44 protein-coding genes, 2 riboswitches and 1 other annotated feature (2 of these 47 cut by a window edge) are annotated in these 57671 nt (G+C 47.7%); of the genes, 25 read left to right on the forward strand and 19 right to left on the reverse strand.

Features of this window, described 5'->3' with window-relative positions:
- Together ACFPOF_RS18280 and ACFPOF_RS18285 are read left to right on the forward strand one after the other, a co-directional pair.
- On the forward strand, positions 1-6303 hold the 3' portion of the coding sequence (locus ACFPOF_RS18280) for an S-layer homology domain-containing protein (RefSeq protein ID WP_378135210.1). 954 nt of this gene lie to the left of the window's left edge; the window shows 6303 of its 7257 coding nt (coding positions 955-7257); its start codon lies beyond the left edge, outside the window; the stop codon is at positions 6301-6303.
- Between the two features lie 281 nt (positions 6304-6584).
- Entirely contained in the window at positions 6585-7037 is a 453-nt protein-coding gene (locus ACFPOF_RS18285; RefSeq protein ID WP_378135212.1) for a VOC family protein, read from the forward strand.
- 88 nt (positions 7038-7125) lie between these two features.
- Here ACFPOF_RS18285 and ACFPOF_RS18290 read toward each other — a convergent pair whose 3' ends face one another.
- Genes ACFPOF_RS18290 through ACFPOF_RS18315 form a run of 6 tightly spaced genes read right to left on the reverse strand, consistent with a single transcriptional unit; the run spans position 7126 to position 12248 of the window.
- Positions 7126-7560 carry a DUF6326 family protein gene (locus ACFPOF_RS18290; RefSeq protein ID WP_378135214.1) on the reverse strand — a complete coding sequence of 145 codons (435 nt, stop codon included), beginning with the start codon at positions 7558-7560 and terminating at the stop codon, positions 7126-7128.
- Positions 7561-7598: 38 nt separating this feature from the next.
- Positions 7599-8315 (reverse strand): response regulator transcription factor, encoded by a 717-nt coding sequence (locus ACFPOF_RS18295; protein ID WP_378135216.1) that lies wholly within the window; start codon positions 8313-8315, stop codon positions 7599-7601.
- Between the two features lie 17 nt (positions 8316-8332).
- Positions 8333-9799, reverse strand: coding sequence for a sensor histidine kinase (locus ACFPOF_RS18300; protein ID WP_378135218.1), 1467 nt, complete (start codon positions 9797-9799; stop codon positions 8333-8335).
- Positions 9800-9802: 3 nt separating this feature from the next.
- Positions 9803-10528 (reverse strand): ABC transporter permease, encoded by a 726-nt coding sequence (locus ACFPOF_RS18305; protein WP_378135220.1) that lies wholly within the window; start codon positions 10526-10528, stop codon positions 9803-9805.
- Positions 10525-11247 carry an ABC transporter ATP-binding protein gene (locus tag ACFPOF_RS18310; RefSeq protein WP_378135222.1) on the reverse strand — a complete coding sequence of 241 codons (723 nt, stop codon included), beginning with the start codon at positions 11245-11247 and terminating at the stop codon, positions 10525-10527. Before ACFPOF_RS18310 ends, ACFPOF_RS18305 begins: the two co-directional genes overlap by 4 nt.
- A 29-nt stretch (positions 11248-11276) precedes the next feature.
- Entirely contained in the window at positions 11277-12248 is a 972-nt protein-coding gene (locus ACFPOF_RS18315; protein WP_378135224.1) for a hypothetical protein, read from the reverse strand.
- Positions 12249-12747: 499 nt separating this feature from the next.
- Here ACFPOF_RS18315 and ACFPOF_RS18320 point away from each other — a divergent pair, with 499 nt between their 5' ends.
- From ACFPOF_RS18320 to ACFPOF_RS18330, 3 genes are all read left to right on the forward strand, one after another.
- Entirely contained in the window at positions 12748-13197 is a 450-nt protein-coding gene (locus ACFPOF_RS18320) for a HEAT repeat domain-containing protein (protein ID WP_378135226.1), read from the forward strand.
- 27 nt (positions 13198-13224) lie between these two features.
- Positions 13225-13536: a hypothetical protein gene (locus tag ACFPOF_RS18325; protein ID WP_378135228.1), complete on the forward strand. Its 312-nt coding sequence runs from the start codon at positions 13225-13227 to the stop codon at positions 13534-13536.
- Positions 13537-13714: 178 nt separating this feature from the next.
- Positions 13715-14293: an NADPH-dependent FMN reductase gene (locus ACFPOF_RS18330; protein WP_378135230.1), complete on the forward strand. Its 579-nt coding sequence runs from the start codon at positions 13715-13717 to the stop codon at positions 14291-14293.
- Here the strand turns inward: ACFPOF_RS18330 and ACFPOF_RS18335 are convergent.
- Together ACFPOF_RS18335 and ACFPOF_RS18340 are read right to left on the reverse strand one after the other, a co-directional pair.
- Positions 14229-14387 (reverse strand): helix-turn-helix domain-containing protein, encoded by a 159-nt coding sequence (locus ACFPOF_RS18335; RefSeq protein ID WP_378135232.1) that lies wholly within the window; start codon positions 14385-14387, stop codon positions 14229-14231. The two genes, ACFPOF_RS18330 and ACFPOF_RS18335, sit on opposite strands and share 65 nt — an antisense overlap.
- Before the next feature lie 111 nt (positions 14388-14498).
- The gene (locus ACFPOF_RS18340) at positions 14499-15626 is read right to left on the reverse strand and encodes an ROK family transcriptional regulator (RefSeq protein WP_378135234.1); all 1128 of its coding nucleotides are present in this window, start codon (positions 15624-15626) and stop codon (positions 14499-14501) included.
- A 213-nt stretch (positions 15627-15839) separates the two neighbouring features.
- On the opposite strand from ACFPOF_RS18340, the gene ACFPOF_RS18345 reads away from it, so the two are divergent.
- From ACFPOF_RS18345 to ACFPOF_RS18395, 11 genes are all read left to right on the forward strand, one after another.
- The gene (locus ACFPOF_RS18345; RefSeq protein ID WP_378135236.1) at positions 15840-17036 is read left to right on the forward strand and encodes a hypothetical protein; all 1197 of its coding nucleotides are present in this window, start codon (positions 15840-15842) and stop codon (positions 17034-17036) included.
- An 11-nt stretch (positions 17037-17047) separates the two neighbouring features.
- Complete coding sequence (locus ACFPOF_RS18350) at positions 17048-17917, forward strand: sugar phosphate isomerase/epimerase family protein (RefSeq protein ID WP_378135238.1); 870 nt, start codon at positions 17048-17050, stop codon at positions 17915-17917.
- A 30-nt stretch (positions 17918-17947) separates the two neighbouring features.
- Entirely contained in the window at positions 17948-19204 is a 1257-nt protein-coding gene (locus ACFPOF_RS18355) for a DegT/DnrJ/EryC1/StrS family aminotransferase (protein WP_378135240.1), read from the forward strand.
- A gap of 3 nt (positions 19205-19207) precedes the next feature.
- On the forward strand, positions 19208-20239 hold the full coding sequence (locus ACFPOF_RS18360) for a TIM barrel protein (RefSeq protein ID WP_378135242.1): 1032 nt from the start codon (positions 19208-19210) through the stop codon (positions 20237-20239).
- Positions 20240-20391: 152 nt separating this feature from the next.
- Positions 20392-25959 carry a DUF4838 domain-containing protein gene (locus ACFPOF_RS18365; RefSeq protein WP_378135244.1) on the forward strand — a complete coding sequence of 1856 codons (5568 nt, stop codon included), beginning with the start codon at positions 20392-20394 and terminating at the stop codon, positions 25957-25959.
- 325 nt (positions 25960-26284) lie between these two features.
- Entirely contained in the window at positions 26285-27865 is a 1581-nt protein-coding gene (locus tag ACFPOF_RS18370; RefSeq protein WP_378135246.1) for a sensor histidine kinase, read from the forward strand.
- 2 nt (positions 27866-27867) lie between these two features.
- The gene (locus tag ACFPOF_RS18375; RefSeq protein ID WP_378135248.1) at positions 27868-29163 is read left to right on the forward strand and encodes a response regulator transcription factor; all 1296 of its coding nucleotides are present in this window, start codon (positions 27868-27870) and stop codon (positions 29161-29163) included.
- Between the two features lie 116 nt (positions 29164-29279).
- On the forward strand, positions 29280-31004 hold the full coding sequence (locus tag ACFPOF_RS18380; protein WP_378135250.1) for an extracellular solute-binding protein: 1725 nt from the start codon (positions 29280-29282) through the stop codon (positions 31002-31004).
- An 83-nt stretch (positions 31005-31087) separates the two neighbouring features.
- The gene (locus ACFPOF_RS18385) at positions 31088-31999 is read left to right on the forward strand and encodes an ABC transporter permease (RefSeq protein WP_378136040.1); all 912 of its coding nucleotides are present in this window, start codon (positions 31088-31090) and stop codon (positions 31997-31999) included.
- A 19-nt stretch (positions 32000-32018) separates the two neighbouring features.
- On the forward strand, positions 32019-32903 hold the full coding sequence (locus ACFPOF_RS18390; RefSeq protein ID WP_378135252.1) for a carbohydrate ABC transporter permease: 885 nt from the start codon (positions 32019-32021) through the stop codon (positions 32901-32903).
- 277 nt (positions 32904-33180) lie between these two features.
- Positions 33181-35109, forward strand: coding sequence for a hypothetical protein (locus tag ACFPOF_RS18395; RefSeq protein WP_378135254.1), 1929 nt, complete (start codon positions 33181-33183; stop codon positions 35107-35109).
- Between the two features lie 114 nt (positions 35110-35223).
- Here the strand turns inward: ACFPOF_RS18395 and mgtA are convergent, their stop codons facing one another.
- Entirely contained in the window at positions 35224-37878 is a 2655-nt protein-coding gene (mgtA, locus tag ACFPOF_RS18400) for a magnesium-translocating P-type ATPase (protein ID WP_378135256.1), read from the reverse strand.
- A 521-nt stretch (positions 37879-38399) separates the two neighbouring features.
- Positions 38400-38568: riboswitch (M-box (ykoK) riboswitch) on the reverse strand.
- Positions 38569-38683: 115 nt separating this feature from the next.
- A complete protein-coding gene (locus ACFPOF_RS18405; protein ID WP_378135258.1) occupies positions 38684-39565 on the reverse strand; it encodes an alpha/beta fold hydrolase in 882 nt (293 codons plus the stop codon).
- Positions 39566-39733: 168 nt separating this feature from the next.
- Between ACFPOF_RS18405 and ACFPOF_RS18410 the strand changes: the two genes are divergently transcribed.
- From ACFPOF_RS18410 to rsbW, 6 genes are all read left to right on the forward strand, one after another.
- Positions 39734-39898, forward strand: coding sequence for a DUF1328 domain-containing protein (locus ACFPOF_RS18410; protein ID WP_378136042.1), 165 nt, complete (start codon positions 39734-39736; stop codon positions 39896-39898).
- 14 nt (positions 39899-39912) lie between these two features.
- Entirely contained in the window at positions 39913-40302 is a 390-nt protein-coding gene (locus tag ACFPOF_RS18415) for a YflT domain-containing protein (RefSeq protein ID WP_378135260.1), read from the forward strand.
- A 144-nt stretch (positions 40303-40446) separates the two neighbouring features.
- On the forward strand, positions 40447-41580 hold the full coding sequence (locus ACFPOF_RS18420; RefSeq protein ID WP_378135261.1) for a PP2C family protein-serine/threonine phosphatase: 1134 nt from the start codon (positions 40447-40449) through the stop codon (positions 41578-41580).
- 89 nt (positions 41581-41669) lie between these two features.
- The gene (locus tag ACFPOF_RS18425) at positions 41670-42212 is read left to right on the forward strand and encodes a hypothetical protein (RefSeq protein WP_378135263.1); all 543 of its coding nucleotides are present in this window, start codon (positions 41670-41672) and stop codon (positions 42210-42212) included.
- 5 nt (positions 42213-42217) lie between these two features.
- On the forward strand, positions 42218-42550 hold the full coding sequence (locus tag ACFPOF_RS18430; RefSeq protein WP_378135265.1) for an STAS domain-containing protein: 333 nt from the start codon (positions 42218-42220) through the stop codon (positions 42548-42550).
- Positions 42547-42984, forward strand: a complete 438-nt coding sequence (rsbW, locus tag ACFPOF_RS18435) for an anti-sigma B factor RsbW (RefSeq protein WP_378135267.1) — start codon at positions 42547-42549, stop codon at positions 42982-42984. Before ACFPOF_RS18430 ends, rsbW begins: the two co-directional genes overlap by 4 nt.
- A 100-nt stretch (positions 42985-43084) precedes the next feature.
- On the opposite strand, the gene ACFPOF_RS18440 is transcribed toward rsbW, so the two are convergent.
- A complete protein-coding gene (locus ACFPOF_RS18440) occupies positions 43085-44131 on the reverse strand; it encodes a hypothetical protein (RefSeq protein WP_378135269.1) in 1047 nt (348 codons plus the stop codon).
- A 235-nt stretch (positions 44132-44366) separates the two neighbouring features.
- Between ACFPOF_RS18440 and ACFPOF_RS18445 the strand changes: the two genes are divergently transcribed.
- The gene (locus ACFPOF_RS18445) at positions 44367-46013 is read left to right on the forward strand and encodes an RNA polymerase sigma factor (RefSeq protein ID WP_378135271.1); all 1647 of its coding nucleotides are present in this window, start codon (positions 44367-44369) and stop codon (positions 46011-46013) included.
- 702 nt (positions 46014-46715) lie between these two features.
- On the opposite strand, the gene ACFPOF_RS18450 is transcribed toward ACFPOF_RS18445, so the two are convergent.
- The 3 genes from ACFPOF_RS18450 to ACFPOF_RS18460 all read right to left on the reverse strand — a co-directional run bounded on the left by ACFPOF_RS18450 (position 46716) and on the right by ACFPOF_RS18460 (position 49721).
- Positions 46716-48578 (reverse strand): hypothetical protein, encoded by a 1863-nt coding sequence (locus tag ACFPOF_RS18450; protein WP_378135273.1) that lies wholly within the window; start codon positions 48576-48578, stop codon positions 46716-46718.
- A 307-nt stretch (positions 48579-48885) separates the two neighbouring features.
- Complete coding sequence (locus ACFPOF_RS18455) at positions 48886-49302, reverse strand: VOC family protein (RefSeq protein WP_378135275.1); 417 nt, start codon at positions 49300-49302, stop codon at positions 48886-48888.
- A 77-nt stretch (positions 49303-49379) separates the two neighbouring features.
- Positions 49380-49721 carry a winged helix-turn-helix transcriptional regulator gene (locus ACFPOF_RS18460; protein WP_378136044.1) on the reverse strand — a complete coding sequence of 114 codons (342 nt, stop codon included), beginning with the start codon at positions 49719-49721 and terminating at the stop codon, positions 49380-49382.
- Between the two features lie 65 nt (positions 49722-49786).
- Here ACFPOF_RS18460 and ACFPOF_RS18465 point away from each other — a divergent pair, with 65 nt between their 5' ends.
- Positions 49787-50806 carry a zinc-binding alcohol dehydrogenase family protein gene (locus ACFPOF_RS18465; protein ID WP_378135277.1) on the forward strand — a complete coding sequence of 340 codons (1020 nt, stop codon included), beginning with the start codon at positions 49787-49789 and terminating at the stop codon, positions 50804-50806.
- 95 nt (positions 50807-50901) lie between these two features.
- On the opposite strand, the gene ACFPOF_RS18470 is transcribed toward ACFPOF_RS18465, so the two are convergent.
- Positions 50902-51138, reverse strand: a complete 237-nt coding sequence (locus ACFPOF_RS18470) for a DUF6199 family natural product biosynthesis protein (RefSeq protein ID WP_378135279.1) — start codon at positions 51136-51138, stop codon at positions 50902-50904.
- A gap of 843 nt (positions 51139-51981) precedes the next feature.
- Positions 51982-52056, forward strand: a riboswitch (cyclic di-GMP riboswitch).
- Positions 52057-52198: 142 nt separating this feature from the next.
- Here ACFPOF_RS18470 and ACFPOF_RS18475 point away from each other — a divergent pair.
- Positions 52199-54598: an S-layer homology domain-containing protein gene (locus ACFPOF_RS18475; protein ID WP_378135281.1), complete on the forward strand. Its 2400-nt coding sequence runs from the start codon at positions 52199-52201 to the stop codon at positions 54596-54598.
- 329 nt (positions 54599-54927) lie between these two features.
- On the opposite strand, the gene ACFPOF_RS18480 is transcribed toward ACFPOF_RS18475, so the two are convergent.
- From ACFPOF_RS18480 to ACFPOF_RS18495, 4 genes are all read right to left on the reverse strand, one after another.
- Positions 54928-55695 (reverse strand): nucleotidyltransferase domain-containing protein, encoded by a 768-nt coding sequence (locus ACFPOF_RS18480; protein ID WP_378135283.1) that lies wholly within the window; start codon positions 55693-55695, stop codon positions 54928-54930.
- Positions 55696-55736: 41 nt separating this feature from the next.
- Positions 55737-55941: a binding site (T-box leader), on the reverse strand.
- Between the two features lie 184 nt (positions 55942-56125).
- A complete protein-coding gene (locus ACFPOF_RS18485; RefSeq protein ID WP_378135285.1) occupies positions 56126-56320 on the reverse strand; it encodes a hypothetical protein in 195 nt (64 codons plus the stop codon).
- Between the two features lie 9 nt (positions 56321-56329).
- Positions 56330-57178, reverse strand: coding sequence for an aminoglycoside 6-adenylyltransferase (locus ACFPOF_RS18490; RefSeq protein ID WP_378135287.1), 849 nt, complete (start codon positions 57176-57178; stop codon positions 56330-56332).
- Positions 57179-57297: 119 nt separating this feature from the next.
- Positions 57298-57671, reverse strand: the end of a protein-coding gene (locus ACFPOF_RS18495; protein WP_378135289.1) for an acetamidase/formamidase family protein. 553 nt of this gene lie beyond the right edge of the window; 374 of the gene's 927 nt are visible here — the last part of the coding sequence; its start codon lies beyond the right edge, outside the window; the stop codon is at positions 57298-57300.

Here is a 57671-nt window from a genome sequence, read left to right on the forward strand (position 1 = left end):
TCGTCGGCGAAAGTAGAAGAAAACGGGGCAACAGGCTCTGCATTCGCCGACGTGCAATTATCAGCGGAGCTTCCCCAAGGCTCTGTTGTCACGCTATTAGGAAACTTCAATTCGGTCGATATGATGGCGCAATCGGTTAAAGTCGATATTCCGCAAGGCACGATCGAAAAGCTGCACGTGGGTAAAGGCAGCGCGGATACGATCATTGACGTTAAAGCGGATGCGAAGATCGTGTGGCTCGTTCTCGATGCGGTAACGAACATGCTAGGACTCGGCAAGATCGAGAGGGCGACGATTAATGATCATGCAGGCGGCTCATCGTTCGAGAAGAAGCCGGATGCAGTGGACGGAAATCAGAAAGATAACGTGAAGATAACGGCTCAGCCTTCCGTAAGCGGCGGCGGAGGCGGAGGCGGAGGTGGCGGTGGCGGCCCTGCGGGTCCATTCATACCAAACGCGCCGAACGTAAGCTTGGCAGCGGGCACTTTGGCGGATCGGACGAAACTTACCGGATTGACCACGGGAGTCGATTATGAATACGTGTTGGATTCCAATGCAGTCCTGACAGGGAATGCGGCGGCATGGTCAACGGCAGTCGCTTTTACGGCGAGCGGAACGGAGAAGGATAACATCGATCAGGGGATGAACGCTTATATCCATGTGCGGACCAAAGCAACGGCTGCGATTCCCGCTTCGGCAGTTAAGGACGTGGCAATCAACGCGGCTAACGTGTCGGCAGCGAGCGCGCCGACGAGCGGTGTTACTTACAACGTTGCGGCCGGTACCGTAACCGGATTGGGATCGATCTATGAATATAGCCTTAACGGGGGCGCGTATAGCACGACGGCAACGGGAGTTACGTTTGTGGAAGGAACGGTACAGGTTCGAGTCAGAGCCACGGCAACCAAACCGGCATCGCTGCCTCAAACGATAGGGACGATCGCAACGCCTGCCGCGCCGAACGTCGCATTGGCCGCGGGAACGGCGGCTGACCGGACGAAGCTGACCGGGTTGGTCGATGGGACTGTCTATGAGTACGTGCTGGATTCCAATGCTACGCTGGCAGGGGATGCGGCGGCATGGTCCACGGCAGTCGCTTTTACGGCGAGCGGAACGGAACAGGATAACATCGATCCGGGCGCGAGCGAGTACATCCATGTCAGAACGGCGGTCACCTCATCTGCATTCGCCTCGGAGGTCACGGACGTGGCGATCGTCGCGGCCAATGTGTCGGCAGCGAGCGCGCCGACGAGCGGTGTGACTTATGACGTTGCGGCCGGAACCGTAAACGGATTAGGATCAATCTATGAATACAGCCTTAACGGCGGCGCGTATAGCACGATGGCAACGGGAGTTACGTTTGTGGAAGGCACGGTTGAAGTTCGCGTAAAAGCAACGGCAACCAAGCCGGCATCGTTGCCTCAAACGATAGGGACTATCGCAACGCCTGCCGCGCCGAACGTGGCGTTGGCCGCGGGAACGGCGGCTGACAGGACGAAGCTGACCGGTTTGACCGCAGGAGTCATGTATGAATATGTGCTGGACTCCAATGCGACTCTGGCAGGGGATGGGGCCGCATGGTCCACGGCAGTCACTTTCATGGCAAGCGGAACGGAACAGGATAACATCGATCCGGGGACGAACACTCATATTCACGTGAGAACGGCAATTTCATCTTTGGCATTCGCCTCGGAGGTCACGGACGTGGCGATCGTCGCGGCCAACGTGTCGGCAGCGAGCGCGCCGACAAGCACCGTGACTTACGATGTGGCGGCAGGTACCGTAACCGGACTGGGATCGATCTACGAATACAGCCTTAACGGCGGCGCGTACAGTACGACGGACACAGGGATTGCTTTTGTTGAAGGAACGGTTGAAGTTCGCGTAAAAGCTACGATAACGAAACCGGCATCGTTGCCTCAAACGATAGGGACGATCGCAACGCCTGCCGCGCCGAACGTGACGTTAGCAGCGGGAACGGCGGCTGACCGGACGAAGCTGACCGGTTTGACCGCAGGAGTCATGTATGAATATGTGCTGGGCTCCAATGCTACGCTGGCAGGGGATGGGGCCGCATGGTCAACGGCAGTCACTTTTACGGCGAGCGGAACGGAACAGGATAACATCGATCCGGGGACGAACACTCATATCCATGTACGAGTGAAAACAACGTCTGAAAATCTTCCATCTGCAGTGAGGGACATCGCGATCGTCGCGGCCAACGTATCGGCAGCGAGCGCGCCGACGAGCACCGTGACTTATGACGTTGCGGCAGGAACCGTAACCGGACTGGGATCGATCTATGAATATAGCCTTAACGGAGGCGCGTATAGCACGACGGTAACAGGGATTGCTTTTGTTGAAGGAACGGTTGAAGTTCGCATAAAAGCTACGGCAACCAAACCGGCATCGCTGCCTCAAATGATAGGGACGATCGCAACTCCCGCCGCGCCGAACGTGGCGTTAGCCGCGGGAACGGCGGCTGACCGGACGAAGCTGACCGGTTTGACCAATGGGGTCGTTTATGAATACGTGCTGGATTCCAATGCTACGCTGGCAGGGGATGCGGCCGCATGGTCAACGGCAGTCGCTTTCACGGCAAGCGGAACGGTAAAGGATAACATCGATCCGAGCATGAATGGTTATATCCATGTGCGGACAAAAGCAACGGTTGCAGATCTTCCATCTACGGTAAAGGACGTATCAATTGTTGCGTCTAACGTGTCGGCAGCGAGCGCGCCGACAAGCGGTGTGACTTATAACGTTGCGGCAGGAACCGTAACCGGATTGGGATCAATCTATGAATACAGCCTTAACGGCGGCGCGTATAGCACGACGGCAACGGGAGTTACGTTTGTGGAAGGAACGATTGAAGTTCGCATAAAAGCTACGGCAACCAAGCCGGCATCGTTGCCTCAAACGATAGGGACGATCGCAACGCCTGCCGCGCCGAACGTGGCGTTAGCCGCGGGAACGGCGGCCGACCGGACGAAGCTGACCGGTTTGACCAATGGGGTCGTTTATGAATACGTGCTGGATTCCAATGCTACACTGGCAGGGAATGCGGCCGCATGGTCCACGGCAGTCACCTTTACGGCGAGCGGAACGGAACAGGATAACATCGATCCGGGTGCGAGCGAGTACATCCATGTCAGAATGGCGGTCACCTCGTCGGCATTCGCCTCGGAGGTCACGGACGTGGCGATCGTCGCGGCCAACGTGTCGGCAGCTAGCGCGCCAACGAGCGGCGTGACTTACGATGTGGCGGCAGGAACCGTAACCGGATTGGGATCAATCTATGAATACAGCCTTAACGGAGGCGCGTATAGCACGACGGTAACAGGGATTGCTTTTGTTGAAGGAACGGTTGAAGTTCGCGTAAAAGCCACGGCAACGAAGCCGGCATCGCTGCCTCAAACGATAGGAACGATCGCAACCCCCGCCGCGCCGAACGTGGCGTTGGCCGCAGGGACATCAGCGGACCGGACAAAGCTGACCGGATTGACCGCAGGAGTCATGTATGAATATGTGCTGGACTCCAATGCGACTCTGGCAGAGAATGCGGCCGCATGGTCAACGGCAGTCACTTTCATGGCAAGCGGAACGGTACAGGATAACATCGATCCGAGCGTGAATGGTTATATCCATGTGCGGACAAAAGCAACGGCTGCAGATCTTCCATCTGCAGTGAAGGACATCGCGATCGTCGCGGCCAACGTATCGGCAGCGAGCGCGCCGACGAGCGGTGTTACTTACAACGTTGCGGCCGGTACCGTAACCGGACTGGGATCGATCTATGAATACAGTCTGGGCGGCGGTGCTTATAGCACGACGGTAACAGGGATTGCTTTTGTTGAAGGAACGGTTGAAGTTCGCGTAAAAGCCACGGCAACCAAACCGGCATCGCTGCCTCAAACGATAGGGACGATCGCAATCCCTGCCGCGCCGAACGTGGCGTTGGCCGCAGGAACGGCGGCCGACCGGACGAAGCTGACCGGGTTGACCAATGGGGTCGTTTATGAATACGTGCTGGATTCCAATACTACGCTGGCAGGGAATGCGGCCGCATGGTCAACGGCAGTCGCTACCACGGCAAGCGGAACGGTACAGGATAACATCGATCCGAGCATGAATGGTTATATCCATGTGCGGACCAAAGCAACGGCTGCAGATCTTCCATCTGCGGTAAAGGACGTATCAATTGTTGCGTCTAACGTGTCGGCAGCTAGCGCGCCGACGAGCGGCGTGACTTATAACGTTGCGGCAGGAACCGTAACCGGACTGGGATCGATCTATGAATACAGCCTTAATGGCGGCGCGTATAGCACGACGGCAACGGGAGTTACTTTTGTGGAAGGAACGATTGAAGTTCGCGTAAAAGCTACGGCAACCAAGCCGGCATCGCTGCCTCAAACGATAGGAACGATCGCAACCCCCGCCGCGCCGAACGTGGCGTTAGCCGCGGGAACGGCGGCCGACCGGACGAAGCTGACCGGTTTGACCAATGGGGTCGTTTATGAATACGTGCTGGATTCCAATGCTACGCTGGCAGAGAATGCGGCCGCATGGTCCACGGCAGTCACCTTTACGGCGAGCGGAACGGAGAAGGATAACATCGATCCTGGTGCGAGCGAGTACATCCATGTCAGAATGGCGGTCACCTCGTCGGCATTCGCCTCGGAGGTCACGGACGTGGCGATCGTCGCGGCCAACGTGTCGGCAGCTAGCGCGCCGACGAGCGGCGTGACTTATGACGTTGCGGCAGGAACCGTAACCGGACTGGGATCGATCTATGAATACAGCCTTAACGGCGGCGCGTACAGCACAGCAGCAACAGGGGTTGCTTTTGTTGAAGGAACGGTTGAAGTTCGCGTAAAAGCTACGGCAACGAAGCCGGCATCGCTGCCTCAAACGTTAGGTACGATTGCAACGCCTGCCGCGCCGACGAGCGGGGTGACCTATGACATTGTTCAAGGTACGGTGACAGGACTCGGCTCGATCTACGAATACAGCCTTAACGGAGGCGCATACGACACCCGAACAAGCAATATCACTTTTATCGCCGGAAGCGTCGAGGTGCGCTTGAAGGCAACTGCCGCATCGTTGCCATCGCTGCCTGAGAATATCGGTACCATTGCGGCGGCTGGCCAACCGGTCGTCGACTTGGCCGAAGGAACGAATCCTGATCGAACGAAGCTGACCGGGCTGAACAATGGAATCACCTATGAATACGTGATGGATAACCAGCCTGCTTTGCCTGGAAACGATGCGGCTTGGATGACCGCGCAAACTTTCACGGCCAACGGTACGACGTACGATAATATCGATCCGGGGACGTATACGTATATTCATGTCAGAGTGAAGATCAGTGGATTGGCCTTTGCCTCCGATCCCGCGGACGTGGCAATCGTTCCGGCTAAAGTATCGCCTGCCGCCGCGCCGAACAGCGGAGTCACCTATGACATTGCCAATGGAACGGTGACCGGTCTCGGAGATTTATATGAATATCGTATTAACGGAGGTACCTATCAAACTTTGGACAGCAATGTCCAATTCGAAGCCGGAATCGTGGAGGTTCGGGTGGCGGCATCAGACACGAAGCCAGCCTCGCTGCCACAGACGATCGGTACGATAACGACCGCGTCATCGGCTCCGACGAGCGGAGTCACGTATAACATCGCCTTGGGAACCGTGACGGGACTCGGAAGCCAGTATGAATATCGCCTTGGCGGCGGCGCATATCAAACCTTGACCAGCGGCGTTACATTTGTAGCAGGAGCAGTGGAAGTCCGCATTCGGGCAACGGCTTCGGTGCTACCGTCGGAGCCCGAAATTATCGGCACGATCGCTCCGGCAGCCCCTGCGCCGATAAGCGGGGTTACCTATAATGTGGCCAATAGATCGGTAAGCGGTCTTAACGGCATCTATGAATACAGCCTTGGCGGAGGCAGTTATGGCACGTTGGCAACAGGCGTAAATTTCGTCCCGGGAGTTGTTCAAGTTCGTATACCGGCGACGGCGACGGTACTGGCATCCGAGCCTGAAGTGATCGGCAACATTATGCCGGTCGCCGCTGCCCCGCATTTCACCACCTATGGGGGGCCTAATTCAACCATCATTTTGTCCGGTTCGACAACCGCAATGGAGTATTCTACCGATCAAGGGGCAACTTACGTGGACGTTCCGACAAATAACTGGGCGTTTCCCCAAACCTGGCAGGACCTCAGGATCAGAGTCAAAGCAACGGCGACTGAGTTCGCATCCATGCCTAACATTCTATTTGAAGGTGTCTATGAAGGATAAATGAATTGATTGAGGTTAACCGCCCTCCATCACTAACGGTGGAGGGCGGTTTCATGTAATTCTGCCTTTAACCATCCCGAGTAGACAAACCCAAGCGCTGCAAGTCCTTGAACGATCCATAATGCGATATTCATCGATGATGCCAACCTCCTGATTCCTTATTTACGATTTCTAGGGATATAATAGGTTAGGAATCGGGGGAGTTCGATGGGGGAGTAAAGCGAATCGTACGGAATGAAACGGTGGTAACCTTACTTTGTACACACGAGGAGATAAAATCGATGGCAGAAAACAAATTACTAAGAATGGACAATGTCGGCATCGTTGTAGAATCGCTTGATAACGCAATTTCTTTCTTCGAGGAGATTGGCTTGAAGCTCGAAGGGCGAGGCACTGTGGAAGGGGAATGGGCTGGTCGCGTAACCGGACTGGGCTCACAGTGTGTAGAGATTGCTATGATGGTTACCCCGGATGGCCACAGCCGACTTGAACTTTCACGATTTCTCACCCCGCCTATGATATCAGATCACCGGACTGCCCCTGTAAACGCCCTCGGTTATCTACGCGTCATGTTCACCGTAGAAGACATTGACGAGATGGTATCCAGACTTACGAATCATGGTGCTCAGCTCGTTGGCGAAATCGTTCAGTACGAGAATTCGTATCGGCTCTGCTACATTCGTGGAACGGAAGGACTTCTAGTCGGATTGGCGGAACAACTGGGGAACAATTAAAAAAGACTGCCGAAACAATCTCGACAGCCTGCATATTTTCGTACTTTTGAACTTTTTCAGTGGCCCCTTAGTCCCGCTATTATTATTTCTATTTGGCCAACGAAGAAGGCCATTTCCATGCATACCAGATAATTAGACAAAGAAGAGAGACTTCTACAACAGCGCCAAACACCATGTGCACCCAAGCCTCTCCTGCCAAATTAAACAAAGTATAGGGAATATACACCGCGGCAATAATGATATTTGCCCAGCGACTTACTTTTGCCGGCAGGGCAACAGAAAGGAATATCATAAGAGCTGGAATTGTTACCGAAATCAGTGCTATCAATAGAAAGACATATGAAATGTCAAATGTAAATATTTTTCCTGCCATAATACCTTCTATTTTGCCCGGCATATATAAGGCGAAATAATCAACATAAATATAGAGAAACATAAAACTCGCCCACAGCGTAGCAATCTTCAGTTTCGAACTGACTTTGATGTCTTCCAGTGCATTTTGTGCTTTATTTTGTGCATTCATATTAATCTCCATTCATAAATTAAAAGTTGGAAAACCGTTCACACCTTAAACCGATACCCCGCGCCCCATACCGTCTCGATAAACTGGTGCTTCGCCGGGTCCTTCTGAATTTTGTCGCGGATCTTCCCGACGTGGACCGTGACCGTGGCGGAATCCCCGAAGTTATCGATTCCCCACACTTTATCCAGAAGTTCCTCCTTGGAATGGACCCGATCCGGATTTTCCGCGAGGAAGAGCATCAGGTCGAATTCTTTGGCGGTCATCGTGATCTCTTGCCCGTTCAGCGTGACCCGTCTGGCATCGACCTGAATCGCAAGTTCGCGAATGTTCAGCTGGCGCATCTTCCGGATAGATGAAGAACCGGCGCCTGCCGCGGCCCCGGTCAATCGGTCATACCGTTCAAGATGCGCCTTCACCCTCGCCACGAGTTCTGACGGGCTGAACGGCTTCGTTACGTAATCGTCCGCGCCTAAGCCGAGTCCCCGGATCTTATCGATATCTTCCTTGCGGGCGGACACCATCAGCACCGGAATGAACTTCGTCTCGCGAACCCGCCGCAGAATGTCGAAGCCATCCATACCCGGCAGCATGACGTCTAGAATAATAAGATCGTACGCTTGCTCCAACGCTTCTTCCAGCGCTTGTCGGCCGTCCGCCCGAAGGGTCACCTCATAGCCATGAGCCTCAAGGAAATCCCGTTCCAGCTCGGCGATCGCTTGATCGTCCTCGACGATTAACACTTTCCGCTTCGTCATCCTCTTACTCTCTCCCGTCACGATCGAGACTCATTCATCGGTATCGTAAACATCACCGTCATCGATTGCCCAAGCTCGCTTCTTGCGGTAATCGTCCCGCCATGAACCTCGACGATTTGCTTCACGATGGCTAAACCTAACCCAGAGCCGGCCACGTTCTGATTCCGATTGGCATCCGCCCGATAGAAACGGTCGAAAATCTGTTCTAACTCGCTCTGCTCCATGCCGGGACCGTTATCCCTCACCACGATAACCCACGACCCCGATTGCCGACCGAAATACACATGGATATGCGGTTCCTTCTTATCCATAAACTTCACCGAGTTGCCGACTATGTTCAAGATGGCCCGCTTGATCTTCTGGGCATCCATCGTCGCGGCAGCATCCGATCCGGCCTCGTATTCGCTCGTCAACCGTATGCCTGCCCTCTCATATTCGATGGACAGCTCGCTCATCGTCTGCCGATAGAAATCCTCTAGCGACACCGTATCGAAGTGGAACTTTTCTTGCTCGAGATCCAGCTTTGACAGCAGGAACAGGTCGTCAATCATCCGGTCCATGTCGAGCGTCTTCATATAAATAACGTCGATATACTTCCTCAGTTTCTCCGGATCGTTCGCGATACCCACCCGAATCCCCTCGACATATCCCTTAATCGAGGTAAGCGGCGTCTTCAGATCATGCGAAATGTTCGAGATCAGCTCTTTGCGGTTCTCCTCCAGCGCCAGTTGCGCGCCGATCGATTGCCGGAGCTCGCTGCGCATTCTCTCGTACGAGCGAATCACGCTGCCTACTTCGTTGCTCACCTTCGATTGCAGGCTAAAGTTCAGGTCCCCCTCCGCGATACGACGGGAACCTTGTTCAAGCTGTCGCAGAGGTCTGACGATGTCCTTCGTCGTAATCCAGATCAGCGGGACAATAATGATCCCAAATAAGATCCCTATGCCAAGCAGCACAAAAAACGGGAAACGGCCGCCCTTCGTCCACATCTCCGTCACGTCGATGACGAGGTAATAAGTTAAGGGATCGTCGATTGCCGGAAAATCGTACCGCAGCGCGAGCAATTCGCGTCCTTCCCACGAACTCACCGTGAACGCGCCTTCCGCATGTTTTCGCGGCTTCGAAAAGTCCTTCCGCAACTGCACAAGGAACGCATCCTCTTCCTTGAGCGCGCCATAACTTTCCCATCGCTCGCCTTCTTGGACGACAAGGAACCCCCCGAACGGCTGCAGTTGGTTCCCTAGCAAGCTCGCGAATGCGGGGGAGACCAGCTCCTCAGGTTTATACCGCTCCGCATAGCGCAAGTCCACGATCACATCGATGCCCCGCTCCAACGCCTCGCGCGGGGTTTGATCCTTCGCGATGCCGCTCCCGAAATACCAAACGATCCCCGTGACGAGTCCGACCCCCGTCACCGCGACGATCGCTGCGGTCAGCAAAATGCCTATAATAAACGTTAAAATGAGCTTCAGTCGAATAGACATCTATTAGATCTCTTTTCTTTGGAAGGCTAACAAGCCCAATATAGTGCCAATGATATAGTAGGCTATTATAAATAGCAATGCCGAGATCGACGCGCCGAGATCGCCTGAATACAGAAGCGGCTGCACCCAGTCCGTGTAGTCGGTGACGAGGAAACGGCTCAACTGCGGTTCGAGCAAGCCCACAACGCCCATCGCCATCCACAGCACAACGCTTACCAACAGCCCGACTCCGCCGCTCCCCGTCCATAAGGCCACGCAGTTAACCAGCACCACCAGTAATCCGCAGAAAAGAATCGCAGCGCCGAGCTCAGCAAAATTCGCGCCCAACTCGGAGAGTGCAGGCACTCCCTGGAGTACCAGGCTTCCGATCAACGTCGGCGTGAACACGCTTAGTACGATCAACGCCCCGGCGGTCCATCCTGCGAGCATTTTCCCTATGAAGAGGGACTCTCGGCTGACCGGCAGCTTCAGCGCATGCTTGATCGTACGGTCCTTAAATTCGCCGACCATAAGGTCGCTCCCTAACGATACCATGAATAAAGGGAACACGATCGCAAGCAACAGTTCCAGCGCGGTTGACGGGAGGTTATGGTCCAGCCCGATACGGTCGCCGATGAAGACGAAGAAGACGCCGATCAAGAAGGCGAGCAGCAGCAGCACCTTCAGCTTCCCTCCGCGGAGCAGCTTACGCAGCTCTTCGCCCGTGAGATAGTTCAATTGCGCGATCATGCTACCCCGCTCCTTTCCTGCCCGATACCGTGCAAATAGTATTCTTCTACGCTAGGAAACGATTCCCGAATCTGTGCGACGCTCGCGGTACCGACATGCCGCCCTTCGAAGACGATGCATGCATGCGTGATCCAATCCTCGATGTCGCGCACCTGATGCGACGAGACGATGATGCTCATCCCCGTCTCGGCTACGAGATTGCGCAATATCGCGGCCATCTCCCGCCGACCCTCGATGTCCATGCCCGAGAACGGTTCGTCGAGCAGAAGCAGCTTCGGCCGGTGGAGCAGCGCGCTAGCGAGTTCGATCCGCTGTTTCATGCCGGTGGAGTACTTCTTGATCTTAAGCCCGTGGTACTTCGACATTCCCACAAGGTCTATCGTCTGCCGAATACGCGCTTCGTCGATGCCCGGGTACAGCTTATGATAGAGTCTCAAATACTCGTAACCCGTGAGATAGGAGTACGGCGTCGGCTCGCCGATCATCAAGCCCATGTGCTGCCTTGTCAGCTCGGGATGGTCGGCGACGCTGGCTCCATTCAATCGCGCATTCCCGCCGTCGCTCTCGAGCCACCCGGCCATCGCTTGCAGTGCTGTCGTCTTCCCGGCGCCGTTCGGCCCCAATAAGGCGACAACCTCACCGGGAAGTACGGTGAGATTGAGCCCTTGGATACCGCGGCCGCCGGGGTAGACCTTCGATAGATCGTTCACTTCGAACATAAGACAGGTCCCCCCCCGCTATCGTGATGTTAGTCGCGATCTTCGAACGTTGCCGCGTCGATGATTTCGGTTTTCTTGCCGGCAGGGCCGTATACGTCCGGCGTCGTAGCGTTAAGGCCGCTGACGTCTCCCGCGCCCTCAATCTCCACCGTGTGGGCGACGCCCGCTTCATCCTTGCCGCTTACTTCAAGCTCGCCTTGCACGTTCTGAAGCTCGTTGTTCGCATCCACCGTGAACTGGAGCTTTACGTGCTTAATCGCGAAGTCCTTCGTCAGCTTCGGCATTTGCTCTTCGAAGTTGATATCCTTAAGTCCTTGGAAGAAAGGCAGTTGCTTGATCCGCTCCCATTCGGCAGGTACTTCCCCCGTATGCTTGCGCTCAGCTCTGTCTTTAGACTCTGCCACGTCCATTAGCAGGCGAATCGGAAGCGGAATATCTTTCTCGTCAATGTCCGCCGTAATCGTCTTCGAGCCGTCCGCATGGTTCGCCACGCTGAAGTTATTCTTGAGGTCGCCGACGATGAAGTCGAGGAGCACTTCTTCCGCTTTGCTCATCGAGCGGTCATGGGAGTCGTCCTGGTGGGACCGCATGCGGTGCTTGCCGGCGTTCTCCTCGTCAATGTTAATCACCTGGTAGTTCAGATCGTGCGTGCGGTCGACCATATAGATGCTTTCATCGCCGTTGCTGTACAAGCTGCCGCTGCGCGCTACACCCATGAGGGTGAAGTCGAAGTCGCTGCTCACGATGTGTCCGTTTTCTGCGTCCTCCACCTTCGCCTTACCTTCCGCGGCCAACACCGACTTGCCGTCTACCGTCACGGTGAAGTTCCCGTTCATCGTCGCGCTCTCGATCGCATTGCCCGACAATTGGTTCGCCTTCAGCACCTCTTTGAACGCGTTGTACCCCTCCGTATTCGGGGTGTACGCGAACGCCGTCGCCGTAAACAACGTAACCGCAGCAACAGCCCCGCCGATCATCAACCATTGGTTTCTCTTTTTCATTTCAATCTCGCTCCTTTAATGTTGTATCGTTTCTCTCTTGCTTACAACCTTAGTCTAAAGGAGGAGTCTAAACTCCCTCGAAACCAATTCGAAAATATTTCTAAAATGTGGTTTTCGAAGTGCGAAAAATTCGCAAGCCGAACAAAAAGTTTGATCGAGAAGTTGAAAGTGGTTTGGGATTTGAAATAAGAAAGGTAAAGCGATTGAAGCGAAAGAATTTATTGCCCCGCTGCCCACTCTTGGACGGCGGGGTTTTCTTTTCAATCGTGTTGACATGTCCATCATTGCGCTAGATGGAATGACGGCTTCACGCTAAATATTAAGGGTCGGCTCTACTTGCTTTTAAGAAGAGTTAAGAATAGTTCTCCACTAGCTGCCGAGTTGTTCGTTGACCAGGCATGCTATAATGAAGTGAAACAAGGCTCATGAAGATAATTCATTCATATTAGAGTGATCAAGAATGCGCTAACGAATATAAGAAAAGGATATGATAGTAAGTATGAGCAATGTTGAAATAGGAAATGAGCTGCCTTCCAATTATGAGAAGCTCAAAGCAGCCGCCAATCGGACGTCGAATTGGAAAGAACGTTTAGCAGCTGTGGAAGAGTTAGGTCAATGGAAACATGTTAAAGTGATTGACGTTCTTAAGCATCGTTTGAACAACGACCTCGTGTATACTGTACAAGAGGCAGCTTTCTTCAAACTCCAACAACTTGGAGAGGACGTACAACTGCCGCCGAGGAGGCAAGGGGAACCGATTCATGGAGTTACAAAAATTCTAGTAAGAATTAAAAAGAGCTTGCCGGCAGGCCATACCTTTGAGGAGTTCAAAGAGAAACTCAAGAAGATGAGGCTCGATCTATACGATACCTACGAAGGTGTTAAAGGTGCTGATTTTGATCAGTGGCTTGAAAGTAAGTGGGCTGAATTATCGATCAGGCAGGTTTAAATCAAAAATTAGTCTAGGAGTGGTTGTTTGAGAAAGAATAAACCGTTATCGTTCGATGAACTGTTGAAGGAATTGCAGGGGCAGAAAACAATTCAAGAAGATCCCAACTTTATTCCGCTTGTGCAACTTTTTAATGAGACGTTTATGAAGAAGCATTCGAAAATGAATAGCTTCGCGGAGTTTTTGACGAAGGGGAATTTTCAAGTGGAAACACGAGAAGATATTCTGAACATTCCTGACGAACTGTTTGATCGGCATGTTGCCAGAGAGACGGATTTCGCAAGTTGGGATGCTATGCTAGAGACGGCGACTAAAGAGTTTGAAGAGAAAGTCAAATAACGATGATAAGTGGTGCGCTCCACACAAGTGGAGTGTATTTAATTATGCAGACAACTTGATTTGCTTCTGAAAGGCACGGTATTGTTCTTCCGTGTCTTTTTACGTTTCAGTTGACTATAACACTAATGTCATGCTTTATCATGTCCGTATAACCGTTATTGGAATTGGAGGTTGTTGGATGAAAAAGGAAATCAAAGTTTTGGCTATTTCGGGAAGTCTTCGTCAAAAGTCGTCCAATTCAGCGTTAGTGAATGCCATTATCGCATTAGCTCCGGAAAACATGAAATTTACCATTTATGGCGAGCTGGGTGAGCTTCCGCATTTTAACCCTGATCTCGATGTTGAGGAAGGACCTGCTCCGGTTGAAGGACTAAGGACACAGCTTAAGGATGCAGACGGTGTGCTTATTTGTACACCGGAATACGGGAACGGCGTGCCTGGCGTTCTGAAAAACGCCTTGGACTGGGTCGTATCCTCAGGTGAGTTTATGAACAAACCTACAGCGGTAATCAGTGCGTCGCCATCACCTATGGGCGGTGATAAAGCACATGCTTCGTTGTTGCTTACGCTTAATATGATCCACGCGGAGATTGTAGATGGAGGAACGCTTATGATCCCGCACATCACTTTGAAACTGAATAAAGAAGGCGTTATCACGAATCCTGAAACGAAGCAAGAATTACAATCCGTGCTCAAGGGGCTTGAACAGGCTTGCTATAAAAATAGGACTCATTCTCATAACCCACCTGGAATATAATGTCGCTCACGTTCATATTGGAGTTTTCAAGTAACATGGCAGCCTTTTTCATCCTGAGTTCGTTGATATAATCTGCGATAAGATCTGCGACCATTTCCTCCGCTTTTTTTGTTTCCCACCATCTTTTCGGTTGATTTCATTGGTTTAGTAAATATGGAAATTTAATGCTTCAATGCATAGCTGAACAGTCCCCGGCGAATCGATACTACAGGGTTTGGATCAGGCGGCTTTTCGCTAACGCCAGCGCGCCGATGATGCCTTGCCGGGGACCGAATGACGTTCGATCCAGTTGCAGCGTCAAGGTCGAGAAGCGGTTGGCCCGAAGCGTTATGGTCCGCTTCGTCTCGTCCAGCAGCAGCGGCATGACGTCGAACATCGGTCCGCCGATATAAATCGTTTCCGGATTGAACAGATTGACGACATTACTCAGGGCGATGCCCAATGCCTGGCCGGCGTTGAGGCACACATCGATGGCGATCTTGTCGTTGAGCCGGTAGGCGTCGGCAAGGCGACCGGAGCCGCCTCTTCCGTGAAAGTCCTTTTCCAGCATGGGGAACGTCAGAATGTTTTCCAGACAACCGTAGTTGCCGCACCTGCAGCGCGAGCCGTTGGGGTCGGCTGTAATGTGGCCAAGCAGCCCGGCCGTATTGTTGACGCCCCGAAGCAGCCTGCGGTCGATCATGATGCCTGCGGCGATGCCGTAGCCGACCTGGACAACGATGAAATCGCCAATGTCGCGGGCTTGGCCCGCCATCTGCTCGGCGAGCGCCATTGTGCGGCCGCTTTCATCGAGAAATACGGGACAATGGTACCGTTCGTTCAGCAGGGAAACGAGGTTGAGGTTGTCCCAATGTTCGGCGTTCGGCATATTCAGCACAGTCATCTGCGCGGCGTCAACGATCCCCGTAATACCGATGCCAATGGCGTCGATGGCGGTTCCATCCGCATCGCATAAAGCCAGAAACTCATCTATTTTGCGCAGCAGCGCTTCCCCTCGTTGCTCCTCGGGCGTCAGTTCCTCCATGAGGCATTCATGCGTATGCAGCAGCTCCAAGCCGTTATCGGCCAGGGAAAAACGGACGGCATGCCCACCGATATCGATGCCCATATACGTAAATTTGTGCGGGTGGGCATATAAAAGCACTTCTTTTCTCCCCATTCCGCTGCTAACCCGTTCTCCTTCCATAATCAAGCCTTGTTCCAAGAAATTTTTGGTCACGTTAGTAATCGTACCTTGCGTCAAACTCAAAGATTCGGCGATTTTCTTGCGCGACCACCCTTGCCCGAAGCTGATCAGCTCCAAAATTTGTTTCTCCGATGAATTCAGTGTCATAGGTTGAAATCCTTTCCGAAAATACAGCGATACTATTGATTATACACGTTTTGTGCATGCATTAATTTATTTTCACAACTATTGTCAGGGGATTTGCATTGCTTACACAACTTTCCTAGCCTAATAATTTTAAAAATAAATTTTCAAACAAAAATATCTATGATATAATTCAAATTATAAATTAATTATGCAACGAGTCAGAGGAGTGGCGCTGTGGGTGATATGCTGAAGGCTTCATTCGGTAAGGTTAAGATTACCCCGGAAGAGATGGTTCCGTTGCAGGGATACGACCCGGAGCTTTATGTCGCCGACCCGGAGACCGATATTTTGGACGATCTGTACGCCAGGATTGCGGTGTTGGATGACGGACGGCGCCGGAGCGTAATCGTCAGCATTGACGCCTGTTTGACGAACGAGCAGTTCGTCGCGGTACGCGACGGATCCGGCCGGAGGTTGATTTACAAAGGGTTTTCCAACACGTTTCCTGCCGGTACGAGACGGTCGTGGGCGGAAGCGGCGAAGACGGCGGAATCTTACGTCACGGTGCATGCCACGCATACGCACAGCGCACCGGTTCACTTCGGCGAGAAATATACTTCGCGCATCTACGACAAAATCCAGGAACTGTCGCAAGCCCTTGTTCCGGTGAAGATGACCGTCGGCACCGGCACGTGCAGCCTGGCTGTCTGTCGACGGCCCAACTTGACGGCAAACGACAAAATTCCGATCGATAAAACGCTGCATGTCGTAGTTTTCGAATCGATGCAAGGGGAGCCGCTCGCCAGCATCGTCAATTGCGCGGTGCACCCCACCGTGCTTTGGAACAAGGCGAACCGGGTCAGCTCGGAATTTGTCGGACTGGCGATGGGTGAACTAGAGGCGGCCCATGGGGGCGGATTCGTTTCTTTGTTTCTGCAAGGCTTCACGGGAGATGTCGGGCCGTTGGAATGCGGACCTTCGATGGGAACGACAGAAGATACCTACCCGCTCGTGAAACAATATGCGCAACAGCTTTATCTTGATGCGACCGCTGCTATGCATAATAGGGCCGAGATGAGCTCCGTCCCGCTGAATACGTTGCAGAAGAATGTTCCACTGCCTGCCGCGGACGAATACCATCGTACCGATGTGGACGTTACGCTGCTGGGCGTTCGCATCGGAGACTTGGCGCTGCTAGCGGTAACCGGCGAAATTTTTAACGGTTACGTCGGACCGATCAGGCAAAGCTCTCCATTTCAGACGACATTGTTTTCCTGCGTTGCTAACGGATATACCGGTTATTTGCCGACGTATGAGGCGTTTCATGATGGCCTGAGCGGTTACGAAATGTTCACTACGCCTTTTAGCGATCAGGCTTGCGGTCTATTTGCGTCGGCTTGCAACGATCTGCTGAAAGCGTTGAAGGAATAGAGGAGGAAGAGATGTTGAGCAAGCATGCATTTCAAGGGAAAATAGCGGTTCATGCGATCACGTGGGGCGATCGCCATCTGCAGGCGATGGAAGAAGCGGCGCAGCTTGGCTACCGGGCGATCGAACCATGGCCATCGTTCGGGCTGCAGTATGAAGAGCGTACCGACGAATTGCGGGAAATTTTGCAGCGTTACGGACTTGTCATGAGCGCCTTGTACGGCGGAGCTTCCGGGGAGAACGGCCGCAGGTTCGCCGATCCGGCCCAGCGGCAAAGCATTGTCGATTACAACGTTCGTTTGGCCCGGGTGATCGCCGGGTGCGGGGCAGGGCATCTCGTATTCGGTCCCGGAGGACCGAGACTGGGCAAAGCAACGCCGGAAGAGCTTAAAGTTGCGGCCGAAACGATTAACGAAGCGGCCAAACGCACGCTGGAGCTGGGCGTCAAATCTTGCCTCCATCCGCATCTGTGGACGGAACTGCAGGATGGGGACGAACTTGATGCGCTTATGGAGCTGTGCGATCCGGAAGCGGTGTTCCTGGCCCCCGACACAGCGCACTTGACGGGAGCTGGCATCGACCCGGCCTCGGTCATCCGGCGCTACAAGGAGCGGGTCGCTTATGTCCATCTTAAGGATTTGACGCCGGAGGGGGCGACACGGGAGGATTTCCCGATGATGATGGGCAACGAGGCGCTCCCGGTATTTTGCGAGTTGGGGCTTGGTCAGATCAACTTCCATCCGGTGATCGATGCGTTGAACGAAATTGGCTACACAGGTTGGTTAACAGTGGAAATCGACCAATCGACGAGTACGCCATACAACAGTCTAGAAATCTGCCGTGATTTTGTGGAGCGCAAGCTCGGCATCCCGATCCGGCATTGACGAATGAAATGAACGAGGAGGATTATCGCAATGACAATAAATCATCAATCTGCTCCCGTGCGAACGAAACCGTGGGTGCCCGCATTTGTAAGCTCGGAGGAGTTTGACGACCGGGAAAGGGAATATGTGCTGCGGGTAATCGACAAGAAGCGGAGCTTCAGGTTTCATGGCAGCCAAGAGGAGTCGGATGCGGCCAAGCTGGAGAAGCTGTACCGCGATCGGCTGAACGTCCGTCATTGTTTGGCGGTGAATGCGGGCACTTCCGCATTGATTGCCGCCATGATCGGCGCCGGAATCGGCCCGGGCGATGAAGTGATCGTGCCCGCATATACGTACATTGCGACGGCGTCTGCGGTTCTGATCGCCCGGGCCGTACCGGTCATCGTCGAGGTGGACGACACTTTGACGATGGACCCGCAAGCGCTGGAAGCGGCGATTACGCCTCATACGAAGGCGATCATACCGGTGCACATGAAGGGCATCCCCTGCCAAATGGATGAAATTATGGAGATTGCGCGCAGGCATCGCTTGCTCGTCATCGAGGACGTCGCTCAGGCGAACGGAGGAACGTATAAGGGCAGGGCGCTTGGCTCGATCGGCGATGCGGGGTGCTTCAGCTTCCAGCAGTATAAGCTGATTACGGCCGGCGAAGGCGGCATGATCGCAACGAATCACGAAACCCTCTATGCGAGAGCCAGCATTTATCACGACTCTGCTTACGGGTTCTGGGGACTGAATCAATTCCCCGAAGTGACGCTGTTCCCCGGAGAGAATTATCGTATGAGTGAAATCAATGCGGCGCTTGGCCTGGCCCAATCGGAGCGGATCGATTCACTTGTCTCCAGGTTGCAGCACGTGAAGAAGCGGATCACTGCAGGCATTGCCGATATTCCGGAGCTTCAATTGCAGCGCATTCCAGATCCGGATGGAGACGTATCGTATAGCCTGAATTTCTTTTTACCGGATGCGGTGATGGCGGAGCGGTTCTCGCAACGGCTTGCCGAGGAAGGCATTCCGAACGGGACAATCCACAATAACGGTTTTGCCGATCGCCATATTTACAAAAACTGGACTTATATTATGGAGAAGCGAGGGGCATCGGAACGCGATACGCCATGGACTTGCGCCAGCTATACAGGCAATGTCGAGTATTCGCCGGATATGTGTCCGAATACGCTCGATTGGCTGAGCCGGGCTGTTGCGATCAGCTTGCACCAAAGCTTGACAGATGAAGATTGCGACGACGCCATCAAGGCAATCCACAAAGCAATGGGAAGGAATGGATGATATATGGAAAAAACATTTCGATATTCGGTAGGCCCTTGGAATATTCATACTGGCGCAGATACGTTCGGTCCGCCCGTCCGCGATGAAGTTGCGTTTGCCCGCAAGCTGGAGTTGGTGAAAGAAATCGGTTTTGATGCGATCCAACTGCATGACGACGATGCGGTGCCCGATTTGAACGATTGCGACAGTCACAGCCTGCGGGCGAAAGCGAAGCAGCTCAAGCGTGAATTGGATGACGCCGGGCTGGTGCCGGAATTTGTCGCGCCGAGGCTATGGGAAGATGCGCGGACAAGGGATGGCGCGTATACGGCCAACTTGAAGCAACTGCGCGATTATGCGGATGAGAGAAGTAAAAAAGCGATCGAAATCGCGAACGAACTCGGGACGAATAACATCGTATTGTGGCTTGCGAGAGAAGGCAACTTTGTCCCCGAAAGCAAATCGACAGCCAGATCGCTTCACTATTTGACCGAAGCGATCAACCGGATGCTCGAGGCGGACAAACAAATCCGCATTATGATCGAGCCGAAGCCGAACGAACCGGTCGACAAGTCGTTCGTGCCGACCGTTGGCCATGCGCTTGCGCTCGGGTACACGACAATCGATCCGAGCCGTGTCGGCGTGCTGATCGAGTCGGCACACTCTTTGCTCGCCGGACTCGATCCGGCCGACGACATGGCGTTTGCCCTTGCGCACAAGAAGCTGTGGGGCGTTCATCTGAACGATCAGAACGGCTTGAAGTTCGACCAGGACCGGCCTTTCGGTTCGGTGAACCTGCGACAGGCGTTTAACCAAGTGCGCGTATTGATGGAAAGCGGATACGGCAGCGGCGGCGAATACGTCGGTCTTGACGTCAAGGCTTTGCGGACGCAATCCGACGAGAAGGCATGCAAGCATTTGGCGAATTCCCTGTTTGTCGCCGAACGGCTGGCGGACAAAGTGCGTTCGCTGAACGAGGCGGAAGTTGCGGCTAGGCGGGAGGACACCGATTATGAGGAACTGGACCGCTATATCATCGATCATTTGCTGGGATAGAGAGCATATTCAAAAGTATTTTGACAAGGGGGTGATGATAGGCACCGGATTCATTAGCGGAGATTAGGAAAAAAGATTTTGTTTGAAACCGGTTACGGAGTGCGAGACTGTTCCGTAGCCGGTTAGAGTCATCATTACGGGGAGGTAATTAAATGTCAAGAAGGATGAAACGAATATTCGCATTTATCACTGCTTTGTGTATGTTGGGCGCTTTTACACTGCCTGCTTATGCGAATGATTCTAATTCGGATGTGGTCCCTGAAACCCCGTTATTAACGGTTGATGGCAATCCAAACACGCAAATCCTCATTTCTGAAAGCGCTTCATCAATGGAACAGTACGCAGCTAACGAGCTTCAAAAGCATTTTAAACTGGTTAGTGGCGCTAATGTTCCGGTATTAAGAGGCGATCCTGTCAATCCGACGTTAAGTGCAGGATTAAGTACAACGACCATTGCTGCTACGGGGATCGGTTATTATCCGTTTACTGTAACCGTTTCCAACCCTACAAATTCAGCAATTGATGTGACATTAACGCCTCCGACAGGGGAGGGAGATTTGCCTGTATTGGAACTAGGAGCGGCACAGATCAGTATTGCAGCTCATTCATATGTTGACATCAGCGGCTTAGTCACCATAAACGCTTTAACAATGTCGGGAAATTACAACCTAAAAATTCATGTAAGCAGCGGTAACAGCTGGAGCAAAGAGCTAATCTTAAAAGTGGACTACAAGGGATTGAATATTCTCCGCAACGCAGACATCGAAGCGGTCTCATTTAGCCCGTGGTGGCCAACCGAGGGTTTCTACCCTGATGCAACGGTGTCTCACAGCGGAAATAAGTCGATTAAATTTACAGGTCCGGATAACGCGACGTCGGGTTATGAGTCGGCTCTCACATTTAAATCTGGCTATGCCTATGAATTAAGCTTCTGGGCTAAACGGGATGCTTCTTCAGAAGTTGGCGTCAAAATGCTCTTAAGGGAACTGGATAGTCATTATTCAGATTTGCAAAGATCTGTTGATAAGGCCTTTCAAGTATCTGAAGACTGGACCTTGCATCGACTGGTGTTCTACAATAATCCACGTAATAATCCGGAATATGCACTGAGCTGGTTCAACCTCAGTTTAGTCGGCGCTGGGACAATCTGGCTGGATGATCTTGCGATTAAGGAGATCGGGCGCGTGGAAGTTTCCGATGCTCCGGATTATGGTCCGAACATCTTTAAGAACGGCAGCTTCGAATCTGATTCTGATTGGGTATATGAATCAGGAAGCTCTCGAATAGAATACGCTGATGCAGTTGATGGCAGTCATGTGCTGTTCGTTGATATGGCGAATAAAAATTGGAATGGAAACCACCCTTATCAAGGTTATTTGTTTGTAAAAAGAAATCATGTTTATCAATTGGGATTCGATGCGAAGCGCGCCGGCGAAGACCCGGATGGGCAAATTAATCTTAACCTAACAGCTCTACCAGGGGATTTGGGGATTGCGAATGCTTCAATGCAGGTTACCCCTTCGACAGAATGGATGCGTTACGAGACGAAATTCATTTCGCCAACTGACGAAGGCTTCTCGGATGCATACTGGCCGGATCTATTTGTGCCAGGCACTAAAGGTGAATTGTATATCGACAATGTGACGCTGTTTGATCTGGGTGAGGCAACGGAGCCTGTGGATTCTACCATTACCTCTTCCCCCTCAAAAAAGATGTATCAAATTATTTATCCGGAGATGGGAATTAAGCCGGAACTTGGTACTTCACTGCATGAACTTACGGCTAATGCATGGAAGATCTTAATCGCTACGCCTGACAGCTATCCGGTGTTAGCGGATAAATTTGCTGATGACCTGACATTCATCGGCAGCAGCGATGGCTTTGCCGTAAATCAAGAAGAGCAAGTGATTTATATATTCGGCGCGAATGCCGAAGGTGCGCTTAACGGTGTGCATGATTTTATCGAAGCGAATTTAGGTGTGTTGTGGACTCGCGCCATTGACCTGGGAACATTGTATGATCCTATGCCGACAATACCATTGGCCAAGGTGAATTATCATGAAAAATCGCCATTTGCGATTCGTGGATGGCACATCACTGGACGGGGAGCGAATGGGGGGGAGCACACGGATCCTGCGACTGAAATTATGTTCTCCCGCAACAAGCTGAACGCCAAATTTGCGGAATTTGCAGCAGGTGATTGGAATTGGCAAAAATCGATCGGACTCGAGCCGGTTAATATGGGACACAATCTTCATTCCTGGCTGCTTAGCAGTCCAACCTATCAAAGCTTAAGCAAGGAGAAGCAAGCTGAGTTTTGGAATACGGATAATGATGGTAATCCCGTCATGGATAAGATCGGAGCAAGCCAACTGAATTTCTGGCATCCGGAGCTGCCCGCACTTATTGCTGAAAGTGTTAATGCATTCCTCGAACAGCATGATGTGCGCTATATCGGCGTGGGCATAGAAGATACTTGGTACTCGACACAAAAGCCCGAAGATACGAAGCCATTCGAATACGCTGAGGGTAAGTTCGTTCAGCCTGGTGATCCGAAGTATTTGTCTACTGTTTTTTTTACTTTCCTGAATAAGGTAGCCAATCTTGTTAAGGAAGAGCATGCAGATGCGACCGTTACGACATTTGCCTATATCTTCACAGAAACTCCGCCGCTTGGCGAGATTGAAGATAATATAGCCATTATGATTGCGCCGATTAATGAAGATATGAAGCTGCCAATCACGTCGACTGAATCGATCGAGAACAGTGCGATTAAAGCAAATATGCTGGAGTGGAAGGAAAAAACAAATAATATCCTGGTATATAATTATTACGGGTGTTTCCCTTATGCGAACAACGGCTTCGAGAGACCGATTGGACCGCGTATGCAAGCGGATTTTCGCTTCTATGCGGAAAACGGCTTCACCGGGATGTTGCCGGAAGGTGTCGTGGATAATCCGGCCGATAACGGCATGTGGGGCATAAGCACATTGTCGATGTGGCTTTACGACAAGTTGACCTGGAACCCGAATGCGAATATTCAAGAGCTAATCGAGTTATTCAGTCGCAAGGCATATGGCAATGCTGCGGAGCCGATGATCGAGTACTATCGTTTGTTGCAGCAAACCTGGGACGATAACTATACGACTATTAAATGGAGTACTTCACTTGGCGCTTATGTTAAAGCGTTCTATAGTGATGCCCATCATAATGCACTGATGAAGGCAGCGCTGGATCAAGCCTGGTCAGTGGCTAACGATATTCAAAAACAGCGGATTGCACCAATCAAAACAGCATTTGAAAAAAATATTGCAGATGTTGGAGTAATTGAAGAGACCGCCTTGGCGGTAAAGAGCAATGCAGGACGTTCGGCTATAATGGCTGATCTGAATATGAACGGACCAATATGGGGCAAGGCACCAGTTCTTAACAATTTTCTGGATCCGGCAGATATGAAGCCTGTTCCAGGTACGCGTACGAAGGTTCGTTTGCTTTGGGATGAATCGAACCTCTATGTTGCTTATGAAAATTTTGATGAACGTATCCACGATTTGCAAAAGTCGCCTATATCGGGAAGCTGGTGGCAAGGTTCATCAGATGATGTCGAAACCTATCTATCCGGAGTCAACCCGCAAGGCGATCCGTCTGCGCGCTTTCGTGTATATTTTGGCAATCCATTAGGTGACCAGCTAGTGTATCGTGAAGGAGCTAATTTTGTCTCGGAACCGGGTGCTTGGTACACATCAGCGCAAATCGTGGATGAAGATGGAACCGACAATGATCGTTGGGTAATTGTACAGGCTATCCCATTCGAGCAATTGGGTATAAGCGGTTTAGTAGACACGACGCTGTACGGTTATTTCTATCGGGGATTTTGGAAAAGTGCCCATGAATTTATTAATATTGGATGGCAAGGCGCTTCAGTCTGGCAACCGCTGTTCTTCAGGCCGATTACCTTAGTGGATAATCAAGTCGAACCGCCGGTTGTTACAATTAATTATGCGACGGAGCAGTTGACGGACTTGACGCCAAATGCTGTATACAAAATTAATGGTGCAACAGCAACGGCTGATGGTTCGGGCAACATTGCTATTGACAGCAGTTGGATGGGTGAAAGCATAGCTGTGGTGAAAGCGGGTAACGGAACCACCTTGCCGGATTCGGCGGCGCAGACGGTGGCGATACCAGCTCGCCCGGCAGCGCCGACAACCGTAGGCAAGACGGATGAGACGTATCCGGCAGCAGGCAACGGAACGCTAACAGGTGTAACGACAGATATGGAGTACAAAGCAAGCACAGCCAGCACATGGATAAGCATTAGCGGCGAATCCGTAACAGGACTTGTGCCAGCAACCTACGAGGTGCGAGTAAAAGCAACGGCAAGCACGTTTGCTTCGTTAGCAGTAACGGTTAGAGTAGGCACGACATCGACCCCGTCCGATCCTGGTAAGGAAACGACGACTACAGATACTTCAGTTAAAGTGTTAGTGAATGGAAAGGCGGAAAGTGTGGGAACCGCGCATACAAGCGAAGTGAACGGTACGAAGAAGACAACAATTGTAGTTGATTCAGCTAAGTTGCAACAGAAGCTGGAAGCGGAAGGAAAGCATGTGGTTGTTACGATATCGGTAGCTTCAAGCTCGAATACGATTGTTGGCGAGCTAACAGGTCAGATGATTAAAAATATGCAAAATCTTGAAGGAACACTTGTGTTGCAAACCGACAAAGGAAGCTACACGCTGCCAAGCAGTCAAATCGACATCGACAGCATTGCGAGTCAATTTGCCGGTCGCCCCGCATTGTCGGATATCGTAGTAAGTGTAACGATAGCAGAAACAACTGCCGCGATTCAGCAGCTTGCAGATCATGCGGCCAACAGAAATCATTTTTCAATTGTTGCAGCGCCGATTGACTTTGTGGTGACAGCTACTTATGGTGGTAAGACAGTAGAGATTAGTCAATTTGGCGTATATGTAGAACGGACAATCGCGCTGCCGGCAGGGATTGATCCGAATAAAATAACAACAGGTGTCGTGATTGAGGCGGATGGTACAGTTCGCCATGTGCCAACGCAGGTAAAAGGAACGGATGGAGCTTACTATGCTGTCATCAACAGCCTGACGAACAGTACGTACTTCGTCGTCTGGCATCCTGTTGAATTTGAGGATGTGGCCAATCATTGGTCGAAGGGCGCGGTCAACGACATGGGGTCGCGGATGGTCATTGAAGGCACGGGAGGCGGGCATTTTAGTCCTGACCGGGATATTACACGCGCCGAGTTTGCGGCGATTGTCGTTCGCGGACTAGGGTTGAAGCTGGAAAGCGGTGCAACGACCTTCTCGGACGTGAAAGCGACCGATTGGTATAGCGGCGCAATTAACAAGGCTCACGCGTATGGCCTGATCGATGGGTATAGTGACGGTACGTTCCGTCCGAACGACAAAATCACGCGCGAACAGGCGATGACGATTATTGCCAAAGCGATGAAGCTGACCGGGCTGCGGGACAAATTGAATGCGCAATCGACGGAAGCAACACTCCAATCGTTCGAAGATGCGGCAGCGATATCAGCCTGGGCGAAGAACGGCGTTGCGGACACTGTGCAAGCTGGCCTCATATCCGGTAGAAGTCAGGATACACTTGCACCGAAAGGCTTCATGACCCGTGCCGAAGTTGCGGCGACAATTCAGCGATTGTTGAAACAGTCGGGATTGATCTAGGTGAGAATGGGATTGGCCACGGCAACTGCTGCCGTGGCCAATTTTGTCGAACGCTTCCTTTATTTCTCGCTGTTGCCCGTTCGGGTGCTTTTTTTCTCTACATGCGTTGAACTTGCTGATCGCCCTTATAATAGAATCATAGTCCGACTACACATAACTTCTTATAATGGGGGGGACGGCGCCAATGTTGTCCAAATTGCAGCAGAAGCATGTATACCAAAAAATTATTTTTGTTTTTATCCTTCTTCTTATACCCGTATATCTTATCAATTTAGGGATGAACTGGATCGGGGCTTCCCACATAAAAAAAGAGATCTCCACATCAATGAAATCCAAAGTGAGCTTCTACGCCAAACAATTGGACAATCAGATCGAATTTATCCGTAATTTACAGCTCCAATTCATGAACGATTCCGATCTCCAAAAGCTTAGCTTTCTCGGTCAGCAACTGGAGGGTTATGAAGAAATGCAACTGGTCAATCGAGTGAAGGATCGATTGGCTACAATGCGAAATTCAAGCAACTATATAACCAATGTCGGAGTGTATATTAAATCCTTCGGCCGGACGATTTCTACGTTAAGCGGAATAACGAAAGCGCCTAATCCCGAATTCGAAATCATTAACAAATTAAATTTCGGCAATTCAAAATTTCCTTCCTACTTCGAAGGTGGTAGGGTGTTCTTCATAGAGTCTGCCAATAATCAAAATATTCTGACATACGTTGAGATTTCTACCAACAAGCTGAAAGAAACTTTGAACGCATTAGTACAAAATTATTCGGATTCCGGCGCTTTCCTCGCCGATTCGCAGCTTCGCAACAAGATCTCGCTTCCAAGCCAAAATGGAGATCAGAAAGCGGTTCTCGCCTCTTTGTTCGCGCATTTGCCCAATACGCCGGATGAATTGAAAGTGGACAATCAAACCTACAATATTGCATTTAGTCCGATTAGCATGTTAGGTCTGACGCTTTATACCTATATCAATCAAGATGAAATCACGGAACCGTTGAAACAAATTAATCGTTGGTCCGTCATTCTCTCTCTCGTATCCGTAGCGATCATTATTGTGTTCTCGTTATCTGTAAACTGGATGATTCATAAACCGCTGAAAGAATTGATTCATGCCTTCAGAACAGTAGAGAGCGACAATTTAAACATTTCATTCCGCCCGAAAAAAGGCAATGAGTTCGGCTATTTGTTCCGGAGCTTCGAACGGCTGATCGAGAAGTTAAAGATATCGATCCAGGAAAACTACGAACAAAAGCTCGCGCTTCAACATTCGGAGCTAAAACAGCTGCAGTCGCAAATTAATCCGCATTTTTTGTATAACAGTTTTTTCAACATCTATATGATTTGCCAGAGCGGGGACATCGAAAGCGCGTCATTGCTGGCGCAAAAACTGGGGAGCTATTATGAGTTCGTAACGCGAAGCGGCAGAGATGAGGTTCCGTTGAATAACGAATATCGACACGCTCTTAATTATTGCGACATTCAAAGCATCCGGTTTTCCAACCGAATTCATATAGAAATGGGTGAAGTGCCGGATTCCTGCCGTTCGTTAATGGTTCCCCGATTCGTGATCCAGCCAGTGGTGGAAAATACATTCGAGCATGCCTTCAAGAACAGAATGCAGCAAGGGAAGGTAACCGTCACCATAACCTATGAAGATCAAGTGCTTCATGTCGCCGTGGAGGATAATGGTTCAGCGCTTGCCGAAGAGGATCTGCATTCGCTAAACAAGAAGCTAGCCAATGACTCGCAACAAGAGGAAAAAACGGGACTTATCAATGTGAGCCGTCGCATCCGCCTGAAGTACGGGATGAGTAGCGGAGTTTTTGTTTCCAGAAGCCCGCTCGGTGGATTGAAGGCGGATATTGTCATTGACTATAGAGGAACGGGGGCTTAACCATGTACAGATTGCTGATCGTCGATGACGAGCCGAGCATCGTGGACGGATTAACGCAGCATTTTCAAGAGATGAAGGAGCTTGAACTTGATATTTGCAAAGCGTATTCGGCTGAAGAAGCCTTGGATATCGTCAAAAGAACGAAAATCGATATTACGATCAGCGATATCCAAATGCCCGGTAGAAACGGGCTGGATCTCGCAGAGGATATTCAATCGTATTGGCCCGCCTGCCGAATGATTATTTTGACTGGGTACAGCGAGTTCGATTATGCCTATTCGGCAATTCAGAGAAATGTAAGCAGCTATATATTGAAAACCGAAGGAATAGAACCGATAGTCGAAGCGGTAAAAGCATCGATTACTAGAATCGATGAAGAAAATAGAAATCGGGATATACTGGAGAACGCCCGGCAGCAAGCAACTGTAGCTAAGCCTCTGCTAACAAAGGAGTTTTTCGAAGCGCTGCTGCTGGGAGAGTCCGCATCCTCTATTTTGCGCGGTGATCATTTTGCGAGGCTCGAGCTTCACTTGGATCGGGAACTGCCTATTCTGATGATTGTCGGCAAAGTGGATGAATGGGAAGAAGGCGTCTCCTATTCGAATAAGCACGATATTTTCGATGACATTCAACAAATTTTCGCGAGGCATTTGCTTGCCGCATTCCAGGTAGAATCTACTGTTTCCGACCATTCCGTACTGGTGTGGTTTATACAGCCGGCAACGGACGCGAACTATTTGAAGGCAATGTTAGAACCTGTACAAAATGATTGCAAAGATTTACTCGGCATCACAATTTCGTTTGTCGTAAGCGGGGACAGGTTAAATTGGAACGAAGTCGGACAACAATTCGGACTGCTCAAATCCGCGCTCCAAAAAAGCATGGAGTTCGGACAAAAGATGGCGGTCATCGATCTCGGAATGCACGAGGGATTCTCTATGTGGGAGTCAGGGAAATCGGCAGACCGGGAGCACATTCTTATCGAGCGGATTCACAAGTTTATCGGAGAGAACCTGGGCGGCGATCTTTCGTTAGCCCGCATAGCGGAATCCGTCTATTTCAATCCTTCCTATCTTTCTCGCTTTTATAAGCAAAACACGGGACGCAACATATCTGAATACATGAATGCGACTAAAGCCCAAGCCGCAATAACTATGTTGGGGAATATGCAGTTGAAGGTGAACGAGATCGCTCTCAAGCTCGGTTTTGAATCACCTTCTTATTTCACGGCCTTTTTTCGAAAAATGACGGGTAGAACCCCTCTTGAGTACCGGGAAACCCTTCAAAACAAGTGGTAAACAGAACAGAAGCAAGTAAAGATTCTTGTATTGTTGCGTCGAATTGCCGCCCTTATCATAAAAGTGTAAGCGATATGCACAATCAACTGAAATCGAAAAGGGGAGGCAAGACAGAAATGAAAAGAATCACATCCCATGCTGCACTGATCACGACGTTGCTGGCATCTACGCTTTTAGCCGCATGCAGCAAAAACAACGAGGCACAATCGATCGACCCGTCTCCGACAAACACTCCATCTGCCAGTAGTTCGGCATCAGCTGAACCTATCAGCTACGAACCGTTAGGCAAATATCCAGAGACGGTTACCGTGACGCAAGTTCTTGGTTTTAACCCGCCTGAAGATGCAAACGCAATGCCAGGTTTGACCCCGGAAACGAACGGTTACTTGAAAGATTTGAAAGAAATGTTGAATATTGAACTCAAATACAAATGGACCGTCCCTGCCGATCAGTATGATCAAAAATTCAATCTGGCGATCGCATCGGGTGACTTGCCGGATATGATGGTGGTCGATTATAGCACGTTTATGAAGTTTAAAGAGCAAGGCATTCTTGAGGATCTGACGGAAGCTTATAAGAACTATGCGTCTCCTTTGCTGAAAAAAATCATTGAATCCGATGGCGGGTTTGGGTTGGAAGCGGGCACTCAAGACGGCAAGCTCCTGGGCTTGACAAAAAGCAGTTTTGGTGGCGCGCAAGTGCTATGGATTCGCAAAGACTGGTTGGATAATTTGCATCTGCCGGTTCCGACTTCCATGGAAGAGCTGGAAAAAGTAGCCGAAGCTTTCGTCAATAACGACCCGGATCAGAACGGCAAAAAAGATACTTACGGCATTGCCTTGATTAAAAACTTTTTGACCGGATGGGGATTCGATGCTAAAGGATTTTTCCAAAGCAATGGTTCGTACCCGTTGGCATGGTTGAAGGGCGCCGACGGTAAATTAATCCCAGGGGAAATTCAACCGGAGACGAAAGCGGCGCTAGAGAGGCTGAATTCGTGGTACAAAAAAGGCATTATTGAGAAAGAGTTCGTTCTGAAAGATGAGAGTAAAGAAAGCGAAGATCTCATATCCGGCAAAGTCGGCATTTCATTCGGCGAATGGTGGTATCCGAACTGGCCGCTCAATCTGAACAAAGACAAGGATCCGAAAGCAGAATGGATCCAGTTGGAACTGCCGTCACTGAACGGGAATCCGGGAAAAACGCTCCTTTCCCGAGTTTTGAGTCCGATTATGGTCGTCAAGAAAGGCTTCAAGAATCCGGAAGCCGCCATCAAGATTGCTAATCTGTTCCAAGAGCTGCAAGGCACAAAATATGTAACGAAAGATTCTCCCGACTACAAAGGTCCAAGCACAGGATACGTTCAGGAGTGGTTTCTACCAAGGTACTATGGCGGATATAAAGACATCTACTTGGCCGTTAACGAAGCATTAGATGCCAATAAGGAGAAGCTCGAGCTGCCGGAGGACTTCGTCGGTTTGGGCGAAGCGCAAACCTGGTTCGATGCCGCGAAGAAATATAGGGCTAACCCGAAAGACAATACCGCATGGGGTATGTATTACAGTAGGGTAGCTAAAGACGGCGGTGTTGCCCTGGCGCTGAGAACCGAAGAAGATCCGAGCAAATATGTCCTGAACGAGTACTATGGTCCGCCGACGCCGACGCAAGTCGAAAAAGGCGCATCGCTGAACAAGCTGACTAACGAAACCTTCACCAAAATGATCATGGGCGCGACGCCGATTTCCGAGTTCGATAAGTATGTTGGAAGCTGGAGGAAACTTGGCGGAGACGATATTACCGCAGAAGTTAACGAATGGTATGAAAAAAATGCGGTGAAGTAATCTATAGGAATCAGACGGATAGGGGAGGTAGCCATTGAATCTCCCCTTCCCTCTTTTTTGTCTAGCACTGGAGGCACCACATGATGAAGAATATAAAGGCACGTAGGAGACCGTTTAGATTGGAACTGCCCTTGCATTTCTTGCTCATCCCCGGAGTGCTGGTTACGCTGCTTTATGCCTACGGTCCGATGTTCGGAATTGTTATGGCTTTTGAAAAGTATCAGCCGGTGCGGGGCTTTTTTCAATCGGAGTGGGTCGGATGGAAAAACTTCGAATACGTGTTTAACCTTCCGGATTTCAAGCAAGTCGTATGGAATACGTTCCTGATTTCTTTTCTGAAAATCGTTTTTGGACTAGTCATGCCTCTGACTATGGCTCTACTGCTTAATGAAGTAATGAAAGATTGGTTTAGGCGAATCGTTCAGACGAGCATTTTTTTACCTTTCTTTCTCTCATGGGCCGTACTTGGCGGCGTCATGTTCGAAATTTTTTCGTTGGATGGGCCGGTTAACGCCATCCTGTCGAAGTTCGGTATAGAGCCGATTATGTTTTTGGCCAGCAATCATTGGTTTGTCGGCATTCTGGTCGGTTCAGACGTGTGGAAAGGCATGGGCTATAACATGATTATCTTCTTGGCGGCGATTGTCGGCATTAATGCCAGTCTGTATGAAGCCGCAGAAGTCGACGGAGCGGGCAAATGGAAGCAGATGTTTCATATCACCTTGCCGGGCATGGCGCCTATCATCATTCTGATAAGTACGTTGAGCCTTGGTAACGTATTGAACGCCGGGTTCGATCAAATCTTGATTTTGTACAATCCGGTTGTTTATGAGAGCGCAGACGTCATTGACACGTTTGTGTATCGGCTCGGTCTTTTTGACCAGCAGTATAGCGCAGCCGCTGCAATCGGGTTGTTTAAATCCGTCATATCGGTCGGCTTGGTGTCCACATCCTACTACATTGCCTACAGATTCAGCAACTATCGAATATTCTAAGGGCAGGTGGATGATCATCATGTTTTACAAACAGTCGTTAAGCAGGAAAGCATTTCTCATCGTCAATTCCATCGCGCTTTCCCTGATTACTTTGCTCGGAATCGTACCTTTCCTTCATCTGCTTTCCGTATCGTTAAGCTCGAATGCCGCGGCTTCCGCCGGCGAAGTGAGGCTGTGGCCGGTCGAGTTCACGCTGGATGCCTATCGGTTTCTCGGGCAGAAAGTGGAATTTCTCCGATCGATCGTCATATCGGTCGAGAGAGTGGTGCTCGGCACTGCCATTAACATGCTTCTCGTATTCGTTACCGCGTATCCGTTGTCCAAAACAAACGAACAGTTTCGTTTTCGCACGGTGTACGTCTGGTTTTTTGCGATTACTATGTTTTTTGGCGGCGGACTTATTCCCACCTATATTGTGATCAAGGAAACAGGGCTGATCGACTCGATTTGGGCGCTCATCTTGCCTGGAGCACTGAACGTGTGGTATACCGTCATGATGCTCAACTTTTTCAGAGGAATTCCTAAAGAATTGGAGGAAGCGGCTACGATTGACGGCGCCAATTACCTGTCTATTCTGTGGAGAATTTTCCTTCCCATTTCACTTCCGTCTATTGCAACGATCGGGCTTTTTACCATTGTCGGGCACTGGAACTCCTGGTTTGACGGGATATTGTACTTGAATTCGCCGGATAAGTATCCGCTGCAAACGTATCTTTCCACGCTCGTAACGGCTATAAACGTGAAGTCTATCACGCTCGACAATACAGGGATTTTGCAAAATCTGGGCGAGAGAACACTGAGAACGACACAAATCTTTTTGGGTGCGCTCCCAATTATGCTGGTGTATCCGTTCCTGCAAAAATATTTCATTAAAGGGATTACCGTCGGCAGCGTTAAAGAATAGACATCAGAGTGACGATCATCCCGATAAGTTGGAATCCGTTCACGCGCCGGTCCGCGCGGGCTGTTGGTCGATATTTCCGATATGCGCCCCGTCGCCGTGCAGGATTCTTTGCTTTCTCCATCCCTGCAAAGTGTAGTAGGCTACGCCTAACTGCTCGGCGGCTTTCCTGGGGCCAATCTCATCGCTCAATCTGACTGCTTCTTCATTGAATGTTTTGTCGTACCTGGGTTGATAAATTCATTAACCGCAAAGTCGGCTTGGATGAGGATGATAAATAATGACAGGTTCAATTTTAATGCTCAAAACTATGAGTGAGCTTATTGGCACGAACTTAAACGACGGCGATGTTGTAAGGACAATTGGCTATTACAATATTTTTGACGAAGGTGGCGCGGTTTATCTGATTTCAAACGCTTCAACAGATTACGCTATTCCATTAAATAACGGCAAATTCGCACTTCTTCGAGATACATTTGATATACGTAAGTTTGGTATTCGTAGTGGGGCCACATTAGACCAAACTGTCGAAATGGATAGAATGATTGCTTACGCAGACACCAGAGAATATGAGATTGATTTCCATAACTTCGACTTGATGACTCCAACAACTACCCGTTGGACTAATAGTGCAGGCTCAGTTATTAAGGGATTAATGTTCAGGAAACCGCACCGCCTTAAAAATATAAGGATTTCTAACGATAAGACCAATCAATTAAAGCAAGGAACAAATTGCATCCTGTTCGCCCCAGACGATTTAAATGGAGAAGGCTTATTTGAACTAGATAATGTGGTTTTTGATCCATATGTTGCTGACTATCTTATTACATCGCAAAATATGGATGGATTTATGTGTGGATTCGTTTGTGAGTTCCACCCTGATTCTGGTGCTGTTTACCCTATAACGGATGCAACAAAATCAAAGTATCAGTTAAGTTTAAAAAATATTTCATTCAAGAGTCCTGCGGTTTCTTATAATATAAGCTGTAGCAATGTATTCTTGGATAAAATATTTGTAGATAATATGTTTGGCGAATATCTTGGCGCGTACTTGGTGGCGCACACATTTGATCTTGAGTCGAATAATTTTTCAGGGGTATTCCGCGATGATTATTATGCGGCATCTGGTCGATCATTAGTAACAAATTTAATTCAACATGAGCCTGAGGTTGGCGGTCTATCAATTGAATTGGGTAATTATGTGATTGACGGATCATCATGCATGAAGTACACAAATGGCGAGCAACACTGTGTATTTAAAGCTGAAAGAAAAAGCGATTTTCAGATTTTTAATTCAATTCAAGTCACTGATACTTTAGGAAGTATTGAGGCTTATGCGGGCAGCATCTCAGATGAGTCTATAAAACGTAAGTTTCAAATAAATACTATGAGCATCGCTAATCCGCGCGGCATACTATCTGTTCGATTGCCCGTTTACATTAAAGAATTGACGCTTAATTCAGGTGTGTTCAAAACAGATTTCAACATCACGGCTGGTCTTATTGACAATATTGTCGCTGACACTGTAAATGTGGTAGGGAAAATGCACTTCCCTAGATATTTGGCATTTGCTGATACTAAAATTATTTACTTGTATCTATCGGATATTGTTGTAAATGATCTTGATTATGGGCTGGTGAACAATCCAACCGTTATTATAGACAATATTGTTATCGATAGTGCTTTAGTTAACTCTAGTAAACTTATAGGATGTAAATTTAAGAGTATTAAGGTTAGTGGCTTAAGCATCAATACAACAGTTCATAATAATTTTATATACAGCATGCATACATCTGGCGCATTTACCCCAAGTGTTACTATTGTCAACTATCACCAAGAGCAATATTTGCTGGGCTCTCTTGTTAAGTTTGAAAGCACTTTGGCCGGTACGCTTAAGTTCTCTGCTTCAGGATTGGCTCAAACAGATAATACTGAAAACTGCACTGTAAGTTATACTGATAGTCGAGTAAAATCGTCCAAAACATACGACCCGCCATCGATTGCCGCAAATGGCTCAGTGTCCACAACCGTGACATTAAACGGGTGCGCCTTGGGTGATATTGTTCAAGCTTCTTTCAGCCAGTACAATGCGGGAATTGAAATTAGTGCAGTAGTTAGTGCAACAAACACCGTAACAGTGAAGCTTAGGAATACCAGTGGATCTGCTGTTAATTTAGCAATCGGCACATTGACTGTAAAACTAGTTTAATAAAAAGCCCTTCAGTATCGGGGGATGAGGACATTATTGATGAAAACGATGGATGGGGAAACAGCGCAATTTTTAATGAATAATTGCGCTGTTTCCCCATCTTGGTTTTATCAATTACAACCATTCTTTAAATTTGCGGATGTACCATGTCTTGATGATTTGTGTCAAGACGCAGTAGCTCAGCAGTGTAGCGACTAACCAAGGGAAATAACTCATCGGCAGCGGCTGGAGACCGACACTTGAGCCAAAGCTGGTGAAAGGAAAGGTAATCCCGAATGCCATGATTGCACCTGTAAGAAGCATGACCGGGAGACTTGCCCTGCTTTGGATAAATGGAATTTTCCGTGTGCGTATCATGTGTACGATGAGCGTTTGCGATAGCAAGCCTTCGATAAACCAGCCGGACTGGAACAACGATTCATGTTCGACCGAATTGGCCGAAAACACATACCACATCAAGCAATAGGTGGTGATATCGAAAATCGAACTGATCGGTCCGATAAAGACCATAAAACGGCTCACCGATTTCGCATTCCATTTCTTCGGCGTTTTCAAATATTCTTTGTCCATTTGGTCCCATGGAATCGAAAGCTGCGAAATATCATACATTAGGTTCTGGATGAGCAGATGGATCGGCAGCATAGGCATGAATGGAATGAAGGCACTTGCTACCAGAACGCTAAACATATTGCCGAAGTTCGAACTGGCTGTCATCTTGATGTATTTGATAATGTTGCCAAACGTTTTGCGCCCCTCTATGATGCCTTTTTCCAGAACCATCAAACTTTTTTCAAGCAATATGATATCTGCAGACTCCTTGGAAATATCGACGGCAGTATCTACGGAAATACCGACATCCGCTTCCTTTAGAGAGATGGCGTCATTGATCCCGTCCCCCATAAATCCAACCGTGTGACCTTTCCCTTTGAGTACCCGAACAATTCTTGCTTTTTGAAGAGGGTTCACTTTAGCAAATACATTCGTTTTTTCGGCAATGTCGGCCAATTGCTCGTCGGTCATCCGTTCAATGTCACTTCCGAGCACAATGCTCGTGAATGGCAATCCGACGTCTTTACATACTTTTTGGGTTACCGCCGCATTATCCCCTGTAATGACTTTGACATCGACACCATTTTCCTTGAGCGCCCGAATCGCTTCGACGGCCGATTCCTTCGGTGGATCAAGGAAGGCAAGATAGCCGATTAGCGTAAGCCCTTTTTCGTCCTTTAAGCCATAAGTTTCTTCCCGCACGGGAAATTGTTTAGCTGCGACGGCCAGCACACGAAGCCCATCGGCGTTGAGTTCATTCACGAGCATTATCGCTTTCTCGCTAATTTCCTTTGTAATAGGTTCAATCTGCCCGTTATCATCGACATGCGAGCAAATACTGAGCACTTCTTCCATTGCACCTTTGCATACTAGAAGATGCCCAATATCGCTATTTTCCAGAACAACAGACATACGACGGCGGTTGAAGTCAAAAGGGATTTCATCAACCTTCTTATCATTTCTTTCTGCACCAAGTACTTCGGTCAATTCGGCATGCTCAAGAATGGCCACATCCAGCAGGTTTTTTAAACCGGTTTGATGAAGGCTGTTCAAATACGCATATTCCAAAACCTTTTTGTCCTCATGGCCATGAATATCGAGGTGTTTTTCCATAATGATTTTGTCTTGCGTTAAGGTTCCGGTTTTGTCCGTACACAAAATATTCATCGCACCGAAGTTTTGAATGGCATTGAGTCTTTTGACGACGACTTTATTTCGAGCCATGACAGCCGCGCCTTTGGCCAGATTAGCGGAGACGATAACCGGGAGCATCTCAGGTGTTAACCCAACTGCAACGGATACTCCGAACAGCAATGCTTCCCACCAATCGCCCTTGGTAAAGCCGTTAACCAATAGAATAATCGGAACCATGATGAACATGAAGCGAATCAGCACAAAGGTAATGCTTTTGATTCCTTTGTCAAAGCTGGTCAGCGTCGGTGTGCCGATCAGCGTGCTCGCCATAGATCCGAAATAGGTTTTAGTGCCAGTGGAAACGACCACGCCTTTAGCTGAACCGCTAATCACATTCGTCCCCATATAGCAAACATTGCCCAGTTCAAGAGCATTCGTAGGTTTTGGCTGATGTTTGTGCGCCAGCTTGAATACACCGCGTGGCAATGTATCCATTTTCTCAACAGGCATAGCTTCTCCTGTAAGGGCGGACTCTCCGACATGAAGATCCTTGGAAGCAATCAGTCTGATATCCGCCGGAACCATGTCGCCTGCGGCAAGATGAATGACGTCCCCGGGAACGATGACTTCGAGATCGACTTCCTTTTTCTCGTAGTTGCTGTCGTCGTTTATACGAGTGACTGTCGCCGTTGTTTTGACCAGCGCTTTTAACTTCTCAGCTGTTTTCGCCGAACGAAATTCCTGCGAAAAGGTAATGATTACACTGATGGTGACCATCGTTGAAATGGTGATGAGGGCTTCCGGATCGTCAGTAAAATAAGCGAACATCCCAAGTGCAATCAAGATCAAAATGAACGGATTTTTAAAGCAACCGAGCAATTGCAAATACCAGGCCGGCGTTTTCTCGTGTGCGATTACATTTTTACCGTACTGGTCGAGCCGTTTTCTTGCCTCTGCCTCCGTAAGACCATCGGGACTTGTGTTCAAGTCCTCCATTAAATCTTCTTCCATCATGGTGGAAGACTGGATTAACCGTTCTGCAATTTCTTTATTCAGCATTTCATTGTCTTTGATTGTTCTTTTCATTTTCCATTTCCTCCTCGTGCGGCTTGAAAGCCGCCCTGTCTCATCTTCTTGCAATGTGGACACAAAAAAACCCTCTCTTGTATCAGAGAGGGCCGGGGAGGCGAAATGGCCGATTTGATGCTCGCATGTCAAATTCGCATACTTAAATTCACTCGCCCAACAATGGGGAATGGAAAATAAAGTATGGGGAACATGCTGAGGCACCTAATACCCGGTGTGCTCTCTGTACAGGATATAGATTCCATTTTGCATAATCGGCAACTTGGTCCACTATCCATTGACATGTTCCCCCCTTTGTTTGATAAAATGAAAAACCCTCCAGTAAGGGCGCGTCTGAAACCTCGCTCAGGGGCATCTATCACCGCCTTTTCGCCCCCTGCTTCGTCACTTTTGCTCGACGTACCCCCGGTACGCCTTCTCAAAAGTTCCTTGCATGGAACGAAAATTCGGCAACATCTGCTCCCCTCGGAGTATTCAGACACGCCCTAGCCTAGAGGGTTAAAAAAGCGCACAAAAACACTTTTCGCTCCCCCTAGTTGAGTTTTGGCACTATACAACGTAAAGGGTTCCCCCTTAGCCACCTTAAGAAAAGCCTTAATCCGACAGTTCCTGTTCTACCCATTGGCATCTTTCGATATTTCCGGGCAGTGGCCTATGTTTGTATAGGAGCCTCACCTAACGAGGTCGTGATAAATTCCTTCGTCATCGTATTCCTAATAAATTGTTTTGTCAAGAAGTGGGCGGAAAAAAATTAGCGTTGCACAAAGACCAAGATTAAAATATGCTACGATTGCAACATGTGTTACTAAAGAAAAGCACTGTCCGACTCCGCTTCATTTCTTGTCGCCTCGTTCTCCATAAGCGTCTGGAGATACAAAACCATAGTTCTAGAAAGCTGAGCCGACACCTCGATTAGACTCATATGTCCGACATCCTCAAACATCGTTTCTTGAACATGGGGATGTTGATAGGTTGACTCGGGCGAACCCTGATTGTTAACGGAAAATGTGACTTCGGGTAAAACCACTCGATCTTCAGCACCGGCAACAAGAAGGATAGGAAATTTGGCATCGGTGAGTACGTGGCTGAGGTCTGGCCGCTGCATCATTCCCCCTAATAAAGAAATAGCGGCCTCTGGTTTCATTTGCTGCCCTACCTGAATCATCTCATCCACTTCGGCTTGCCATTCATTAAGCTTCTTATCGTTAAAAAGACTGGGTATGAAACGACTAACGTAAGCTGTGATTCCTTTTTCGCGTATCTCTTTCATCTCTTTAATACGTTTTTGTTTGATTTCATCTGAGTCAGGAAGCACCGTGGAATGGATGAGGGCGAAGCCAGCAAGCTTGTCGGGATAATGCTCCGCAAAGGCAGCTGTAACATATCCGCCCAAGGAGTGTCCGAACATAACGACTTTTTCAATCTGGAGCGCTTCCAACAAAGCGGCAATGTCATCAGCCATTACACGCATCGAATAGTTGCCGCTAGGACTGGAAGATTCGCCGTGGCCGCGAAGATCGGGCATAATAACGCGATATTGTTCACATAGCATAGGATAAACTTTTTCCCAGTAAAGGGATGAGCCACAAAAACCGTGTAGCAATACAACTGTGTAATCTTCTGTGCTGCTTCCACACTCTTTATAGACGATATCAATGCCATTGACGTGAATTCGTTTATTTTCCATTGATCTTCACCATCCTTTTTTATTTTCATTTTGCTAAGTATATTTTCTTAACCGATTCTATCGATTCTGAAACAATTTATTTTCACCGTTTCAAATAGGGGGAGGATGGTTAATAGTGTCATAAGCCGCCATTACCACACACCTATTTTAGAAAGTGAGGTGATTCCGATGTTAGCTTGGTCCTTCCTATTTTTCATTTTTGCGATCGTTGCCGGCATTTTTGGATTTCTAGGAATTGCTTCCGCTTTAGCGGGAATCGCAAAAATATTGTTCTTCGTATTTATTGTTCTATTAATCATATCGCTCATCTTCGGTCGAAGACGAACAAATTAAAGGAGGCGTTACGAATGACAAATCTTAAAACGAAAGTACACACGGTGAACAGCATTGCTCAGGTTCGTGAGGAGGTGCGTAAGTTCCAATTGGAAGGTTACGCCAAAGGCAATATCTTCGTATTGACTCATGATAAGGACCGTACGAATCGTATTACCGATCATACCGATGCTGAGAAAATAGGTATCGCTGAAGAAGGACTCATAACAGCAATAGCTAATCATTTCAGATCTCATGGAGATGAATTGCGTGCGAAAATGAAGTCTCTGGGTATTTCCGAGCGAGACGCGGAGCGGCTTGAGCGTGAAATGGACCAAGATAAAGTGTTGGTCATCGCATGGAGCGGGAAAGAATATGACGGTGTTGAGTTTGATCCTACAATTTACTATTATCCATACTACTAAAGGTTCTAAGTCGTTAATCAGTAAGGCCTACCCGTATGGGTAGGCCTTGGCTTACTTCTATAGAAAAATATGGATCATGATTGACTAGTCAAGACGCTTTGCTCAATATAGGAGGGACAGAAACAAGAAAAGGAGTGCCTAAAAATGAGTATTATCATTGTGGATGACAATGCTACAAATCAGCTTATTATTAAGGCAATCCTAAACAAAGCCGGCTATGAGGATTTAAGGATAGTTTCTTCTGCAAATGAGCTATACAGCCTTCTGGATATGGAAACGCCTTTAGTCAAGAAGGTGCATGTAGATCTCATCTTAATGGATATGATGATGCCGGGAATTGATGGGCTAGAAGCATGCAGAACCATTTTGAAGGATGAACGATATAAAGATTTACCCATTATATTTGTAACAGCGTTAGGCGATTCGTTCAAAATGGCGGAGGCGCTTGATGCGGGCGCTTGCGATTATGTGATGAAGCCGATTAATAAGATGGAGTTGCTTGCGCGCATTCGTTCTGCATTAAGACTGAAGAAGGAAATGGATAGGCATAAGGAAAGAGACAAGCGTATGAAATTTAAGCTTGAGCTTGCAAAGAAGGTTCAACGAAATGTTTTAAGCCAACCGCTTAATGATGAAAATATAGCAATCAGCGCGGTTTATCAACCTTCCTCTGAGCTTGCTGGGGATTTTTATGCATGGTACCGCATTGATTATAACCGTTATGGCGTTATATTGCTGGATGTGATGGGGCATGGCATATCTTCATCATTGGTGTGTATGTACATATCCTCTATTTTGAGGGATACGATTATTCGTATGACAGATCCGGAACTGGTTATGCACGAGCTTAATCGCCATATGAAGCAGCTATATAGAAAGGAAGAATTACTCAATTATTATTTTACAGCCATTTATTTAGTTGTAGATACGCAGCACCGAACGATTGAATATGTCAATGCAGGACATCCGCCTGGCAAGTTGATCTTAAAGGATAGAGAGGAATGGCTCACAGAGGGCTGCTGCGCAATTGGCTTATTCGATAGTATAGAGATAAAAAAAGGAAAGATTTCGTACGAGGATCAGATGAAGATCGTGCTTTATACGGATGGACTGCTTGATCTCATGGGGGATAATTCCGAACATAAGCTGGATATGCTTTTTGAGCAGTTAACCTTTGACAACATGATGGAGCCTGCTGAGCTCTTTGCAGATACTGAAATGGGCAGCAGCAATCAGAAGGATGATATATGTATCGTTATGCTTACAGCCAAATCATAGTTAGGTGAGATCTGTTTCAAAAAAGTGAGAAAGGTGTAAATATAATTAAAGTTATTTTAAGTTAGTCTATTTTGTAGGAGGGAGTTCATATGAAGGTCGTTATGATCATCGGTTATCTGGTCGGGAGCATATTCTCTCTAACAGGAGATTTTGGTGAAGGAACCGGAGGAATCGAAGGAACCAACATAATGACAACAGCTTATGTGACCCCTTCGACTGAAACAATTGAAATGAAGCAATCGAGGCAGCAATTTAAGCTTCAAACTGTCAATGGCATTTCTCTCTACGATGATCCAAGCAGTGTCATTGCAAAGATCGGCGAGCCCGATTTCGTAACTGAGGATGAGTATTTCAAAGGAGTTATTATTTTTCATTACCCTGGAATGAATGTTATCTTTAGTGATAATATCCTAGATTACGTTGAAGTTTTGGAAGGGGCAACAACGTTGCTTATTGATGATATTCCTGTTCCGGCAACGGTTGAAAATTTAAAAGCAGCACTTGGGGAACCTGATTATATTACAGAGGATGGTATCGTATTCGAGCGTGATCAAGCTTTATTAAAAATTTTTATCGATGCCGATTCAAATAAGCTCAAATCGATTACTTATTTTCATAGAGGAATGGAGTGAAAGGAATGAAAGTTGAACCATTTCGAATCGTACAAGAAGAAACGAACGAACAATATATTCTTCATCTCATAGGTGAACTTGACTTATCTGTTGTACAACAGCTGCGGGATACGCTTGAACCCGTTATTAGCCGTACGGACAAAGATTTAGTGCTTAATCTTAAACAATTAACTTATATCGATAGTACCGGCATCGGCATTATTGTTTCGATACTTAAGCTGCGTGTTGGATTAAACGCACCGTTTTTCGTTATCGAAACACCGCCAGGCATTAAACGTCTTTTTGATTTGACAGGTATCACCAAATATTTAACAGAAGGGACAGAAGCTGAAGCATGAACGCCATTCGATTACAAATACCGGCCCATGCGGATTATATCGATATCGTCAGAATCAATCTTTATGCAATAGCCTCTAAGTTGGGCTATTCATATGAAGACATTGAAGATATGAAGGTGGCAGCTTCAGAGGCGTGCAATAACGCCGTGCTCTATGGTTATCATGAGCTTAACGATGACGTTATTGATATTTGTTATGAATTCGATGATACTGCTCTTTCAATTTATATCAAAAACAAAGGTCCGGAGTTTGCAAATCCAGAATTGCATGTTCAAGGAGAGCCGCTTCGACAAACAGCTGTGAGTGAGCTGCCAGTAGGCGGACTCGGTATTTATTTAATGGAGGCATTAATGGATGAATTCGATATTCGTACAAAAGCCGGCATAACGGAAGTCGTTATGACTAAGTATGCTAAAGTAAAATTAGAACAATAAGCGGGTATCGGATGGTCACCATTCCAGGAAAAACGGGACAGCTGCATAATTGCTGCTGTCCCGTTTTATTAATCTATAGATTCCCGCTTAATGGCTTGACTCATAAACTTGCATGAATTTCTTTTATCAATTTGAAGCAATCATTCTCCAATTGATACAACTCTTCCACGAGTGCAATACATCGTTCTTTTTGTTTTATTTCGCTTTGACGTGGTTCTTCATATGGATACATCTCTTTCAATATTTTGTATTTTAAAGCCACTTCGCTATATTTATTTATCCCTTCATCAATCGTTTGTTCATTTAAACCAGTAATCCTTCCTTTTAATTCCTTGAGAAACTTTATTGCATGACTTCTTGCTTCATAAAGAATCTCTAAAAAAAGGCTGAAAAAGTATTTATCAACATCATTGTTTTCCAATGCAATTAACCATTTTTCGTAGGCTTTTGAACCGACCAAATATGTTTTTTCTGCCCACGTATAGGTCCCCTGTTCGTTTAGACGAACAACAAATCCAAGTACATCTTTAAGTGCGGGCAAATCATCTACCGGTTGGGTTGGAGTTGCCCAGTGTAAAGATATTAAACCACTGACAGAGTTAGCCATTTGGGGGACTGACTTTCGATAATTGACACAGTTGATACAAGGGCACTGACTTAAGCCAAGTAAGTCCCAAGGAATAACATCTTCACTATGCTCAAATCCAGTATGCCATGTTCGTGTATAATAACCGACTTCATCGTAAGCATAGACAACCGATGTTTGGTTTCCGATATCTATATTTTTGGCGAATACAGGTTGTTTCAAGCTAATCGCTTGTTTAGCCTTCTCCCATGCTTCAGCCTGCAAATTTATAAAGTCTTGACCTTCTGCATAAACGTGCAAACCATCTATCTCTAATCCTATATTTCGTACAAGACGAAAAACCTCTTGCACAGTCGGTCCACCATTGGGTTCTACTAGGTTTTCATCAAGTACGTGTAAGAAAGCAATTCCCATCATGCCATATATCCATGAAGTCGTTAAGGGAATTTGATAATAATCAGTAACTGACTTAATCGCACCAACTAATGAAGCATCCAATCCACTAAAGTTGTAGTTTTCCAACTGTACTTTATTAACATTAACTCCAATATTCTCTGACATTACGCACCTCCTATTTTTATCTGGATAAATTATCTAAATTCCATTAAAAACCCTTTTTTATAACTAGCGTACCTTAGTTGAACGGAAAAAAGTATCTTTATATACTAAAAGTGGGACCCTTAATTGAGTAATCCGGTAGGACGTCCAAATTTTTTTTGAAAATATCCCAACCTTTATTTCGCCTGGCACACTATTTGATTGTCAGGAATTACAGATGCAACTGCGGAGGCGAAAGATGGATTCGATCGGGCATAACGGAAAAGAAGCGGCGGAAGCGATTCGGAGCTATGTCAAACCGATTTTCGGTTTTGCGTTGAACCGGGTTAAGCAGCGGGCGGAGGCGGAGGATCTGGCTCAGGAGATTATGCTGCAGTTGTTGAAATCCTTCTCAGGGAAGCGGGACATTCGGAGCCTGGAGGCTTACGTCTGGACGGTTGCCCGATACACTTGGGTGAATTGGTTGAAAAAGCGTGCGCACGCTCCCCAAGCGATCGAAATCAACGGCATGTCCGAACTGTCAGTCGACTCTTCCCGGGAGCCGCTTGACAGGCTGCTGGTCACCGAAGCTTACCGCGAGCTGCGCCGGGAAGTCGCGTTTCTGTCCGACATCCATCGCCGGATCGTGGTCATGCATTACTATGACGAGCTTAAACACGGCGATATCGCGATTGCTCTGAACATTCCTGTCAACACGGTGAAGTGGCATCTGAGTGAGGCCAAAAAGGAGTTAAGGAAAGGGATGAAACGTATGCGCGCAACAGGAAATTTGAGTGTCAATCCGGTCAGCATGGGGGAAATGGGCCATTCCGGTTCGGCCGGCAGACTGGGCGAAACCAACGATTTTCTTGGACGCGCCTTGGCGCAAAATATCGTTTACGCGGCTTATCACAAGGCGCGTAACGTCCATCAAATCGCGGAGGAGCTCGGAATGCCGCCGTCTTTGCTGGAAGGCGAAGTCCGGCACCTGGCCGATTACAATTTTCTCGTCCAAACCTCTCCCGGCAAATATCAAAGCAACACCATCGTCTGGGACCTCTTCGAGTTGGCCGTAGCCGGTCATCGATTCTGGCAAGAGTGCGCCGCCGAAGTGGCCGATGTTCATTTCGACGCGTTAATGGAAGTTCGCCAGCAAGTCGAGGATAGCGGAGTGTACGTTCCGGACGGCGACTATAACTTCCCGCTCTGGACCTTGCTGCCCAAGAACGTCGAGGAGCAATCTTGGCGAAGCATGCCGGCGGGCGACAACTTCGATGCGGTCGCGCCGATGCGAAAGGACGGAGGGCAGTATATTGCCTATGCGGCGTTGAACCGGAGCCGCAATGACGATCCGGGTTTTGATCTGAGTAGTTACGTCACCTTCGGTCCGAGTCTCCGCTACGTCGAAGACAGTCCCTTATACTTGTGGCAATTCAATACGTACTGGAGCGACCGCCAGGTGAATTGGCGTTTCCTGGAATACCGGAATGTCGAGATTTGCCATGCGTTCCAACAAGGGGAACTGCCCGACAACGAAGAGAACAGCGAGCAATATTCGTTCCTACTGGAGAAGGGGTACATCCGCAAGACGGAGGAGGGGTACAAGTTCAATGCGGTTTGGATCGACTCTCCGCAAACGCTGGATCGGTTGAACAAGGCAATGCCGGATTTGTCCGCCCTGTATGCGCCCGCTGTCGGCAAGCTCTACGATAAAATGCTCAAGTTGTTCCTGCAAAATCAGCCGAAGCATTTGGAGCCGCAGATTGCTTACATGGTGAGAGGCAATACCGGCGGAGGCCGGCTGGTCGCTTATATTTTGAAGCATTTGATCGATAACGGGAAGTTGAAACCGCCGTTGCCGCACCAGAAGAAGACGATTACAACCTGGATGGGGCCGGTCAAGTAAGTCCGGTTCGGAAATGGATACGAAGAATGGCCGTTCCAGGGTCATTTTCACGCAATAATTGCACCACGGCCCCCTCCTGAACGTATGAAAATGATCAAAAGCCACCCATGACGCACGTACGTCATGGGTGGCTTTTGATCACTATCGCATCTGCCGGATATCTCCTCCCCTCACACGAAGGACCACCAGGCAAATCTACCTGACGATCTTATCCTTTCTTGACCGCAGCCCAACCGTGAGAGGTCAGACGCTTCACGTACTCAGCAAGTGGAAGAACTTAGTATATAGTAGGTATATGTATAATTCACTTTCCTTTTTTCCAGATCTATTCAGCAAAACTGCCCGTTAGATGAACAGACCGTTGATTTTATCAGCGGCCTGTTTTGTCTTGCTATCGTATCCGTTAGAACAATGCCAATCCCATTCCGAGTGATCGTGATTAATAGGCCACGTTAGAGCCTCACGAACGTGATGTAATCGACTTGGACGGGTTCTGCCGATTCGATCCGAAGTGCCCGGTTGAACTGTCCCCGGTGATATTGTCCATGAAAGAGGGCCTGACAGGATGTCCCGGTCGGACGTTCGGTACGGAACCTGCTCTCGTTCGCATAGTCAACCATCTGTCCAACGCGGATTCCTCGAGCCCATCGATATAGACGCAATATTGCTCACCGGTATCAAAATTTTTAACTTTTATTCGATCTAGTCCATTACATTTACGGACAGTAGCTTGCCGTCTTCCTTAGATTCCTTATAAATGATTGAAAGCATTCCATCCGGGAACGGTACCTCGAACCGGTAAACACCGATCTTTTCATCGCTTTTGTCCAACAGTTCTTTGCCTTCATACCCCCCTTGAACGCCAGCCTTGGTCAGTAGCTCCAGGGTCTTCTGCAAGCTGGCACCTTTATATCGGCCATGCAAGTTGTCTGTCCACGTCTGGTCATCCCAATCGGGAGCTTTCACGTTTACGCCGGCCTGCCGCATCGTCTCCAGTAGATTGACGACCATGCGCCCATCTCCTTCTTGCAAGGCACAAGCAAGCGCCAAATATGATCGGTTAATCGTCGCAATGTAATTCGTTTTGTTTTTGGCGGCAAGCATTTCCAACAGATTCTCTGTACTCTGTTCTGTGGTGAACCAATAATAATGGAAATCCATTGGATTCATTTGGCTAGTTCTCGGGATCAAATACCGCCCGTCATCCGAGACTCGGAATACCTGTGAGATATCAAAACGCGTTGGGTATTGCATGATAAATATATGGCTGCCGTCCCCACTAACCATGATTTGAATGGACAATGGCTCACGCGGCCGCTCCTCTCCCGGTAGGATCGAAGATGAGCCATTCATGCTTGAGTAGTAGAAGCTGCCATTGTTAGCTGTCTCCCGGACAAGTCGATACATCAACCGGCTCTTGTGCATGATCGGCTTCAAGTCAATTTGGGTCGAATTCCCATGCACAGTACGAACTTCCTCATTCACCTGCCACGTAATGTCGGCTATCCCTCGCAGTTCGTCAGGCTTCCGCTCGCTGGACAAGTCCGGAAGCTTTAAGGCAATGCTGAAATCTCCAGTCTGCCACTCGTAAGCGGTATACTTCTGATCTGATACATAGAATACGTCGGAGAAATTCGTATTGTAGGAGAAACCGTCGAACCGACTTTTACTACCTAATTCAAACGCGCTTAAGTGCTTTCCTGAAGCTGCAAAAATACCCGCCGAGACTAGTACCGGCACAAGCAGCACATTCATAGCGTTTACCATTCTACGAGCGCGGATCTCCACGATTGGCAGATCCGGAACCTGTTCACCGTCCAGCGTTAGTTTCACTGCTAGCCGACTCATAAGCTCGCCGATCAGGAAGGTGCCAACACATGCGTAAGCGAGCAACGGTACCGCGTACCCCCATGGAGGTGCCAGTGACCGGAATAGGCTGATAACTAGCGTGCAAAACATAGCAAACAGCGCAAGCGGCAGCAATGTGCTGAAATAACGTCGAAACATGCGTGGCGCTTTCGCCAATGCATCACTGAAGGTGATATTTTGGAGGACAATCAAATACGGTGTAAGCGAGTAGAACAGTAAAGCAATCATCAAGATGATTCCAAACGGGAAAAAGGATATAGTGAGAAAAAAAATCAACCCGACTACCACGTTTTGAAAGATAGACCACGCTATCATATCGCCAAAATACCTGCGTCCACACGTGATCAGCGGGACTGTCTTACGGTTCAGAACCCATCCTTTCAGACCGCCGAGGTACATGCCCCGGATAAAACTTTGCAATCCCATCACGGCCGCAGATACAAGGAATGCCGTGATTCCCCACACCTGTTCCCCGGCCTGAAGATACGTGTATGGGATTTTCAGGTCCGTAAGTGACGGCATATATAACGGAATGGTTGCATTAAACCCGATTGTCTGCACAGCAGCACCAGTTGTAGTTACTGGAGATTGAGAATATGGAAATATGGAAAATCCAAAATAAATGCCAAGTCCGACTACAGCTGTGATAAACACTTCAAACACCATCACCAAAACAATCAGACGTGTATAGGCCATCTTTACCTCCTTACATGATCAATTCCCATGTTCACCTTAAGTCACTACTCCCAATATTTAACGCAATTGGAGAGTAATCGTTGCGCTAACCTGCCCGTTTCGCTTAATGACGGACGCGAGAACCAATGTATGTTCTAGTCCCGAATCGAAAATCAATGCAAGTTTTTGTCCCGAGGATTTTTTATTCCTGTTGGCCTGCTGCTGCGCCATTCTTCTCTCTACGACAAGAACATAATTGAATTGAAAAACGGGATAGCTGCATGATAGTAGCTGTCCCGTTGTATTAAGCTATCGTAACCCATTAGCCTTAACCTTGAGCTGCATCCATGTTCATGTAGTTGATGGCCCACAGATGGCCGTCCAAGTCCACGAAGCCCCAATGGTACATGAACCCATGATCCTCAGGTTCAGCGTGCAACTTCCCGCCCAAGGAGACCGCGGTATTCACGATTTCATCGACCTTTTCCCGGCTCTCGAAGGACAATGCGATCGTCATCTGCGCATACTTGCTCGTGTCGACGGTTTCCTTCTCCGTGAGCGTATTAAAGAATGCTTGGTTGATCAACATGACCTGCAGGTTGTCACCAATTACGATGGCTACCGAGTTCTCATTATCGGGGAATTGCGGGTTGAGCGCGAATCCAAGTCCGGTGAAGAACGCCTTCGATTGTGCTACGTTTTTGACAGGTAGGTTGAAGCTCGTGAATGTGGACGTTAATGCCATCTTTAAACACCTCATCGTCAAATTGGTTTGTTTTCATTGATGCCTTCGTTTATTTAGACGAAAGCCGATCCGGGAATTCATCGGTCTCCTTGCTGCGGTTTTAATCTAATATCACCCAGCCTGTCTTTGAAAGTTTCTCCCCAATTTCTCATGAACAAAATGATCGATTCCAATGTTCTTCCGAATTCAGTCAGCGAATATTCCACTTTAGGAGGTACCTGTTTATAAACCTCGCGGTGAATAATGCCATCCCGTTCAAGCTCACGAAGCTGCAATGTAAGCATGAATTGCGTAATTCCTGGATAGAGACGGCGGAATTCATTAAATCTTTTCGGACCATCAATCAGATGATAAAGAATGATCCCTTTCCATTTTCCCCCGATGACATCCAATGTTGTTTCAACAGGACACCCTTCCATGCTCGGATTCAAGCCGTACTTGTTCCTTCGATCGCCCAAAGCCCCTATCCCTCCACCGTCAGTTGATGAAGGCCGTAGGATTTTACCGGTCTGATCTCCCTTTAAGCAATCCAGAAAGTATGATGGATTTAGAACTGGAAAAACCTGTTCCGACGGGCAAGGATTTATTGGTCAGGGTGAAAGCAATATCCGTCAATCCTGCTGACGTAAAAACCCGAACCAGCGGTAAGAGTGACCCTAATAACCCTCGAATACTCGGCTGGGATGCCGCAGGTATTGTTGAACAAGTTGGACCGGATTGTATCTTATTTAAACCAGGAGACGAAGTGTACTATGCTGGAGATTTGGAGCGCCCCGGATGCAATAGCGAGTTTCATCTTATCGATGAACGGATTGTCGGAAGGAAGCCGAGAACGCTGAACTATGCCCAAGCCGCAGCAATGCCATTAACATCTCTTACCGCCTGGGAGGCATTATTCGACCGATTAGGAGTAAACCAGGACGAATTAGAAAATAAAAATCGAACGATTCTGATTATAGGCGCCGCAGGGGGTGTCGGGTCGGTTGCGACCCAGTTTTCCAAGCTCGCAGGATTAACGGTCCTCGGCACTGCTTCAAGGGAGGAATCGGTTCGTTGGGCCAAAGACCATGGGGCAGATTACATCATCAATCACAGAGAGGCATTAGGTCCGCAATTAAAGGCGTACGGTTTTGATTTTGTCGATTATATTTTCTGTCTAAACGACACGGTATTGCATTGGGAAAGCATGGCCGAAGTCATACGTCCGCAAGGGAAAATTTGCTCCGTTGTTCCGGCAGGTAAGCCGGTCAATCTGGATTCGTTCTTTGTCAAAAGCGTTTCATTCCACTGGGAGCTTATGTTTACCCGTGCCAAATTTCAAACGGATGATAGGCTTGAACAACACCATTTGCTGAATACTGTGGCTGATCTCATTGATGTTGGGAAAATAAAACCTACGATGACACAGCGCCTCGAACCGATCAACGCTGCAAATTTGCGCCTGGCCCATGAGAAGCTGCTTGCCGGAGACATGATTGGAAAGCTAGTGTTGGAGCGATTCTGAAGTCCTCAATCAACTATTCTGCCCGTAAGTTGAACAAAGGCAGCCGATCTTTCTGGTCGGCTGCCTTCGTGTATGCGTTGAACTATCGTGACCCGTTAGCGTAACAAATGAGGAAGTAACAATATTGATAATCCAATAAGGGCGAATAGACCTGCAACAATCCTTTGAATTATAAAATAAGACCTTGGCGGTTCTCTTGAAGCTTTCCAACTTTGTGTTATCTTCCAGATATAATAAGGATTTATCATTACAAACAATGCAATTCCAATCCATAGGCACAGAAATGCAAAAATGACCCAAGTAAAAATATTCACTTCTGGTGGCACTCCCACTTCGCCCCCCCATAACCGTGTTTATAGATTCTACGCATTGGGTTAATCTGGGATGCACATTTAGCTTAACTGCCCCATTTGCTTAAAAGGCTGCCGTTCGATCAGACGACAGTCTTTGGTGATTGTGCTAAAGTTCTCCGATAGCTTAATGGCATTTCGTGTTCCTCAGCAAACCAACCTCATCTACACAGTCTTTTAATGAGATAACGTTCTTTCATCCAACATCAATTCCCATAACTCAATCTGAGTTCCTTACAAATAAGTAAGCAATAAATCCAATTGGGCCAAGGATTAATACGATAAGTGCCCAAAGGCAACCAATATTACCTCCCCGTTTGTTGGATGCATCACTCCATACCCAAAAAAGACCAATAATAGATAGAATCCATAAAAAAATTATTATTGCCATATTTTCCTCCTCATTAATTGAACAACGTTATTTCAATAATATACGCTGCGATAGCTGTGTTTATTTTTTTGCCATGAATCTCGATTGAACGATCAGATTCTAGCCCCCACATTCGATTTACAGATATACCCATTATTTGAGGCGCGAATGATTTGCGTAAAGTTGCAATCCTGCCCGTTAGCGCAACGACGGCAGCCGATCGTTCTGAGGCCGGCTGCCGTCGTGTCATGATTGAGCTATCGTGCCCGTTAGCTTAATCCCCAATTGTCTAATAACCGAACCGGACCTCATCTGGATTAGGTGTATGCTTATTTTCCTGCTTCAAATTACAAAAACATACAAAGTATACAGCGAATCGCTGTACAACTGATTTTTCTCTGATGTATACTTCGATTAATTTCCAGCATTTTCTTCTCATCTCATTCAAAAGAACCACTCGAAAAAGGCAAACCCGTCGCAAGGCGGGGACGCAAAGTCATGGGTCCCACGTGGATCGCCAGACCGCCGAAAGTGTGTTTGTGTTGCAAAGAGCAGCCGAACGCGTAATAGGCGTTGCGGCTGTTTGTGTTTTTTAAGGAGTAATGGGATTTATGGTTATTACGCTGTTCTTCTACAGTGCTAATATACACAAAACTTAGGAGGGTTCACGGCATGAGTTTGAAACTAGTTTCAAGGAAATTCGTTTCAATTTTCGTACTTTGTATGCTGATGTTTTCCGTGTTTGGAGGGAGTGCGTCGGCAAACGGGACCGGACAGGTAGACGTTGTCGTGACGACTGACAAGGCCGTATACGCCCCCGGAGAGGAAGTTATTGTTTCGGTAGGATTGAAAGATATTGCAAATGTAGCTTCAAATGGTCTGCATAGTATAGAATTTTCAGTTGGATTTAACGAGGACAAGCTAGACCCATCGAATTATGCGACATATGAAGGGATGGGCGTTTATACGTATAAAGCTGATGGATACTCTGTGGGCTCGTCTATTGCGAATTCGAATTACCAAGTGAAGACTCCTACAGCAAGTCAAGATGGGTACGGGAATATTTTCCTGCATTTTAAAGTGTCTGGAATCTCGGCTAACGACCTCATTGGAACAGGAGATGTAACTCTGTTCTCCGTTAAGCTTAAAGTTCGTAAACAAACACAGGGCTCTTTGTTGAAATTAGAGCCGGTTTTGAACTCGGTTATTTTGCAGAAGTCCGATTCAACTAAAGTGACACCAGGGTTCATCAACCCGGTAAATGCAACGGCAACAGTAACAGGACCAAGTATTATCACGGATCTTCGCCTGAATCTGTCTAAATATTTCATATACGTTGGGGAAACTTCTCAAGGTATTGCGACAGCCGAGATGAGCGATAGTTCAGAACAACGTATTACGGATGCCGGCGTGTGGACTTCTAGTAATCCATTGGTAGCGACTGTAGATCGCGTTGGCGTCATCACGGCAACTGGCCCGGGATCTGCTAATATTTCAGTATCTTATGGCGGATTTACCGACTGGTACATCATAGATGTGGGAGCACTGCCTACCGGCCCGGCTAGCGTTTCTGGAGTCGTATGGGATTTAAAAACAGGGTCCAATATGCCGGGGGTAACGGCTGCCGTGTATTCCGGACAATATAACGGAGAGCTTGGCACGCTTATTGGATCAACTGAAACCGATTCGTCGGGCAAATATGTGATAAATGACCTTGCCCCGGGAGACTTTTATTTACAATTCTCAAAAGCCGGTTATATTCCTATCGTTGTGACACCCAATGATCATACGCTAACAGCGGGTGAGAACCAAAAAATCTCTACCAAATATATGTACAATACAATTGTCAATGGAATCGTTAAAGATGAAGAAGGTAAACCGATTACCGATGTAAATGTTACGATTTCCGGAAATGGCTATGAAAACAGTTACTATTCAGATATAAACCCTCCAGGTTATTTTGAGTTTCTTAATGTCCCTGTTGGAGATAATTACGTCTTGTCCTTTTCCAGGATTGGATATGTTGATGCTCAAAGCGAGCCCATCAGTGTCGAATTTGGATATGCTACGACTGGCGAATTTGTAATGGCGAAAGGCGCGCCTTATGACACCGGGAAGTTATGGTTAGATTCTGGCGAAGTAACCATTAATGTAGGCGGAACCCATCAATCGCTTATTAAATCCATTTATAGCGACGGAACAAAGGTGGACAGAAGTAATGCAGCTGTTTGGTCAGTTGATGATCCATTGATGGCTAAGGTAGAAAACGGCTTGATTACTGGACTGACTAGAGGAACTACTGTAGTCCATGCAGTATACAACTCAAGAACCATTAACATTATCCTTCATATCGATACAGCACCGGTCGGTGGTGATGGAATCGGTGGCGGTAATGATGGAACAACTAGTCCAGCTCCAACTCCAACACCAGCTCCAACTTCAGAACCTAAAGTGAAAATGAATGAACAGATTCTAAAGGATGTAGAAAAACGAAAAGAAGAGATTATGAATGATTTGCAAAACAATAAAATTAAAGCATTCAGTGATCTTCCTAAAGACAATTGGAGCCATAACGCCGTAGAGATTGCGACTAAACTCGGGATCGTGACGGGGTACAAAGATGGAACGTTTAACGGAGCTGGCAAAGTAACACGGGCTGAGTTCGCAACCATGCTGTTTAAGGCTCTGGGAATGAAAGCTTTATCTGTTGATTCTTTCGCCGATACCCAAGGCCATTGGGCTGCAGAAGCTGTTACTGCGTTGAAGGATGCAGGAGTTATTAGTGGTTATAAAGACGGAACGTTCCACCCCGAAGGAAATATTACTCGTGGTGAGATGGTAGCTATGCTTGCAAGAATTCTTAAATTGAATGACGCGGCTAGTAACAGTAAATTTAATGATATTAAAGGCAACTGGGCAGAGAACTCGATTAACCAGCTTGCTGAAGCTGGGCTTGTATCTGGTAAAGGGGCCGGTAACTTCGATCCAAAGGGAACTGCCAGTCGTTCCGAAACTGTTGTAATGATTCTTAGAATTCTTAATGAATGCATGGAATTGAATCTCGATCTGTAAAGGGTAAGATGACGTCCGGGTAGCCATTATTCAATCGGCTACCCGGACGTTTTTTAGTATGCAACCTTTTTCCAACCGCGCTGCGGAACGCAATAATAAAATCACGCCAATTTGCTGGGATTGAATAAGAACTAACGTTCGTATAATACTGTTAAAAAGGTGATTAAAATGTTCGAGATGGAACTACATGCAGACGAAAACTGCTCCGTTTGATGTGAAACTGAAGTTGCTGATCAAAGAAGCCGAGACAAAAGCGATGGGGCGTACTTTGAACAATAAGCTGATGCGCTCGAAAAAGAAATTATACAAAGTGCGGATACAATATGGTGTTAGTCGAAGGAAGTTCTGGAAGCAGCCATTGCATTTAACGCGTTCTCAAAATAGCTATATACTTCATCTGCAATTCCCAGAAACTCTTCAACAAGTACATTACTATCCAAGTAACAAGCATACAGATAATCAACTAATGCGGAGTCAATCTCACAATAGTTTAATATGGCATTCTTCATCTTAATAATGTCATCTTGCCATACACCTGTATCTACTAAAACCAAAGAGTATAATGCACGTATTAATCTCTTAGAGTAACCCTTAATATATCTAGTTTTCATTGTGTTATCACTAGCATTGGAAAGTAAACTATGTATACGATCTACTTCCTCCTTGGTCTCTGTATTTAAGTCTAAAATAAACTCTGGAGAAATAATTATCGGTGGTACTTTTTCACCAACGTCATGACCATATATGCAAACACAAATTATCTTAACCCAAAAACCCCACTCATTTGGTTTACTTAATACATCGTCAATCGAGCAAATTATCGTATCAATCTTAGTTACTACTGGATATTCTTCCAAAAGCCTGTCTTTAATATTTGACAATCTTTCGTAATCAATATCTTTGGGATTTGCACATACAATAGTAAAGTCTGCATCTGACTTAAAAGGTTTAGCAGTTCCTTTTGGAATCGAGCCACACATATAAATGCTATGAATCTTACCTTTAAATTCGGTACGTATATTATCTATATACTTATCAACAAAATCCTTATATTCACTTTGTATTACAATTCTATTGATAACTTTTTCTAATATCATATAGACTCCTCCCAAAATAAAAAACGCCCCAAAGCCAAATGCTCTGGGACGATATTAATCGCGGTACCACCCAGGTTGCTGTATTTTCACACAGCCACCTTAATTGACTATAACGGGTCAAACCGATGGGTATTAGCCATACTCTGGAACTGGCATTTTCAATCAGTACTCTAGGGTTTTCTCAGTCATGAAACCCTTTCCTGTGAAGAGTTTAATGATTTACTTTTGTTCCATCATTGATTTACGAATATTGGATAAATATTACTCTTCCCCGTCACCTTTGTCAAGAACTTGCTCAAGAAAACTGCCCGTTACTTCAACAAACCAAAAAGGAGCCGCAACTGCAGCTCCTATGCTATCGTACCCGTTAGGACAATGCCAATCCTCATCGATTACTTGAACTATTGTACCCGTAATAAAGGAGAACACGCTAATTATTTATTGTTCCTTCGTTGATTAACCTTTCTCTATCCTTCAAAGAGAAAACTCCAGGCACCCAAGTCTCTAAATGTCCGTATCCACCAATAATATCTTCATTAATTTGATAAATGATAGCGTATAATTTCTTTCCCGTTTTGTGTTTTTCTTTCAGCAAGTAGGTTGTAATATAAATTTCTTTATTCAATAAAAATTACTATATCATCTTTTCACTTCTGATTTTGTTCAAATAACCTATCATCCCGTTTTCTTCGCTTTGATTGTAGCTGTACCCACTGTGCTCTGCAACGTGCAGGGCTGCTGTATGAAATAAATCACAGGCAGTGAATACCGATGTCCATAGATTATCGTAATCAGCATTGGAGTATGTATTTAAATACATTTCATATAAATCTGCGGGTAGGTATTTCTTGAAGTATTTACCCAACTTTCCGGCAGAGACTGAAAAGCCGGTGTTTACGCCGATATACCACTCAAGCATTTTATTGAGCATATCCCTTACATAGTCATTGAACATCTTCATGGTGTAGGGCAGTTCATTCCTGGCTATACCTTTACCTACATTGTTCAAGCACCACCAGAACTCATTGCAGCAGTCTGCAAATAGCTTTTCGGTCGGAGGCTTGATATGCCAGTGTTTGTCGTTAGGAGTCGATAGCAGTGGCAGAAACCCGTCCTTGTCCAGAAGAGTTATAGCAGGTTCACCGTCATCGATATAAGGTGTAAATTCTATGCTCAAGTCAATACGGTTTCCATCTTCAAAAATCATTAAATATGTAAAATGACCGTCACCAGCAGGGGGAAGCAGCGTCATGTTTTCCGGCATCTGCACTATGACCGGCTTGCCGAAGTGTTCTCCAATCCATTCATTATTATTGTAAAATGGTGTTACATCCTTCACAAAATAGGTAATGTCATAATCCTGGAATTTATCCTTTGAAACACTGGGGTTAGCCCGGGAACCAACCATAAGGACAGCCCTGATCCGCTCATCTTCCTTTGCAACATTTATTATCAAATCCATCATTTCCTGCTCACTACGCATTATAACCCCTCCCTTTAAAATGCTTTGATTGCTCTGCAAATCTGAGCTTTAGTTGAGCGGTGCGCAGATTAACAAAAACAAGTGATGGATCGCTTCCATCGCCGCGCTATCGTCCCCCGTTAGCGCAATGCGCCGTGGGGCAAACAAGCATGTACACCTTTGACTCCATTTACAATTTGAGTAATCCTGAGATCGATAACGGAACTGCCCAATGCCATAGCCTCTACACGATTTAGTCCATACAGCTCCCCCAATAAGTTAAGCATTTCGTTCAGTGCGATTACGGTCGCTTCGTTGAGATCCTCATGAAACCCAAAAGTAATCCATCCCGATGGTGTATTGGCTCGCGGGGTTTTTATCTGAAGATCATTCCGCAAATGGAATGTTAAATCAATAAGCTCCATTGGGCATTCAATTGCTTGGCAACTCACTTCGCCGTCTCCTTGAGCTGCGTGTCCATCTCCGGCAGCAAAAAATGCGCCATCGACAGAAA

This window comes from Cohnella soli (assembly GCF_042655525.1).
GTDB classification, from domain to species: Bacteria; Bacillota; Bacilli; order Paenibacillales; family Paenibacillaceae; genus Cohnella; species Cohnella soli.

Excerpts from the sequence above, each read along its gene's own strand:
- ACFPOF_RS18445 (WP_378135271.1), top strand. The coding sequence starts at position 44,367 with ATGGATTCGATCGGGCATAACGGAAAAGAAGCGGCGGAAGCGATTCGG.
- rsbW (WP_378135267.1), top strand. The coding sequence starts at position 42,547 with ATGAACGCCATTCGATTACAAATACCGGCCCATGCGGATTATATCGAT.
- ACFPOF_RS18450 (WP_378135273.1), bottom strand. The coding sequence starts at position 48,578 with ATGGCCTATACACGTCTGATTGTTTTGGTGATGGTGTTTGAAGTGTTT.
- ACFPOF_RS18460 (WP_378136044.1), bottom strand. The coding sequence starts at position 49,721 with ATGGAAGGGTGTCCTGTTGAAACAACATTGGATGTCATCGGGGGAAAA.
- ACFPOF_RS18385 (WP_378136040.1), top strand. The coding sequence starts at position 31,088 with ATGAAGAATATAAAGGCACGTAGGAGACCGTTTAGATTGGAACTGCCC.
- ACFPOF_RS18330 (WP_378135230.1), top strand. The coding sequence starts at position 13,715 with ATGAAAAAGGAAATCAAAGTTTTGGCTATTTCGGGAAGTCTTCGTCAA.
- ACFPOF_RS18360 (WP_378135242.1), top strand. The coding sequence starts at position 19,208 with ATGGAAAAAACATTTCGATATTCGGTAGGCCCTTGGAATATTCATACT.
- ACFPOF_RS18425 (WP_378135263.1), top strand. The coding sequence starts at position 41,670 with ATGAAGGTCGTTATGATCATCGGTTATCTGGTCGGGAGCATATTCTCT.
- ACFPOF_RS18305 (WP_378135220.1), bottom strand. The coding sequence starts at position 10,528 with ATGATCGCGCAATTGAACTATCTCACGGGCGAAGAGCTGCGTAAGCTG.
- ACFPOF_RS18430 (WP_378135265.1), top strand. The coding sequence starts at position 42,218 with ATGAAAGTTGAACCATTTCGAATCGTACAAGAAGAAACGAACGAACAA.
- ACFPOF_RS18290 (WP_378135214.1), bottom strand. The coding sequence starts at position 7,560 with ATGAATGCACAAAATAAAGCACAAAATGCACTGGAAGACATCAAAGTC.
- ACFPOF_RS18300 (WP_378135218.1), bottom strand. The coding sequence starts at position 9,799 with ATGTCTATTCGACTGAAGCTCATTTTAACGTTTATTATAGGCATTTTG.
- ACFPOF_RS18465 (WP_378135277.1), top strand. The coding sequence starts at position 49,787 with ATGAAGGCCGTAGGATTTTACCGGTCTGATCTCCCTTTAAGCAATCCA.
- ACFPOF_RS18415 (WP_378135260.1), top strand. The coding sequence starts at position 39,913 with ATGACAAATCTTAAAACGAAAGTACACACGGTGAACAGCATTGCTCAG.
- ACFPOF_RS18285 (WP_378135212.1), top strand. The coding sequence starts at position 6,585 with ATGGCAGAAAACAAATTACTAAGAATGGACAATGTCGGCATCGTTGTA.
- ACFPOF_RS18395 (WP_378135254.1), top strand. The coding sequence starts at position 33,181 with ATGACAGGTTCAATTTTAATGCTCAAAACTATGAGTGAGCTTATTGGC.
- mgtA (WP_378135256.1), bottom strand. The coding sequence starts at position 37,878 with ATGAAAAGAACAATCAAAGACAATGAAATGCTGAATAAAGAAATTGCA.
- ACFPOF_RS18410 (WP_378136042.1), top strand. The coding sequence starts at position 39,734 with ATGTTAGCTTGGTCCTTCCTATTTTTCATTTTTGCGATCGTTGCCGGC.
- ACFPOF_RS18315 (WP_378135224.1), bottom strand. The coding sequence starts at position 12,248 with ATGAAAAAGAGAAACCAATGGTTGATGATCGGCGGGGCTGTTGCTGCG.
- ACFPOF_RS18295 (WP_378135216.1), bottom strand. The coding sequence starts at position 8,315 with ATGACGAAGCGGAAAGTGTTAATCGTCGAGGACGATCAAGCGATCGCC.
- ACFPOF_RS18420 (WP_378135261.1), top strand. The coding sequence starts at position 40,447 with ATGAGTATTATCATTGTGGATGACAATGCTACAAATCAGCTTATTATT.
- ACFPOF_RS18380 (WP_378135250.1), top strand. The coding sequence starts at position 29,280 with ATGAAAAGAATCACATCCCATGCTGCACTGATCACGACGTTGCTGGCA.
- ACFPOF_RS18390 (WP_378135252.1), top strand. The coding sequence starts at position 32,019 with ATGTTTTACAAACAGTCGTTAAGCAGGAAAGCATTTCTCATCGTCAAT.
- ACFPOF_RS18350 (WP_378135238.1), top strand. The coding sequence starts at position 17,048 with ATGTTGAGCAAGCATGCATTTCAAGGGAAAATAGCGGTTCATGCGATC.
- ACFPOF_RS18475 (WP_378135281.1), top strand. The coding sequence starts at position 52,199 with ATGAGTTTGAAACTAGTTTCAAGGAAATTCGTTTCAATTTTCGTACTT.
- ACFPOF_RS18440 (WP_378135269.1), bottom strand. The coding sequence starts at position 44,131 with ATGTCAGAGAATATTGGAGTTAATGTTAATAAAGTACAGTTGGAAAAC.
- ACFPOF_RS18365 (WP_378135244.1), top strand. The coding sequence starts at position 20,392 with ATGTCAAGAAGGATGAAACGAATATTCGCATTTATCACTGCTTTGTGT.
- ACFPOF_RS18355 (WP_378135240.1), top strand. The coding sequence starts at position 17,948 with ATGACAATAAATCATCAATCTGCTCCCGTGCGAACGAAACCGTGGGTG.
- ACFPOF_RS18320 (WP_378135226.1), top strand. The coding sequence starts at position 12,748 with ATGAGCAATGTTGAAATAGGAAATGAGCTGCCTTCCAATTATGAGAAG.
- ACFPOF_RS18340 (WP_378135234.1), bottom strand. The coding sequence starts at position 15,626 with ATGACACTGAATTCATCGGAGAAACAAATTTTGGAGCTGATCAGCTTC.
- ACFPOF_RS18375 (WP_378135248.1), top strand. The coding sequence starts at position 27,868 with ATGTACAGATTGCTGATCGTCGATGACGAGCCGAGCATCGTGGACGGA.
- ACFPOF_RS18480 (WP_378135283.1), bottom strand. The coding sequence starts at position 55,695 with ATGATATTAGAAAAAGTTATCAATAGAATTGTAATACAAAGTGAATAT.
- ACFPOF_RS18310 (WP_378135222.1), bottom strand. The coding sequence starts at position 11,247 with ATGTTCGAAGTGAACGATCTATCGAAGGTCTACCCCGGCGGCCGCGGT.
- ACFPOF_RS18455 (WP_378135275.1), bottom strand. The coding sequence starts at position 49,302 with ATGGCATTAACGTCCACATTCACGAGCTTCAACCTACCTGTCAAAAAC.
- ACFPOF_RS18335 (WP_378135232.1), bottom strand. The coding sequence starts at position 14,387 with ATGGTCGCAGATCTTATCGCAGATTATATCAACGAACTCAGGATGAAA.
- ACFPOF_RS18490 (WP_378135287.1), bottom strand. The coding sequence starts at position 57,178 with ATGCGTAGTGAGCAGGAAATGATGGATTTGATAATAAATGTTGCAAAG.
- ACFPOF_RS18370 (WP_378135246.1), top strand. The coding sequence starts at position 26,285 with ATGAAATCCAAAGTGAGCTTCTACGCCAAACAATTGGACAATCAGATC.
- ACFPOF_RS18405 (WP_378135258.1), bottom strand. The coding sequence starts at position 39,565 with ATGGAAAATAAACGAATTCACGTCAATGGCATTGATATCGTCTATAAA.